We start from the raw sequence: 50,305 nt of genomic DNA on the forward strand, positions 1-50,305 counted from the left end.
GGGTCGCGGTGACCAGCGACGGCGTCATTGCTCACGCGGGCGCGCTGGACGGGGAGCCGGGCGTCGTGCTGATCGCGGGCACCGGAGTCGTGGCGCTGGCGATCGGCGCGGATGGCGCGCTGCGAACCGCCGACGGCTGGGGCCCGTGGCTGGGCGACGAGGGTGGCGGCGCGTGGATCGGCGCCGCCGGCCTGCGCGCGGCGCTGCGCGCCCACGACGGCCGCGGCCCGTCCACCGCGCTGCTAGAAGCAGCCCGCACCCGATTCGGCGCGCCGAAAACCTGGCCGGCGCAGCTCACCGACGCCGCGGCGCTCGCGTCGTTCGCGCCCGACGTCCTCGCTGCGGAAGACGACGCCGTGGCGTTGGCGATTGTCAGCGCTGCCGCCGAGTCACTCGCCGCGACCGCCCGTGCGGCCGGGGCTGGCCCGCTCGCGATGGTCGGTGGCCTGGCGGGGGTGGAGGCGCTGCGCCAGCGGCTCGACCTCGTCCCGGCCGCCGGCGACGCGCTTGACGGCGCGCTGCGGCTCGGCGCGATTCACGAGCCGCACGTGATCCGTGTGCGGGCGGCCGCCGCCCGGCAGGGGCTCGATGAGCTCGCCACCGAGGCCGTGCGGCCCGACCTCGACGACCTCGACCTGAGGCCTATCGGCGAGGTGGTGGCGCTGCTCGTCGCCGCCGAGGGCGAGGCGCACGGCGCGGTTGCGGCGGCGGTTCCGCGAATCGCGGCGGCGGCCGAGGCCATCGTCGGGCGGCTCGAGCGGGGAGGCCGTTTGATCTATGCCGGTGCCGGGACGCCCGGGCGGCTGGGAGTGCTCGACGCGGCTGAGTGCGGGCCAACGTTCGGCACCGACCTCGTGCGCGGCGTAATCGCCGGCGGAAGCGCGGCATTGACCGAGGCGATCGAGGGCGCGGAGGACGCGTTCGACACCGCCGATCTCGCCGATCTGACCGCCGCCGACGCGCTCGTCGGGATCACGGCGTCAGGCCGAACGCCGTACGTGCTTGGGGCGCTCGAGCATGCACGCGCGGCGGGCGCGCTGACGGTCGCGATCGTCAACAACTCGGGCAGCGAGGCGTTCGCCGACGTGGTGATCGAGTTGCTGACCGGATCGGAGGTGCTCGCCGGCTCCACGCGGCTGACTGCGGGGACGGCACAAAAGGTCGTGCTCAACGCGCTTTCGACCAGTGTCATGATCGGGCTCGGCAAGGCCTACGGACCGCGGATGGTCGACGTTCGGACAACCAGCGCCAAGCTGCGGCGCCGCGCCGTGCGGATCGTCCGCGACGCGGCCTGCGTCGACGAGGAGACCGCGATCGCGGCGCTGGCCGCCGCGGGCGGTCACGCCAAGACCGCGATAGTGGCGCTGCTCGGGGGCTTCGACGTGGCCGAGGCCGCAGTTCGGCTCGACCGGGCACGCGGGCGCGTGCGGGACGCGCTCACTGGGCATGTGCCGCGATGAAATCTGCAGCGGCGCCGACGATCTGCCGTAGACCCCCTCCGCTTGACAAGTCGCTCCGCCGGAGCCAGCATCACGGCGGGACCACCACATGCGGAATGACGTGAACGTCGACAGCTTGCTTAGCAGCTTCGCCTTCGGTAAGCGAAAGGCCATTGCCGTGGTAGCCGTCGTGCTTGCACTCGTCGCGGCTTGCTGGCGGGGCCATGCATCGCACCCAGCGGTAAGCGACAGTTCGCAGCCAACGCAAGCGCCGGCTGCGCCTCCCGCACCCGACTTCACAACAGTCTCCAAGCCGCCCGATGCGGCTCCCGCATTTGACTTCGCAACAGTCTCCAAGCTGATCAATGACGCGATTGCGGCAAATCGGCTGCCAGGCGCCGTGGTGGTGATCGGGCACGGTGGCAACGTCGCCTTCCACCAGGCTTATGGCTCGCGCAAGCTTGCGGGCGAACCCGGACTGGATGGATCGCCTGCGCCTGCAGAGCCGATGAGCGAGGACACGATCTTCGACTTGGCGTCGTTGACGAAAAGCCTCGCAACGGCGACCGCCGTCATGCAGCTTTACGAACAAGGCAAGGTTCAGTTCGACGATTCCGTGCAGCAGTATTTGCCTGACTTCAACACGGCGAACGATCCACGTCGTGCAAAGGTGACCATTCGCATGTTGCTTACGCACACTTCAGGCGAGACGGGAGACGTCGAACTCAAAGACCCATGGGGACTGGGCGGAGCCGACAAAGCGGAAGGCATTCATCGCGCGCTCACGACGCCGCTGGAGTCGAGTCCTGGTGAGGGTTTCCGCTATTCGGATATCAACTTCATTCTGCTTGGCGCGCTAATTGAGGGAGTCACAGGCGAGGCGGAAGACGTCTACGTCCAGGAACACGTGTTCGCGCCGCTTGGCATGGAAGACACCCGCTATCTCCCGCCGGCCAAAGCGTGCGGTCCGCATACGGTCAGGGGGGCCGCGATCGGGTGGGCTTCCGCGTCAACAGGGCAAGTGGGGGACGCGTGTCCCGCAGGCACGTGGAGCACGGGTCTCTTGCCGCGCATCGCACCGACAGCACGTGATGAAGAGGGCAGAGCCGACCCGGGCAAAAATCCCGATCTTGATTACCTGCTTCGGGGCACCGTGCAGGACACGACGGCACGGCGCATGGGCGGAGTGGCCGGGCATGCCGGCGTGTTCTCCACGGCGCACGATGTCAGCATCTTTGCGCAGGCGTTGCTCGATCGGCTTGCGGGCCGTCCCAGCGAATTTCCGCTGACACAAACGACTTTGGAGTTGATGACGAGTCCCCAGCAGCCTGGCCATACGGCTCAACAGCTCCAAGCGGCGAACGATGCCGCCCGGGCGGCCGTCGCAAAGAGGTCGAAAACAACACATCCGCAGCTCGCTCCGCACTATCCGGCGATCGCGGGGCACAACCTGCGCGGCTTTGGCTGGGATATCGATACGCCCCTCTCCATGCCGCGAGGCGCGGTCTTTCCCATCGGGAGCTTTGGCCACACCGGCTTTACCGGAACCTCGATTTGGCTAGATCCACGTTCAGAGACCTATGTAGTTCTGCTCACGAACTCGATCCATACGCGAGGCAGTCCACCGATCTCGGATTTGCGAGGTGAGGTGGCGACGGCGGCGGCGCAGGCGTTGGGTCTTTAGCACGGTGCGCCGTCGGCCACGATGCTCAGGGCCGCTCGAAGTGTTGATAGTCGAGGGGAGCGGTCCATTCGCCACCCCACCGCCAGCCACGGTCTGTGAAGGCGCGCACGGCCGGGTCGCCGTTGTGTAAGAGTCCGGGGTCGGTGCGGCTGCGGTCCAGGTAGGCCGCCGCGTTCTGCGGTTCGAAATACCCGCTCGCGTAGAGGCACGGGTTGAGAAGCGTATTGAGATCGATAGCCCGCCCGTAAGCGTGTGGAGACCATTGATCGGTTCCCGGGATGAGTCGGCAATTGAACGCCGACGTGTTGTTGTCCTCCATCGACAACTCATCATCAGCGTCCGAGTAGTGGTCGACCGTGCGGATCTTCTCGACGGGATAGCCCAGTCGGTAAAGCTGCTCGAAGATGGCGATGACCTCCGGCACCAAGTCCTCGTACACGATCAGCTCGCCGCGGTGGGTCTGGCCGTCGAAACCGATGTGGTCAACGCCGACCCGTCGCAGCTGCTCCGGTTCGACGGGACAACCCGGCCGCCAGCTCGCGCCGAGTTCGGCGGCAGTGAGCGGCTCCACGGTCGCACCGGCAGGTGCTGGCGGCGCGCTCGCCGACGACGACGCGGCGGCCGACGATGCCGGCGCAGCCGACGGTGATGGTGTGGCCGCATGCGGCGGCGGCGCGGCGGCGCAGTGCACCAGCACGAGACCCGCTGCGAGCATTTCCGCCAGCACGGCGCACGGCCGCTCGAAGGGCGTCACTCGGGATGAGTCCTCACCGCTTGCTTCCATCTCTCCAAGGCCGCTGCGAAAAACGGTTTCCCTGGACCAGTCCGGTGCCAACGCTACCGCGGACAGAACTCGTTGTACTGGCCCCGGCGAGCTCATCGGCGAAGCGGTTGATCGCAAAAGGTGAAGGGCGCGGGCCCCTTGACCGGGCTAGCATTCAGAGCGCAACGCCAGAAGGGGGGACCATCGCGGCCTATGAGCTGAAGGCCGATCCCGTCGCACTGCACCTTGGCAGCAACGACATGTTCAACGCGGTCGGTGAGGCCGCGGTGGATTTCGTGAGCCATGAGGACGGGCTGGCCGAGGCCGCCGCGGGCTGGATCGGATCATCGCAGCTGGCGTTGGCTGAGCTGGCGGCACGGTGGGAGGTCCGGCACGACCACCACAAGGTCCAGGTCGACGGTTTGGGGTCCCACGTGGCCGAGGCGATGTTCCGCTACGTCACCAACGAGGAGGAGTCGGCGCAAGCTTTCGGTCGCTGCGGGAGTAGGGGTAACGGGTGGGGTCGTTGACCCTATATGACGTCAAGCGTTGGGATCTCGGCGCGATCCAGCAGGTGTTCGAGACGGCCAGCGGGCGCGCCAATACCTTGCAGCGGTTTGGGGAGAACCTGCAGCAGGTCCACAACGTTTTCAGCGACTGGCAAGGGGAAGCTGGGGAGGCGTTTCGCACCGATTTGGGCAAGGCTCGCCGCGACATCGAGGCAGACGGTCAGGAGTCCAGGCAGGTAGCCGCGGCGGTGTCGCGCGCCGAGGCGGACGTGCGCGCATGCAAGCGCGAGCTGGATGACGTCGAGCGGGCCGCTGATGCTAACGGCTGGACCATCACGCCCGATTGGCGAATAGACGTGGGCAACACCGGGATTGGTCGCAATCCCAAAGAGTTTGCCGCAAAGCAGCAGCTGTTGCAGGACCAGCTCAACGCTGTGAAGGCGCATGCCCACAACGCCGACCAGGAGCTTGCCACCGCCGTCCGCGGTGCCGTGGGCGAAGTTGCGTTGGATGCCAGCGGACCTCCGCCAGGCGGTGGCCCACCACCGCAAGGCGGGCCCAAGCCTGCCGGCGGGGGTCAGCCGCGGACGTTGCAAGACATGCTGTTGCCTGCTGGCGCCGCGGATGTTGGGCCAGACGGTACCCCGCCGAAGGGTCCGCCAGTTCCCGCGGGCGCTGGGGGCAAGCCACCGTCGTTGCAAGACATGCTGTTGCCTGCCGGCGTCGCCGGTGCCCTGCCGCAACTGAAACCCGCAGACGTAGAGAGCTTCAAGGCGGTGGCCCGCCAATCCATGATCCGGGATGGTGTGCCGCCGGAGCAGGTCGAGGCGCGCCTCTACGACATCGTGGGCCGCACTCAGCAGTGGATCGACAACGGGATGCCGAACTACGTTGCCCCCGAGCCAAAGCCCCCGCCACCGCCGGGATTCGGCGAAGGATTCGCTGACCGATGGTTTGCAACCGAACAGAGCATCCATAACCTTCTCGGGGTAGGAGGCCCCGGAGCGCCCGGCGTGCTCGAGTCATGGCAGCAGATGCTTAAGGGCACCGTCGAGACCGTGCAAAACTCGCTCGGTGCGGCGATCGGGGAAATCAAAAACGCGTTTGACTCACCGAGCCCGGCCTACTACTTGGGGGGCAAAGCCTCCGACGGCGCCTTCGCCCTGCCCGGGCTGCTCTTCGGCGGCGAAGGAGCAGGCGTTGGCCGACTGGCCGATATTGATGCAGCCGCCGCAATTGATTACGGTCCAACGCATTTGCCGCATGTACCGATCGGCTTCGATAACCCCGTGGCCTATCAGCCGTTTGCAGGTCAAGCGGGGCAAGATCTCTATTCCGCGTTCGTGCACGGAGAGCCCACCACGGGCCTCAGCGGGCAACTCGCTGAAATGTCGACTCACTACATCGGTGACAATCCAGACCGAGTAGTCCTGGGGAAGTTCGACGGCCAGGAAGCTGGCTACATCGGCGACGCTAGAGGCCAGGGCGGAATCTATTTCGATACCGGCAACCCAATCTGGGATGCCATGACCTATGGGCTCACGAAGCCCGAAGCCAACGGTCTCGCGTGGCAAGTCAACGAAAATTTCCTCCGCGGCCAGATGGAGAACGGCGTGCCCCGCATCGAATACCGTTTGTCACAAGAATTTAGTAGTGTAGAAGAGGTCTTGGCGCTGGATGCGGATTCTTTCTCCGCCAAAGAAATCGCGTTCTTGAAGAGCAACGCGGAGGAGTATGGCTATCGGCAAGTCGGAAACGCGTGGGTGCGGATTATGGGTGGGCGGTGATGACGCAAGAGTTCTTGGCCGGAGTCAGGTCTATTGTCGAACCCCTGTTGAACGAACTTGGCTTCCAGCTAGACGAGTACGACGGTGATGTAGACGAAGGCGGCCGGAAGGGCTCCGTCGTGTTCTTCCGCTCAAACGATTGCAAGATCCAGGTCTACGACTCAACACGAGACGGTTCGATCAATTGCATGATTGCTCCGCTCAACGCCCTTAACGTGTTTGGTCAATACGATTCGTCTGGGAAGTGGCAATACCTTCCCAGGTTCGCCATTCGGCAAGGCGTTCCGCTCGAGGAAATCATGAAAGATAAGTTGCCGGTCGATTTTCCGACAACTAATCAATTTCTTGAATCGGTGCGCCGCCGCATCGAGAAATATTTTCCCATCGCCCACGACGGCATTCTCGAAATGAACGGACCGGAGTACTGGCACTCAAGCCCGCAAGAATGAGCACGTCGAATGGGTTCGTCAAGCGTCCGGGTCCGGTGCCCATCTCGGCGGGCGTGCATCGGGCCTGTGCGACGAACGCGCCGCTGCCAGCGTCGCCGCCCGCTCACCGTTGATCGCGGTCAGCGGTGGAGGCTGGCCCTTGCGCAGCGTCGCGATCAGCTCGCGGTAAGGACCGATGAGGTAGACGGTGTCGCCGGCTTTCAGTCGGGCGTCGCGGCGGGGGCGTAACCTGACCGGCCCTTCCGGTCGAGTGATCGCGATGACGCGCGTTTGGGTAGACAGTTCCACCATTCGCAGTCCATCTAGCTCGCTGCCCGCCGCCACCAGCATTCCGCCGACCATGAAGGAGCGCTGCCCGACCCAAAACGTCCCCAGCACCTGGAGGCCCATCGCCGCGCCAATGAACCAGGGAGCCGCCAGGTCGACGATCGACCGCACGTTTTCGAAACCGAACCGCCGATTCACCGCGGTTCCCAGCGCGCGGCCTTGCACCCGCATGACAATCGGCACCTTGGTATCGGATCCCAAGATCTCGAGCAAGACGATCCCGGTCTCGATGTTCTCCATGTCGTCCTGGGTCACCACCGCCACTCCGCGGGCGCGATCGACGCGCGCGGATTCCAGCGTCTGGCGCATCGTTGAATCTCCGAAGATCACCGGCACATCCAGTTCGGCCACGGTCGGCAGGAAGCGGTTGTCCTCGTCCGGCTCGATGACCAGGACGTCGTATCCGGCAGCGGTCAGATCACTGACGACGCGGACGCCAATTGAACCAAGTCCGACAACGACAACGTGCTCGCGCATATGGCGTGCCCTTCGCAGCCCGGCCGTCTGCACAAAGCGGCGCGACAGCAGCAGGTCCGCAAGGAACGCGACGAGGATGGCGGTAACGCTCGCGCCGCCGAACATCAACGCGACAGCGAACAGTCGCAGGGAAGTGGATTGCTGGGCGAAGCTGAAATCGCCATAGCCCACGGTCGTAATCGTCTCGGAGGCGAAGTACAGTGCGTCGATCCACGACATCCGCGGGTTCTGGTAGGTGAAGTGCACGGCGGCTGTCGAGCCGAGCGTGAGGAATAGCGCGAATGCCAACGAGGGAAGCAGCATGGGGTTTACGTCCTCGCGCATGGCGCGCGCGGCATCGACTGCGCGCCGCACTCGGGAGTGTCGAGAGCGCGTCGCGGTCGGGGGAGGCACGGTGATCCCGCGGGCTTCCAGTTCGTCTTTGACGCCGATCATCGACGTCCAGTCGCCGGCGTAGACCTGCAGATCCCGTCCCGGACACGGCACCACCTGACCGGGAGTAGGTGAGTTCTTGCCGTGGAGCACCGCGACCGGTGCCAGGTCGGCGTAGATCTTGCGCAGAGTCGCGTCGTACGGCGCCTCGGCTCCCCAGACGACGAATTCGATACCGGCCGTCTCGAACTGGTGCGCGTTACGCGACAGAACCGCCTCGACAAGGGATGGAGTCGCGAGGTCGGCGACGTCCAGGACCGCACCGGGGCCGTTTACGGCGGCCACCGCTCGGCGCAGCACGTCGTTGGCCAGACGTGCCACGACGCGGACATTCGGGCTGTATTCCCTTGCCAGCAATGCAATTTCGAGATTTACCGCGTCATTAGGGCCGGCGCAGACGACGGCGCGTGCGCGATGCACCCCGGCACCGAGGAGATCGGCGGCGGTATTGACCTTGATTATCCGCGCGCCTGCGCCCCTTAGCTCCTCGGCGATCGTCTTCGACAGCGCGTCGTCACCGCTGACGATGATTTCGCGATGGAATTGAAAGATCTCGCCCATTTCGCGGGTGTTACCAGGGTGGTTTTGTGTTGTCCGGCATAAAGGCTCCCATCTCTGCTGACGCGTACGCCCACTGGTTCATATGACTATCGGGCACTGTGTCGGTTAGTGCCACCGGAGGGGGCGGATTCGGGAAGTCAACAGCGATGTCCCGCAGGCGGAGTCGCTTATTGGAAGCGGCGTCGTCTAGGTGCAACAGGTTCGACTCGGGCTCGTCACGCGGACGAAATAGTCGAGGTGTACAAAACCCTGGCGCCTCTGCTACCCACGTGAAAAGTCTTGACACTGGCGAGGTCTGCCGGGCGCCCCGCCGAAGCAAAGGAGCATTCCGTGTCCGAAAAGACGCCCGACGATATCTTCAAACTCGCCAAGGACCAGAACATTGAGTATGTCGACGTCCGGTTCTGCGATCTGCCAGGCACCATGCAGCACTTCACGATTCCGATTTACGTCTTCGATGAGAACGTTTTCGAGGAAGGCTTGGCCTTCGACGGCTCCTCAATTCGCGGGTTTCAATCGATCCACGAGTCCGACATGCTTCTGCTTCCCGACCCGGAAACCGCTACCATCGACCCGTTCCGTATTCACAAGACACTGAACGTGAACTTCTTCGTGCACGACCCGTTCACCCTCGAGGTCTACTCGCGCGACCCGCGCAACGTTGCCCGCAAGGCCGAGAACTACCTGATCAGCTCCGGCATCGCGGACACCGCCTACTTCGGCCCGGAGGCCGAGTTCTACATCTTCGACTCGGTGAGCTTCGACTCGAGCATCAACGGATCGTTCTACAAGGTGGACGCGACATCCGGTTGGTGGAACACCGGAGAGGAGACCGAGTCCGACGGAAGCCCCAACCTCGGCTACAAGGTCCGCCCCAAGGGCGGGTACTTCCCGGTAGCCCCCACCGACCACTACGTCGACCTGCGCGACGAGATTCTCACCCACCTGACCAATGCCGGCTTTTCTCTGGAGAAGGGCCACCACGAGGTCGGCAGTGGCGGCCAGGCCGAGATCAATTATAAATTCAACACATTGCTGCATGCGGCCGACGACCATCAGATGTACAAGTACATCGTCAAGCAAACCGCATGGCAGGCCGGCAAGACGGTGACATTCATGCCCAAGCCGCTGTTCGGCGACAACGGCTCCGGTATGCACTGCCACCAGTCGCTGTGGAAGGACGGCGTCCCGCTGATGTACGACGAGACGGGATACGCCGGCCTGTCGGACACCGCCCGCCACTACATCGGCGGGTTGCTGTACCACGCACCCTCATTGCTGGCCTTCACCAACCCCACGGTCAACTCCTACAAGCGCCTGGTTCCGGGCTACGAGGCCCCGATCAACCTGGTTTACAGCCAGCGCAACCGCTCGGCGTGTGTGCGCATCCCGATCACCGGCAGCAACCCGAAGGCCAAGCGGCTGGAGTTCCGTTGCCCCGACTCGTCGGGCAACCCGTATCTTTCGTTCGCGGCCATGTTAATGGCCGGGCTGGACGGCATCAGGAACAAGATCGAACCGCCACCCCCGATCGACAAGGACCTCTACGAGCTGCCGCCAGAAGAGGCCGCGGAGATCCCGCAGGCCCCTACTCAGCTGTCCGCGGTGATCGACCGTCTGGAGGAAGACAGCGAATACCTCACCGAGGGAAGCGTTTTCACGCCGGACCTGATCGAGACGTGGATCAATTACAAGCGCGATTACGAGATTGCGCCGTTCAACCTCCGGCCGACACCCTACGAATTCGCGCTGTACTACGACGTTTAAAGCTAACCCTGGTCAGTTGCCCGCCTCGATGGCCGCGACTCTTGCGGCAGCGTCGGGTCCGCAAAAGCGCTGGAGGTCGACCCGGCCAGCGGCCAGCAGATCGTCGATGCGCCGCCTGAGGTCGCCCGAGGAGAGATGGGCATAGAGGTTCGCACCCGGGCAAGAAGTCTGGGCCAGGTCGCGATGGCCCGCCAGTGTGTCGCTCGCGACGCGAAAGTTCTGAGCGGCCCAGGCGAATGCGACGGCGGCTCCGTGAAGTTGGGCCTCCGAGACCGCCTCTTGGTCGAAGTCTCCTTCGCACAGGACTAGGAAGTGGCCCGTCGTGTTGTAGTCCGTCGCAGTGTCTCCTGCGATTTCGGTGCTCCGCAGTTCGTAAATGTCGCCATTGCGGTCGACGCCGACGTGATACGCGATGTCGATCCATCCTAGCTGGTCTTGGTGGTATCGCTGGTCGGATCGGAGGTGGCCTGGGCCATTGCGGTTGTCGCCGAGGACCACGGCCTCGTGGTGCAGGGTCATACGGGTGATGGTGTGGAGCTTACCTCCGGAGCGGGCAGGTTGCGCGCCCCAGGCCTCTCGGCAGAGCATCTGTGCCGAGGTGGCGTTCGAAGTTATGGGCCCGGGCGATTGTGGCGTCGGGCCGATCTCTGACGCCGAGGCAACGTCCATTCGCGTCGCACTCGAGCAGGTGCCGACCACGGACGCCAAGCCGACGCTGCCGGCCAGCCGGAGCAACTGACGGCGGTCGACGAAAACCGGGTGTCCATCGGGCCGGTCTGGCACGGGCGGCGCTCCTACTTCGCCGCACCCGGGCAGTATGCGACGACGGCGGCCTGCGCCAAATGCACAGCGTCGTCGTGAGTGAATCGCTTCGGCCACGCATTGCCCACCGCGATGTCCTGATTCTGTGCGGCCAGGATGTTGTTCACCGTGGACTCGAGTGGCTCTGGCCGCGGCGGCAACATCAGGAAGCAGCTGTGGTGGCCCAGCTCCATGAACCGCTGACGGATGGCCGCCTTGCCGTTGTCCGTGATGCCGTAACTGTCCAGCGTGGACAGGAATTGAGCGTCCGCCCCGTCGGCCGGGCCCGTCGCCGCGCTTGACGCACTGATCGTCACCGTTTGCGGACCCGGCGACATCGCACTCTTATCTCGTGACAAGTACACACCCACGGATATGAGACCCGCCAGGGCGGCTACCGCGAGACCCGCGGCCGCGATGAGGACCCCTACCGGCGTCTGCCTGGTTTGACTCCCCGACCCTGGTTTGTGATGGGGCACCGATCCGGTCCGGACACCGCGGCCCTCGACAGTCATGCGCCGCCTCCTCTGACCCCCGGATGGTCGCCAAGGGCGCTCGCGCTTCCCGGAATGCGCCGACCCCAGGCCCGGCAACCCCAGACAACCCCAAGTCCAATCAATATCGCACCGTTTGCGCTCCGGGGCTCAACGACACGTCCATGGCCGATGTCGAAGTCTGTCACGGTGGCGGCGGTCCGTACAGGTCCCGGGCGGCGTATGCGATCCGTGGCTAGCTCGAATCCGCCTAGACGGTGGGTCGATCGTATCGCCGGCGCCCTTCGCGATACCCAAGCAAGACAATCGTCAACGCGCCGCGCTAGGACACCGGGCCAACCAGGTTGGCGTTTTGCGGGCAGTACGTGTGAACCGAGATCGTCACGTAGGTATCGGCATCGAGCCCCGGATTGCTCGTACGAAACGCCCCGACGATCTGTTGCACCGTCATCCCCTGGCGGATGTCGTCGCACACCACCTTGCCGTTGTGAATGGCTGCCTCGGGATTGGCGAACGAGATGCCATGGTCGTTCAGGTCCTGCACGTACTTGTTGTCCTGATCCGGCGTGGACACGATGGCCGACGGCCCGCCGGCCGAGGCCGACGGCGTCGCCGGCGCGGACGAAGTCGTCGTCGCCCCCTTCGGCGTGGCCGGCTGCGGACCCTTGGAGGACGGGCTGAACAGCCAAAAAGCCAGCACGATCGCGCCCGCCAGCCCCAGACCGCCCAGCAGTAGCGCGCCGGCTTTACGCCAAGTGGCGCTCCATGATTGGCGGTCGGCCGGCGGTTCCCCCTGGACGTCGTCGTCATAGTCGCGCGGGGACGTGCGATCGGCTTCATCGGAAGCTGCGTGATTCGGTACGGCAACCGTCTCGGCACGGTTGAGTCCGAACGTTTCGTCGGCAGCCGGGGACGGCTCGGCCATGACGGTCATGGTAGTCATAGCAGAGCGATTGTGAGAACCTCACATAGCTCGGGTGCTTGATGGGGAGTGCGCGTTATGTCAGTCTCGCGTGACCACGACGCCGACATGGACGCCGGGGACGTTTCCGGAGGCCGAATCGAGCGCGCGATGGATTTGCTTCGGCGCGTGCTGCAATACGAGGTCAGCGTCGGGGCGCTGATCGAGATGGCGCTGTGGCTCGCGATCCCATACCTGTCCATCGGCTTCGTCTGGGCGGTCGTGCACACCGAGGAGACGCAGCGAATTCAGGCGCGACTGGCAAACGTATTCCCGGCAGCCTCCGACGTCGCGGCCTTCGGCTTGACGGCGGCGTTGTGGCCGGCTTCGATCCAGATCGCCGATGCGTGCCCGGCCACGTAATGAGGGCTCGCGGTTAACCCGTGGGTGCGTCGATCGCGGTGACTCGTTCGATCGTGTGGGGCGCTACGCCCAGTCCACGCAGGCAGAACCGCAGCGCGCGTTCGCGAACCACCGTGCGGTCCCAACGATGTGTTGCCCACTGCCGCTGCGTGCCCGCCCACACGACGCCGTGAATCGATTTCGCCGCGGTCGCCGGAACGATGTCTTGAAAGACGCCAAGTTCGAGGCCGCGCTCGAGCTGCTCGATGAGCGGGTCGAGTATCGCGCCGTATACGGGTCCAACCATCTCCGGGGAGGACAACGCTGTCGAGTGAGCCTCCAGGGATAGGCGGCGCACACCCGATTCGGTGTTCTCGCCGAATGCGAGTTCGAGTCGCCCATCGACCCAGGCGACGACCGCTTCGACCGGGTTGGCGGTATTCGCCATTTTTCCTCTCAACCGTTGCGTTTCCATGCGGGCCAGCTCCAGAAAGACCGCCGCAACCAACTGATCCTTCGAGTCGAAGTGCCGGTAGAAGGCGCGGGTGCTCAGCTGCGCGCGTTGCAGCACGGCAGCGACGCTGAGCCCCTGGACCCCGTGATCGTGCATGGAGTTAGATGCGGCGGCCAAGATAGCGCACCGCACGTCGGGGTCGGGAGCGAGCTTGTTCCGTCGTCGCGTTAAGGGGATGGTCATGGGCGTCAGATTAGGGTGGCCGGTTATACAGCTGTTTCATAGGTGCGTAGTTACCCACCCGAACCGCCCGCGGAAACTTTTAATTGTCGGACGAGTGAAATTGGTGCTTCCACTGCGCGCCACCTAACCCGCGGCGGTGACTTGTTCGATCGTGTGTGGCGCCACGCCGAGCCCGCGCAGGCAGAACCGCACCGCGCGGTCGCGGACGTCGTTGCGGTCCCAATGGTTCGTTGCCCACTGCCGCTGGGTGCCGGCCCATACGACGCCGTGTATCGACTTGGCCGCGACGGCGGGGACGATGTCCTTGAACACGCCAAGTTCCAGGCCGCGCTGGAGCTGCTCGATGAGCGGCTCGAGAATCGCACCGTATGCGGGCGTGACCATCTCGGGAGCGGAGAACACCTTCGACTGGGCCTCCAGCGACACCTGGCGCAGTTCCGCCTTGATGTCCTCGTCGAATGCGAGGTCCAGTCGTCCGTCGATCCAGGCGGCGACCGCCGCAACCGGGTCGGTGGCTTCCGACATCCTTGTTTTCAGCCGCACCACCTCGTCGCGCGTCATCTCGAGGAAGACCGCCGCAACCAGGTGGTCCTTCGATTCGAAGTGCCGGTAGAACGCGCGGGTGCTCAGCTGCGCGCGTTCCAGCACCGCGGCGACGCTGAGCCCTCGAACCCCCTGCTCGCGAACCGATTTCGACGCTGCATCCACGATGGCGCGGCGCACGTCGGGGTCGGGCGCAAGTTTTTTGCGTCGTGGCGTGACCGGAAAGTTGACGTATTGCTGCCGACGTGCGACCGGTTCCCCCTGTCCCGTCATAGCTAATCAAAATAATCCGCTTGTCGTACGAATACACCCGCTTTCGAAAACACCGCGCCGGCCAGGTGGTCGGCGGACGCGCGCCAGAGCCGCGGTGGTGTTGGCGGACAGGCGTTCGAGCGAATGCACAATTGTTTCGCTCGCGATGAACCTCAAGCACTCGTGCCTGGTCGCCGACGTGTTGACTGGGTTGTTTCCGGCGCGTAAAGGGCGATGTGGCAAATTGCGTGTCGGGGGAACATGTTTGCCGACGTCGATTGCCGGACCGTAACTTTTCTGGGCCCGGTCGCCGGAAAGCCGTTATCTGAAAACAACACTTTCAGTGAACTATGGTTCACTTCCGCGGCCGGCGGCTGACGAGCTATTGCTAGTGGTCGGGGGTGATGCGCTCTAAGCTGCGGGCCATGTCAATTGACCGGGCCGCACTCCTCGCGGGCAGCATCCGACTCGCCTCTGGCGTCTCCTTTCTCGTCGACCCGCTCCGGGCGAACCGGTTGTGGGGCGATCCCGACGAGCCGACGCCGACGGCGCGACTGCTGCTGCGTTCCATGGGCTATCGCGATGCGTTGATCGGCGGCCTGCTCGCGGCGGCGGCGCTGCGCGGCAAGGACACCCGCGGCTGGTTTCTTGCGTCCGGCGGTGCCGACGCGGCCGACCTGCTCGGCGGGATGAGCGTGCATGACCAGTTGAAGCCCTCGCAACGACTTATCGGCCTCGGCGGTGCCGTCGTCGGTATCGGCGTTGGGCTTTGGGGCGCGACCCGCCGGGCCGCGGCGGGTGGGGAGACGCCGGCGCGCTGACGGGCGGGCCGTAATGTTGTCAGGCGACGATGGGAGCGAGCATGCGGTTCGGTGTCCTGACTTTCATTACCGACGAGGGAATCGGCCCGGTGGAGTTGGGCCAGGGACTCGAGCAGCGCGGGTTCGGGTCCCTGTTCCTCGCCGAGCACTCGCACATTCCGGTCGACGCTAAGACGCCGTATCCGATGGGCGGCCCGATTCCGCGGAAGTACTACCGGACGCTGGATCCGTTCGTGGCGTTGACGGCGGCGGCGGTCGCGACTCAGGAACTCGTGGTGGGCACCGGAATCGCGTTGATGCCGCAGCGAGATCCCATCCTGACGGCCAAGGAGGTGGTCTCGCTTGATCTGGTGTCGCAGGGGCGATTCCGGTTCGGCGTGGGGGTGGGCTGGTTGCGCGAAGAGATCGCCAACCATGGCGTCGATCCGGGCGTGCGCGGACGTGTGGTGGATGAACGGCTGCGCGCGATGATCGAGATCTGGAAGCAGGAGAAAGCCGAATTCCACGGCGAATTCGTGAACTTCGACCCGATCTACAGCTGGCCCAAACCGATGACGAAGCCGTACCCGCCGCTGTATCTCGGTGGCGGGCCGGCGAGCTTCAAGCGCATCGCCCGGCTCAACGCAGGCTGGCTTTCCATGAGTCCGTCGGCGGATGTTCTCTCGGGTCAGCTCAAGGAACTGCGCGCCGTCGCCGGCGACGATGTGCCGGTGATCGCCTCCCACTTGGGGAATCACTCGGCGAAAGAACTCGAGGGATACCTTCAACTCGGGGTGGAGCAGGTTTTGGTGGAGCTGCCCACCGAGCCTCGCGACGAGACGCTCCGACGTTTGGATGAGCTGCGGGCCGAGTTCGCGAAACTGGCGTAGGGACTTAAACCCTTGCCGGGTGCGGAATCTAAACGGCCGCGGTCGATGCCGCTTCCACGAGCGACCAATGGCTGCGTTCCCGCTCAGTCAGCTCGCTGGACGTGATCGCACCGAAGGTAGCGGCGTCGCGCGCGAACTGGGTCTGCGCTTGGGCCAACGCATCCGAGCCTTCGAGCCGAAAACAACTCGGTGCCAGCGGACCGAACAACAGGGCGCGCCGCAGCTGCGGCCAGTTATCCAGGTTCGGCTCGACCCCGGCGGCTCGAGCGAAGGTCACGGCCACCAGGTTCATCCGCGTCTTCTGTGACGTCCCGCGCCGCGAGCGATACGCCTTGATCGCCAATCGCTGATCGCTCTCGGTAGGCGAACCGATGGTGTTGCCCCATGTGTACGCGATCCACCTGGCTTGAAGTTCAAGCGGCACAAAGTATCCGCCCGACTGGTCCCACATGCCCATGAAGGCCAGTCCCGGAAGGTCGGGATGGAATGTGTAGCGGTCGGCGTCCATGTGCACCGGGTCCAGGTTGAGGATCCGTCGGATGTCTTCATGGAGAAATGGCAGAGACAGGTTGAATCCAGTGCCGAACACAATCCCGTCGAATTCCTCGGCGTCGCCGTCGGCGAAGGCAACGGTGGTGTCCGCGATCGACTCCATCCACGGACGCACCGCGATCCGGCCCTCCGCCACCAGCGGCAAGTAGTGCTGGTTGAGGGTGAGCCCGGCCACGGAGAGGGACGGGTCGGGCGCCGGCGCGCCGTACTGCTCGGGGCTCCCCCCTGCCGCGAGCACGATCTCCTTCAGTTGCCGGTCGATCTCGGCTGCCTGCAGGGTCTCGCTCGCCAGCGTTCCGTATCGCGTATAGATCCGGTGATCGGAAGGGACTCCCGCGGCGAACTTGGGCAGGACGTACCTCTGTCGCCGCTGGGTCACCACGACGCGTGCCGCGCCGAGTTGGGCGAGTTCTGCCGCGATCTCGAGCGCGCTGATCGCGCAGCCTGCCACGAGAACGCGCTTGCCCTGATAGGCGGCGGGCCCTCGGTACTGGTATGTCGGCGTCGCACCCGCCGAGCCGGCGAACGTCTCAAGCCCTGGCACAGGGGGAATGGCGGCGGCGTGGAACCTGCCGCTCGCGACCACTACTCGTTCGAAGCTTTCCTCTCCGAAGGCGTGCCGAACGAGCCACCGGGCACCGTTTCGTCTGATGAGTTCGACTCGAGTCCCGAACAGGATGCGCGCGCTGAGGCCGAACGTCTCGGCGTAGCGACGCAAATAGTCGAGAATGTCACGGCTAGACGGGTAGACAAGGTCGGTCTCGTGCTCGAGGTCGCTGAAGCCCGTCAGGACGCGACTGCTGTTCGTATGCATGCTTGGCCACACGCCGCTTCGGCCGTCCAGTCCCGTCCACTGCCCGCCGAGCATTGGTGACTGCTCGAAGATCGTCGGCTCGAATCCCTGCGACAGCAGCCAACGCGCCGCGACGAGCCCGCCCGGTCCCGCCCCGATCACCGCGACGTTGCCAGCCATCCTGGAACTCTCGCACGGGCTCTCTTAGATTGTCAGCTCATGCCGATTCGGATGTTTTTGACTTGCAGGAATTCATAGAGGCCCGCCAGGCCGCCGGTGCGGCCGAAGCCGCTTTGCTTGTAACCGCCGTAGGGTCCCTGCGGCGAGATGTCGCTGAACGTGTTGATCCACACCGAGCCCGCCTCGAGCCGGCGCGCCACTCGATGAGCTCGGGTGAGGTCGCGTGTCTGCACGAAAGCGTTCAAACCGTAGGACGTGTCGTTGGCAATGCGCACCGCTTCCGCTTCGTCGCCGAACTTCATCAGCGACACGACCGGACCGAAGGTCTCCGTTCGGGCCAACGTAGAAGCGGTGTCCACGCCGCCGAATACGGTCGGCTCGATGTAGTAACCCGCCGCCAGCTCGCCGCCCAATCTGCCTCCGCCGGTAAGCAATTCACCTGCTTTGTTGCTGACCGCTTCGTCGATTTCGGCGATGATGCGGTCGGCGGCGGCCTGGCTGATCACGGGTCCGAAGACCACACCGGGGTCGAACGGGTCACCCGCCTTGGCGCTTTTGAGGATGGCGAGGAACCGTTCGGTGAACGCGTCGTAGACGGATTCGTGGACCAGGACCCGGCTCGCGCAGGCGCAGCTCTGTCCTGACTGGATCAGCGGGCCCTGGTGAGCCGACAGCATCGCGGCCGCGTCGAGGTCGGCGTCGTCGAAGATGATGCTTGCCGACTTGCCGCCGAGCTCGGCGACCACCGGTGTCAGGTTCGCCGCCGCGGCCCCGAGGACCTTGCGGGCGGTCATCGCGCCGCCGGTGAAGTGAACCTTGCGGATGCCGGGGTGACGGACGAGGGCGTCGCCGCCTTCGGGTCCCGCGGGGACCACGTTGACCAGCCCGGCCGGTAGGCCGGCCTCGACGCACAGCTCGCCGAACCGCAGGGCGGCGAACGGCGCCACCTCCGAAGGTTTCAGCACGACGGCGTTGCCCGCGGCCAACGCCGGAGCGACGCAGGAGCCGATCACCACCAGTGCGCCGTTCCACGGTGTGATGACGCCGACGACGCCGTAGGGCTCGCGTTCGACGAGGTTGACGTCGCACGATTCGGCCACCGGCGTGCTGATGCCGTGCGGTTTGTCGACGTAGCCCGCGAAGTGGCGCAGGAATCGTTCGAGAAGGATTGCATTGCCGGCGAAGGAGATCGGGACGGCGTAGTCGTGCACGTTCAGCCGGGCCAGCTCGTCGAGGTTGTCGTGCACTGCGTCGGCCAGATCGATCAACAGGTCACGCCGGCGATCGGCGGTGAGCGACATCCATTCTCGATGGGCACCCAACCCGGAGGCGACCGCTTCGTCGATCTCCGGGCCACCGGCCAGCTGCACGCCCGCGTTGGGTTGGCCGGTGGCCGGGTAGATGTGCTGGTGGGTGCCGCCGGAAGACCGGGTGATGCGGTCGCCGGTTATCAGCAGTCCGCCGGACAACGATGGGTTCATGCCGTGGCGGCTTCCCCGCGCCATTCGGCCGAGACGCGCTGCTTCTGCTCGCCGATCACCTGGCCGAGGTGGGCGGCCTTGGGCCAGCCGTAGTAGGCGGCGAGATGCAGGGCCACTTCGTCCATCTCGTCGAAGGAGATGTCGCGGCTCTTGAGCGCGGCGTACACGTGGCTCAGGATCGGGATGGGTGCGTCCTGGATGGCGACACAGGCCACGGTCACCAGGCGCCGCTCTTTCATTCCCAGCCCCGGCCGCAGCCACATCTCGCCGAATACGAAGTTCAAGATCCCCGCGCCGGAGTAGGGGTCGTCCCGGATCGGCGCGAACGGCAGGCAGTTGACCGCCTTGAAGCATTGCTCCCCGCTGGCCAACCGGCTCTCCGGATCGCTCGGCGTGACCAGGGGTAGCAGCGCCTCGGGTGGCGGCACGGTTTGGCCGCGTTCGCGGTGGATCCGTTCCCACTGCTCGTCGACCGCCATGTTGAATCGCGACGCCTTGGGCCACCCGCCGTACACCGCGAAATGCAGCACGGTTTCGCGCATCTCGGTGATGGTCAGGTCGCCGCTGTTGAGCGCCGCGTACACGTGATCCTGCAAAGGTCCTTCGGCGTCGGCGGCCGCGACGCAGGGCAGCGTGACGAAACGCCGATCCCTCCTGCTCAAGATCGGCCGCGACCAGATTTCCGCGAAGACGAACTCGATCAGGCCGCTGGTTGTCGTGGGGCTCGGATCGTCAGGCGGGGGCACCGTCATCACCTCGGCGAACCGGCGTCGTCCGCGTTCGAAACGCTCTGTCATGAAATCTGCTCTCTGCGTTGGATTTTGAGGCCGATCACCGCAGGGTGACCCCGGCGTCCACCTTGAGCTCCAGCCCGGTGACGAACCGGGACTCGTCGGACACCAGGAACAGCACCGCGTTGCTGATGTCGATCGCCTCGGCCATGAGGGTGGGCAGGGCGTTGAGGAATATCGCGATCAAGTCGGGCCGCGCCTCGGCGAGGAGGCCCTGCAGGGACTCCGGGCGCATTCCCGTCTCCACGCCGGTCGGGTGGACGGTGTTGACGCGAACGTTCTGTGCGGCAAGCTCGTTGGCCAGCGCCCGGCTCAACCCGACGACACCGTGCTTGGACGCCGTGTAGGGAAGGTGCAGCGGGGTGCCCTTCAGCCCCGCCGACGAGCTGACGAGGATCAGGCTGCCGCCCCGGTCGACGAGATGGGGAAGGGCCGCGGCGCATGTGTTCCAGGTGCCGATGAGGTTGATGTCAACGACGGTGCGCCACTGCTCCGATGTCGTCGTGTCCCAGGTGCCGGCGGTGAGCACCCCGGCGTTGGCCACGGCGGCGTCCAGGCCGCCAAGTTCGGCAACACCGTCGTCGACGGCCGAAGCCAGGGCCGCGGCGTCGCGGATGTCCACCACATGGATGACCGCGCGGCGGTCGTGCTTTTCGACCAGCCGCGCGGTCTCCTCGAGATCCGCGCGCGACGCGAGGGGATACTCGATCTCCGGCAACGAGGCGCAGATGTCGACCAGGACGAGGTCGGCCCCCTCTTCGGCCAGTCGCACGGCATGGCTGCGGCCCATTCCCCGCGCGGCGCCGGTCACCAGCACCCGCTTGCCGGCGACTCGCCCACCAGCGGCGGCACTCATAACTTGTTGCAGAAGCCGGCGTCGACCGGGAACGTCACCCCGGTGACGTACTTGGCCTCGTCGGAGACCAGGTAGGCGATCGCGGCGCTGATGTCCTCGGGCTCCAACAGGCCGACCGGCATCGGGTTCTGCAGGTGCGGGCCGCCGTCGGGATAGTTCTCGAGGAATTCGGTCATGGCGGGATTGACCGCCATCATGGTGTTGACCGCCGTCGGGTGCACGGTATTGACCCGAATATTCAGCGGCGCAAGCGCATTGGCGAGTGTGCGCATCAGTCCGACGATGCCGTGCTTGGACGCCGCGTAGCCGAGGCCGCCGCCCTGCAGACCGCCGAAGCCTTTCAGCCCTGCCGTTGAGCTGGTGAAGATGATCACCCCGCCGCGGTTACCGGCGAGCAGGTGCGGAATCGCCGCCCACGCGGTGTGATACGCGCCGTCGAGGTTGACCCCGGTCGCGGCCCTCCACTGTTCCAGCTCCTCCTCGATCGTCAGCTCACGAAACGCGACCGGGGCGATCCCCGCGTTGGCCAGCACGATGTCGAGCCGACCGAACTGCTCGACGCCGGCATTCACCGCCGACTTGACCTGATAGAAGTCGCGGACGTCGGCCACCAGGCCGAGCATCTTGCCGCCCTCGGCCTCAACGAGGGCCACCGTTTCGTCGAGCTCGCAGCGGCCGGCCATCGGATAGCCGTTTGCGGGAATGTCTGCGCAGATGTCGACGCCGACGATGTTGGCTCCGTCGCGGGCCAGACGAATCGCGTGGCTGCGGCCCTGACCGCGAGCGACACCGGTGATGAAGGCGACCTTGCCTTCTAGTTGGCCCACCATTCTGCACCCCTCGCTTGATATCACCGCAGCTAGGACAATAGTAACGTTGTTACTCGCTCGGCAGAGTAACATGGTTACCGTGCTTGCAGAAGGGGGTCCCCCGCCGGATCCGATCATCGAGATCGTGGTCGAGTTGCTGGACACCCACGGGTACGAGGCCGTACAGCTCCGCGAAGTGGCCCGGCGCGCGCGGGTATCCCTCGCCACGATCTACAAGCGCTATGCCACCCGCGACGAGCTCATCGCCGCCGCGCTCGAATCGTGGATGGACACCAATCGCTATGCGAACTTGCCCTCACCGGCCACAGGCGCGAGCGGCGAATCGCTTTACTGGAACCTGATGCAGGTGCTGCGAACGATTTTCGAGCCCTGGGAGCAGCACCCCACGATGCTCAGGTCGTACTTTCGCGCACGGTCGGGGCCGGGTGGCGACAGGTTGATTCAGCGCGGCGTCGACGCCGTGGTGCCGATCGCCAAATCTATTCTCGCTCAGGTTGATTCGGCTTACGCAAAAGATCTCGAGCTGATCCTGACGGGCGTGATCTTCGGCTTTCTCGGGCGCTTTGCGCAGGGCGAAATCGAGGTCACCGAGATCGTGCCCGGCGTCGAGCGCGCTGTGTTCTGGCTGACGGCGGCCTACGAGAACCGCGTCACCGCGCAATAGCCGGCACCTCAGGTGCCGCAGAACGTTTGGTACGCGCCGAAATCCTCCGGCGCGGGACTGGCATAGCGCTCCAGGCCCGGTCGTTCGTCATACGGGGCGGTGACGGCGGCAAGGAGGCGCGCGAGCGGATCGAGATCGCCGGCCGTCGCCGCGGTCAGGGCCTCCTCGACCAGGTGGTTGCGCGGAATGTAGATGGGGTTGGTGCGGTCCATCGATTCGGCGTCCGGGCCAAGGGCCCGCCAGCGCGACATCCAGTCGTCGAAGCCGGCGATGTTGATGAACAGCCCGCGTGCGCCTTCCGAGTCGCCTTGCGCCGCTCGGCCGAGGTGGCGGAAGAAGGAGGTGTAGTCGACGTCGCTCTCGTTCAGCAGCGCGAGCAACTCGTCGACCAGCGGCGCGACGACCTCGGCGTCGATGTCGTCGGACAAGCCCAGTTTTGCGCGCATGCCGGACGACCAGACGGCGTCGTATCGGGGCCGGAAGACTCCGAACGACTCCTCGACGAGCGACACCGCCTCCTCAATATCGTTGGAGAGCAACGGAATAAGTGACTCCGCGAACCGGGCGAGGTTCCACCCGGCGATGACCGGCTGGTTGCCGTAGGCGTAGCGCCCCCAGAAATCGATCGAGCTGAACACGGTGTCCGGGTCGTAGGCCTCCATGAAGGCGCACGGCCCGTAGTCGATGGTCTCGCCGGAGATCGTCATGTTGTCGGTGTTCATCACCCCGTGCACGAACCCGATCAGCATCCACTGGGCGATCAGCGACGCCTGGACGGAAACCACCGCTTCGAATAGGGCCAGGTAGGGCCGCTCGGCCTCCGCCGCGCTGGGATGGTGGCGGGCGATCGCATGGTCGGCGAGGCGCCGCAGCAGGTTGATGTCACCGGTGGCCGCCGCGTATTGGAAGCTCCCCACCCGTAGGTGACTGCTGGCGACGCGGGCGAGCACGGCACCGGGCAGCAGCGCCTCGCGCTGAACCGGCCGACCGGTGGCCACGACGGCCAGGGATCGCGTCGTGGGGACACCCAACGCGTGCATCGCCTCGCTGACGATGTACTCGCGCAGCATCGGGCCCACTGCCGCCAGGCCGTCGCCGCCGCGTGCGAATGGCGTCGGGCCGGAGCCTTTCAGGTGGATGTCGCGCAGGCGCCCGTCGTCGTCGACGAGCTCGCCCAGCAGCAGCGCGCGCCCGTCGCCCAACCGCGGGACGTAGCCGCCGAACTGATGCCCGGCATAGGCCTGGGCCACCGGAGTGGCGCCGCTGGGGACGAGGTTGCCCACCAGGAAACGCAACCCGTCGGGACTGCGCAGCCAGCCGCCGTCGAGGCCGAGGTCCCCGGCCAGCGCCTCGTTGAGCGCGAGCAGCCGCACGTCGGGGGCCGCCTCGGCTTGCCAGCGGACGGCAATTTCCGGCAGCTCGCGCAAGAACCGGTCCTGTAAAGCAACGGTGGTATCCGGTGCAACGCTCACTTCACCGAGACTACGGAAAGTCGCGCGCTATCCGATGGCCTTTCCGATCAAGTCCCGGGCGCGGTCGAGCATCGAGGCGAACGGCCCGACGGCGAGATTCAGCTTCGCCGATTCCACGCCCGGATGCGGACGGGTGGGCGCGATGGCCTCGGCCGCACGCACCGCCGACCCCATCCGCTTGAGGTCGTTGGCGTCGACTTCCCGCTGCAGCACGGGGAATTCCTCGTCCTCCTCGTGCCGGGCGTGGTCGAGCACGGCGTCGCGCAGCTTGGCCACCTCGTCGACGAACTCCTTCGAGGTGGTATCGAGTTTCTCGATCCGCGATAGCAGTTCCTTGGCTTCGTGCTCTTCGTGCAGCCGGGCGTCGACGATGGCGTCGCCGCCGTCGGTCTCGCGGCGCACGCGGGGATGCACCACCATCTCCTCGGCCGTCTCGTGCACGGCCAGCAGTTGCCGCAACTCGACGAACGGCTTCTCACGGGCCTTGGGATCCGATGCGTGCAGCACTTCGTCGAACATGTCCTCGATGAGGTTGTGCTGCGCTTTGAGGAACGCGACGACCTCCTCGGGTGATTGGACGATCATCTCGGCCATCGCCGATACCTCCAGTGATAGGGGACTAGGGGGTGCGGGCTATGGGCTGTGCACCGCTTTGCGAGGCATACCCGACGGCGGGCCGCGTAAACGCGCAGGTGTTTGCGCGTCTACGGCGCCGCTCGGCAGTTGAGTCGCCACGTGGCGGAGCCATCAGCGCCGCAGTTCGCAAAGTGCGATCATTTGCTGATGGATCAGCCGGACCCCCACCAGCGCATCGCCGAGCTGGAACTTCAGCTCGCGCAGCAAAAGCGCATCGCGGACCTGGAGCGTCAGCTGGCCGACGCCAAGGCGGCCGCGGGTGGGGGTCAACCCGACGAGCAGCCGGCCGAGGTCTCCGCCGCACAGATGGCCGCCATCGACAAGCACGCGCGCCGGCTGGCGCAGGCCCTGCAGGCCGACGGCGGTCAGCCATTCGGGGGACCGGGGGCGGCGCCGCTTCGGGAGGAGCTTTCACGCGCCGTCGTCGAAGCGGGTTTGTCGCAGCAGCAATACAAAGACGCCCTGGCCCGCGCCGGCCTGCGCGCCGGCGGCAGCATCAAGGTCGGCGGCCAAATTGTTTATCAGCGTTGCGACCCATCCGATCCCGTTTTTCTGGCCCCCACCGGACGCCAGGCATACGACGCGCGGGACTTCGGCCGTGGCTATGGCGTTCAGCGGGGCCGGTCGGCGCCACGGCGCAGGGTCGCCGGGGCCGATCGCGCCGGGGCGATCATCGGGATGCTCGGCGGCGCGATCGGCCTCTGCGTCGGTGGCGCGGCGGCCGTGACCGCCCTCATCCCGTCGACCGCGTTGTGGATGGGCCCCATCTTGTGCCGCAGCGGGTACGCGATGGCATACAACAGCTCGCACTACAGCTACAAGCCGGGCCAGTCCGGCACCAGCGTGAGCTTCCAATGCATCAGCGACACCGACTTCTACGACGTCAACGACCTCGCGGTCTTTGCGCTGCAGTCGTTGCTGGCCGCGTTTTTGGTGTTCGTCGCGCTGGTCGTTGGCGGCTTGGTATGGCGGCGCTCGCACAAACGGGGCTGATCGCCGCCGGGTGGCGACCACCCGTTTTGCCATGCCGCTACGGTTTAGGGAACACGAGCTAGCACCCATGGAATGAAGATGACGACAGATCACGCAATGCACGAACACGTTGACGGCCAGTCGGCGGATCCCGCCGAGATCGGCAAGCGCATCGATCCCGTCCTCGCCCGCAGTTGGCTGCTGGTCAACGGCGCGCACGCCGATCGGTTCCAGTCCGCGGCGCATTCTCGCGCGGACATCGTCGTCCTCGACATCGAGGATGCGGTGGCACCCAAAGACAAGCAGGCCGCCCGCGACAACGTGGTGCACTGGCTGGGCGACGAAAACACCGATTGGGTGCGCATCAACGGGTTCGGCACCCCGTGGTGGGCGGATGACATCGCGGCACTGGCCCGCACGCCGGTCGGCGGGGTGATGCTGGCGATGGTCGAATCGGTGGACCACGTTACTGAGACCGCCCAACGATTGCCCAACGTGCCCATCGTGGCGCTGGTCGAAACGGCCCGGGGCCTGGAGCGCATCACCGAGATCGCCGCGGCAAAGGGCACCTTCCGGCTCGCCTTCGGCATCGGCGATTTCCGCCGTGACACCGGCTTTGGGGACAACCCGACCACCCTGGCGTACGCGCGGTCCCGCTTCACGATCGCCGCGAAGGCGGCCAACCTGCCCAGCGCCATCGATGGGCCGACGATCGGCTCGAACGCGCTGAAGCTCATCGAGGCCACGGCCGTTTCCGTCGAATTCGGGATGACGGGCAAGATCTGCCTGACCCCGGACCAGTGCGCGGTGGTGAACGAGGGGCTGTCTCCGTCACAGGACGAAATCGCCTGGGCGAAGGAGTTTTTCGCCGAGTTCGAACGTGACGGGGGAGAGATCCGCAACGGCTCCGACCTGCCGCGCATCGCCCGGGCGACCAAGATCCTCGAGCTGGCCCGCTCGTACGGCATCGAGGTGTCTGAATTCGACGACGAGGAAAGGGTTCACTCGCCCGCGCCGTCGGATACGTATCACTACTAGGCCGAGGAGCAAGTCCGATGAGCGCCAGCGTGGACTTTCACTTCGACCCCATGTGTCCGTTCGCCTACCAGACCTCGTTGTGGATCCGCGACGTTCGTGAGCAGCTCGGCGTAATCGTCAATTGGCGGTTCTTTAGCCTCGAGGAGATCAACCGGTCGGAGGGCCAAAAGCATCCTTGGGAACGCGAGTGGTCCTATGGCTGGTCATTGATGCGAATCGGCGCGCTGCTGCGCCGAACGGACATGTCGTTACTGGACCGGTGGTACGCGGCCATCGGACGCGAGCTGCACACCCTGGGCGGGAAGCCGCACGATCCGGCGGTGGCGCGAAAACTGCTCGGCGACATCGGCGTCGACGCGGCGACTCTGGATGAGGCGCTGGACGACCCCACCACCCACGACGAGATTCGCGAGGACCATCAGCGTGTCATCGATGCGGGCGGGTACGGCGTGCCGACGCTTTTTCTATTGGGGCAGTCCCTGTTTGGACCGGTGTTGGTGGACCCGCCGACCGGTCCGGACGCGCTGACCCTGTGGAGCGTCGTTACCGGGATGGCTGAGCTGCCGCACGTCTACGAACTGCAGCGGCCCAAGGCGCCGGCCGATCTCGATCTCATCGGCCGAAGCCTGCGCCCTTATCTCGATGGGCGCGACTGGGTCAGCATCAATCGCGGTGAAGTCATCGATGTCGAGGGCCTCACCAATCAGGGTTGACCCAGGCTGCCTAGGTGTACCGGGTCATGAGGTTGGTGTCAGCCGGCTGATCGGTGGGAGGCCGCCGAGTGCGCTGTGACGCCGTCGAGTGTTGTAGTGCTCGAGCCAGGGTGCAAGGGCTGCGGCGCGGTCGGCGTTGGTGAGGAAGACCTGGCGGTAGGCCCACTCGGTTTGCAGGGTGCGATTGAGGCGTTCGACCTTGCCGTTTTGCCATGGGCAATGCGGCTTGATGAAGATCTGGCGGGCGCCGAGTTCGGCGCAGACATCGCGGATCGAGTAGCGGTAGGCCCACGCGTTGTCGGTCATGACTCGTTCGATACGGGTGATGCCGTGGCTGCAGAAGTAGGCCGCTGCCCGGCGCAGGAAGCCGGTGCAGGTGATGCCTTTCTCGTCGGGCAGGATCTCGGAATAGGCCAGCCGGGAATGGTCGTCGACAAGCGAATGCACGAAGTCGAATCCGTTGCCGCGCTTTCGTTCTAGATCTGGTGCGCATCCTCGGCCATGAGCCCGCCAGCCGCCGCCGTCGGGAATGCGACCCAGCTTCTTGACGTCCATGTGCACCAATTCGCCAGGACGCGCACGTTCATAGCGCACAGCGGTTGCCTTCGAGGCTCGGATCACCCGCCCGGTCATCGGGTCACACGCCCTCAAGGCGGGCACGCCGTAACGTGTCAGCACTCGCGACACCGTGCGGGCCGCCACGCCCAACTCGACGCCGATGGCCTCGGGCCCTAGCCGACGAGCGCGTCGCATCGCCACAATCTGGGCCTCCACCGCCACCGCGGTTCGACTCGGCACAGTGTGCGGGCGCGACGAACGATCCATCAGACCCACCTCACCCTCGGCCGCGAACCGAGCGATCCACTTATGCACACACTTACGCGAAACCCCCATCGCGGCCGCAATGTGAGCCTGAGCCCAGCCGGCACGGTAGCGCTCGACGATTAACAGCCGGCCCTGGTAGGTGGTGCGGGCATTACGGTAGGACACGAGAACCTCCGGAGAGTGATGGACCTAGACAAGCCACACCCCACCCGGAGGTTCTCCTCACATCAAGCCACCACGCCTGCTACCAACCTTCTGTCCCGGTACACCTAGGCGGCATGCTTTGCGAGCACGACGCGGACTCGTAATTCGACGTCGCTGAATTCGATCGTCGGTGCGCGCGGCGAGGCCGTCGACCGGTAGGTTTTGCCCGTCGGTGTGATGAATTCCGCTGTGTGGGTGTGGGTTTCGTCCGTGCTGGTGCTGACCCGCCAGCCGGCGGCCTCCTTCGCGTAGTTGCACCGCTCGCACGAGCCCAGACCGTTGTCCGCGGTGGTGGGCCCGCCGTCGGCCCACGGCCGCGCGTGGTCGCGGTGTCGGATCGGCGCGTCGCAGTAGGGGGTGCGACAACGTTGATCTCGCAGCTCGATGAAAGCGGCCAGGCCGCGCGGGAAGAGGCGGGCCCGTGACTCCATCGCCACCAGTGCCCCCGAACGCGGATGAGCGTAGAGCCTGCGCAGCGTCGCCCGGGAGCGCCGGTTGGCGAGCGCGCCAGCGACCATTGCCCGGGCGACCGCGGCCGGAATGGGTCCATAGCCGCAGAGGTCGGCCGGCGCGGTGGCACCGCCCAGCAGCGTGTCGTCCGAGAGGACCAAGTTGACGGCGATCGGGGCGGGGACCGCCGCGTCGCGTCCGGTGACCCGCTCCACGAGCGTGTCCGCCATGACCTGTCCGCGTGAGCGCCCGTCACAGCAGGTGTCCGCCTGGCGCCGCAGCGCCGCGTACACCGAAACTCCCTGGGTCACCGGCAGCAGCGCGGTCACATAGGTCATCGTGTCGGGCGCCGGCCGGATGGTGACCGTGCGTTCGTTCTCGGCCTTGGCCGCTCGCTCGACGACGGCATGCGGGTCCAGCCGGTAGGCGATCGCCTTGGCGGTGGCGGCCACCCGCGCGTCGCCCATGCCGTTCAGGCTGTCCGGGTCGGCGCATACCTCGGCGTCCAGCGTGCGGCGATCCTCGACGTCCAAGCACGCGCTCTCGCGCACGATCAGGGTGGCCCGCCACTCCGACAGGGCCCCGCATTCCAGCGCCGCCAGCGTGTGTGGCATCTCGTGCACCAGCGCCTTGGCGAAGCCCAGGTGCCGCCCGCCGCGGGCCGGGGAATCGCGTCGCGCCAAGGCGATCTCGCTGGCCAGCCCGCGGCCGCGCTGGGCAGCCGGCACCCCGGCGTCGGCCTCGTTCGCGCGGCGCAGCGCATCCAGCGCCGCGGCCAATCGCGCCTGGCCCGCGGCGGCCGCCGACTTCTCCCGCTCCAACTCGGCTATTCCCTCGATGAGCGCGGCCTCGTCGGCATTGCATTCGAACATGCTTTCGATAATAGACCGGTCCACTGACATCGCTAACCTGACAGGTGGGCGCGCTGGCGGAGCTGCGAAAGCTGACCGAGCGCGGCGTCGTGACCCTGGGTGACGGCCACCCGCGAGGAGTCATGCGGCGGTGTTGGCGCAGCTGCTCAAAACCGCTGATCGGCGTGAGACGATCGTGCGGTGCGGCTGGGATTGCACGCGCTGGGAATTGGGGCCGGCGCCGATCGGGCGGTGATCGACGCCGTCGCGTCGGCGGCGGATGGTTGCGGCTTTTCCACCCTGTGGGCGGGCGAGCACGTTGTCATGGTGGATCGATCCGCGTCGCACTACCCCTATTCCGATGACGGCGTCATAGCCGTTCCCGCACAGGCGGATTGGTTAGACCCGGTGATCGCGCTGAGCTTCGCCGCCGCCGCCTCGTCCCGAATCGGCGTCGCGACGGGCGTGCTCCTGCTGCCCGAGCACAACCCGGTGGTGGTGGCCAAGCAAGCCGCGAGCCTGGACCGGTTGAGCGGAGGGCGGCTGACGCTTGGTGTGGGCGTCGGGTGGTCCAGGGAGGAATTCGCCGCGCTCGGGGTGCCGTTCGAGCGACGAGCGGCGCGCACTGTCGAATACGTCGCGGCGATGCGCACATTGTGGCGCGACGACGTTGCCTCGTTCGACGGGAAGTTCGTCCGCTTCGATGCGATCCGGGTCAATCCCAAGCCGGTGCGCGATCGTCGTATCCCGATTGTGCTCGGGGGCAACAGCGATGCGGCGCTGCGGCGCGTGTCCGCTTGGGGCGATGGCTGGTACGGTTTCAACCTCGACGGGCCGGCCGCGGTGCGCGAGCGGATCGACACGCTCGAGCAACTGTGTGCGGACTCGGGGCGTGACCGTGCAGAGCTGCGCGTGTCCGTGGCGCTACGCGATCCGAGCGTCGGCGATATCGGCGCGCTCGCCGAGTCCGGCGTCGACGAATTGGTTCTGGTGGCGGCGCCGCCCGATCGTCCGGAGGCCGCCACCGGCTGGGTGCTCGCGCTGGCCGACCAGTGGATCGGGGCGCTACAGCGGCTTCGATAGGCTGCCGGGTTGATATGAGGGAACCCGAAGTGATCTTGCCGCGGGAACGGACCGATATCGGCGACGAGGTCCGCACGGTCCCGCCGCCGCCCATGCCAGAGGTGCCCGCACCCTACGCATTTCGTCTGGCCGATCCGGACGCCGACGCCGAAATGATCGCGGAGTGGATGAGCCGGCCGCATTTGGCCGAGACGTGGGAATCGGTCTGGCCGGCGTCGCGATGGCGGCGCTACCTGCGCGCGCAACTCGAGGGAGACTACTCGCGACCGTTCGTCGCCAGCCTGGACGGGCAAGACCACGGGTATGTCGAATTGTACCGGGCGGCAAAGGATTCCATCGCCACCAGATACGAATGCGACCCCTACGATCTGGGACTGCACGCCGCCATCGCCGATCTGGATCTCATGAGCAAGGGAATCGCGCAGTTCCTGTTGCCGCACTTCGTGGCCAGCGTGCTCAATGCCGAGCCGCAGTGCCGCCGAATCATGTTCGATCCCGACCACCGCAACAAGACGGCGCGCCGGTTCTGTGAGGCCGGCGGCTGCGTGTTCCTGGGCGAGCACGACATGTCGAACCGGCGAATGGCGCTATACGCGTTGCCCCGCACCGCCGACGACGTGCCCAACCTTCGCGAGGCTTGAGCGCCGGGCTCAAACCTGCGCCGCAACCCATTGCCCGAGGACCGCCGCGGCCACGCCGAGCGCGACGCTGACGACGATGTTCGCGAGCGCCGTCCACGTCTGGCGTTCCTCAGCGAGCCGCTGCGTTTCCAGCATCCAGGTGGAGAAGGTGGTGTAGGCCCCGACGAACCCGGTCCCCACCAGCAGGGCCGCATCCTTGCTCAGCGCCAGGCCCCCGAGGAAACCCAGCAGGAAGGCGCCGCTGATGTTTACCGTCAGCGTCCCGAACGGAAACGCGCGGGCCACCCTGCTGGCCACCGCACGATCGATCACGAAGCGCAGCACTGACCCGATGCCGCCGACGAGCGCTACGCCGGCCCAGACCAGGACCGTGGTCACCTGCGCACCCGCACCCGGCGAACGAATGCGGTCGCCAGGTAGACGGCCAGCAGTCCCAGCACGATGCTGCTGATGGTGTATGCCGTGGCCTTGGCCCAGTGGCCGTGCTCGATCATCCTCAGCGTCTCGACCTGCATCGTCGAGAAAGTCGTTAAGCCGCCGCACAATCCGGTGCCGAGCAGGGGGCGCCGGTAACTCGACACCGGCAACCGCTCCAACAGCCGGGTGGTGAAGTATCCGACCAGGACGGCGCCGACGATGTTGACGATGAACGTCGGCCACGGCCACTGCCCCGGGTCGCGCACCAGGACGGTGCTCAGCGCCGCTCGGGCCAGGGCGCCGATCGCTCCGCCGACGAAAACCGCGGCCAGCTCGCGATAGTCGTGGTGTGCCACGGCTAGCAGCGTAGGGGGTGCGCTTACAAGCGGGTGAACGCGGCAAGTACCTGAGAAGTCGAAGGCGGCGGGGCGCGTAGGGCACGGGCAGAATCGATAACCATGGCCCACCCGCGCGCCGGTCAGCCGGCCCAGCCCGAAGACCTCGTCGACCTGCCCCACCTGGTCAGCTCGTATTACTCGATCGAACCCGACCCGGACGACGTCGCTCAGCAGGTGGTGTTCGGCACGTCGGGTCACCGCGGGTCGGCCCTCAACGGGGCATTCAACGAGCCGCACATCCTGGCCATCACGCAGGCCATCGTCGAATACCGCGCCGCTCACGACACCACCGGGCCGCTGTTCATCGGCCGCGACACCCACGGCCTCTCGGAGCCGGCGTGGGTGTCGGCGCTGGAGGTCCTGGCCGCGAATGATGTGGTGGCGATGATCGACTCGCGCGACCGCTACACGCCGACGCCGGCGGTCAGCCACGCCATCCTCACCTATAACCGCGGCCGCACCGCGGGGCTGGCCGACGGGATCGTCGTCACGCCGTCGCACAATCCGCCGCCCGACGGCGGTTTCAAGTACAACCCGCCCAACGGCGGCCCCGCGGACACCGACGCGACCAACGCAATCGCCAAGCGCGCCAACGAGATTCTGCGCGGCGGGTCGGGCGTGCGGCGGGTGCCGCTGGCACGCGCGCTGGGGCGCGTCCAGCGTTATGACTATCTGGGCACCTACGTCGACGACCTGCCCAATGTGGTCGATGTCGCCGCGATCCGCGAGGCCGGGGTGCGGATCGGTGCCGACCCGCTCGGGGGTGCCAGCGTGGACTATTGGGGGGAGATAGCCCAGCGGCATGGCCTGGACGTGACCGTCGTCAATCCACTGGTCGACGCGACGTGGCGGTTCATGACCCTCGACCACGACGGCAAGATCCGGATGGACTGCAGCTCGCCGGACGCGATGGCTGGGCTCATCCGAACGATGTTCGCCAACCGGGACCGCTACCAGATCGCCACCGGCAACGACGCCGACTCCGACCGCCACGGCATCGTCACGCCCGACGAAGGGTTGCTCAACCCGAACCACTATCTGGCGGTGGCCATCGACTACCTGTACACCCACCGGCCCTCTTGGCCGGAAGGCATCGCCGTCGGCAAGACCGCGTTCAGTTCGTCGATCATCGACCGGGTGGTCGCCGGCATCGGCCGCAAGCTCGTCGAGGTGCCGGTCGGGTTCAAGTGGTTCGTCGACGGCCTGATCGGCGGCACGATCGGCTTCGGCGGCGAGGAGTCGGCGGGGGCGTCGTTCCTGCGGCGCGACGGGTCGGTGTGGACGACCGATAAGGACGGCATCATCCTGGCGCTGCTGGCCAGCGAGATCCTGGCCGTTACCGGATTGAGTCCGTCGCAGCGCTATCGGGAGCTGACCGCCGAGTACGGCACGCCGTTCTACGCGCGCGTCGACGCGCCCGCCGACCGCGACCAGAAGGCCCGGCTGGCCAAGCTCTCGCCCGACGAGGTGACCGCCACGGAGTTGGCCGGCGAGCCGATCACCGCCAAGCTGACCACCGCGCCCGGCAACGGCGCCCCGCTGGGCGGATTAAAAGTCACGACCGCCAATGCGTGGTTTGCCGCGCGGCCGTCGGGCACCGAGGACATCTACAAGATTTATGCCGAGTCCTTCAACGGGCCCGAGCATTTGGCGGAGGTGCAAAAGACGGCCCGGGAAGTGGTGAACTCGGTCATCGGGTGAAGCCGTCGCCATTGTCGCCACATCAGCCACAGGAGTCACCACGCGGCGGCCACAACCGATCCGGGACTGCGATAGCGCATGCGCTAGCACGTTGCCCTCACCAGCGACTTTGAAGCCGTGTTGCCAGTGGTGTAGCTTCGATTGGCACGACTTGGGGCTATGGCGCAGCTGGTAGCGCACCACACTGGCAGTGTGGGGGTCAGGGGTTCGAGTCCCCTTAGCTCCACCAAAGAGGTCTTACTCGAACCGGTGCCCGAAAGGATGTCGGTGAGGGCGAGAGCTAATCCAGAGTGAGAACGATGATCCTGTGCTCGATCCGAGGCTCCCGCAAGGCGGCCTCGTTTCGTTGCTACTGTCCTTGACGCTGCGACCGCGGTGGCTGGCGTCTTTCTCGTCATTGTGAGAGCTGCGCGAAAGTCCTCGAATGGGGGGTTTAGTTCGCCCGATCCAGCTTTGCCTGAGCGACCGCCAGCATCTCCCACATGTTCATTCGAACCCTCACCCTCACTCAGGGGCGATTGAACCTCACGGCTCCGACAAAGGGGGTGCCGCACGGTATTGGGATGGCAGACCAGAAGATCAGCGACCCACGCATCTTTGAAAGTGCCTCTGACCTGCGGCTTTCTGGTGGAGCTAAGGGAGCACTGGCCGCCAGGTGCGCCGCGAACCTCCCCAGTAGTGCAAGAAGACCAGCGCAGGGGTCGCGCCCCAACGTGTGTCGGCGTGAAGCACTGCACCGTCGACGTCTATGACGCGCTTGATGGTGTTCGGCGAAGTCATTGCTGGATTGCGACCGGTGAAGGCGATGAGCTGGTCGAGTGCGGTGGCGTTGTCAGGCATCGGCACGGGTGGATCGAGGCGTGCAGCCTCCGGAAGGCAGCCAGTTGTTCGATGGCGAGCGCGGACTGGGGTAGTCCCGCGGAGATGAATACGGGGACCATCACGTCTTGAGATCAGCGTCGAGGAATGAGTTCACGTCGGTGGCGAACTCGGCGTGATGCTGAAACAGGAAGCCATGGGCCGCATCGGGATAGATCTTGACCGTCGCATCGGGCAGGAGGCCGCCAAGCAGGTGTGAGTAGCGCGGCAGAATCATCCGGTCACTGTCTCCGTTGGCGACGAGTACCGGCTGAGATATGCCGGTCAACCGCTCCAACAGACTGACGTTGGGGATGCCCCACTGCACGACGGCGTCGTAGTGCGCGGTGCGGGTTGGCCAGTCCGTTGGTTCGTCGCGGTCATCGGTGCGAGCAAAGATGCGGCTGAGAAACTCGCCGCCGGCTATCCGGCTGGACTCGGACGTGGTGAAGAACGCGTGCAGCAATTGATCCCCGGTGGTCTCGGGGCTGCCGACGGCGTCAATGATGTCGGACACCCAACCGTGCATGCCTGGCGCGCCTTGCGGCGCCGTCGCGGCCAGCACGATCCGCTCGACGAGGTCGGGGCGGATCAGCGCGATCTCTTGGGCGACAAACCCGCCGAGAGAGTAGCCAAGCAAGTCGACACGGGTCAGGTCGAGCGCACTGATGAATGCGATTGCGCCGTGGGCCATCTGGGTGGCAGACGCAGGAACCTGGCCCGTTGTTGCGCCCACCCCGACGTTGTCGAATGCGATGACTTCGCGCTCTGCGGCAAGGGCGTCGATGAGCGCAGGGTCCCAGTTGTCCAGGTTGCCCCGGAAGTGCTGCAAGAGGACCAGCGGCTGCGCACTGTTCGATGTGCCCATCCGACGGTAAGAGTAGGTGACACCGTTGGCACCCGTCGCCGTCGACGTCGCGGAGTCCTGATAGCTCGCCATACGCCCTCCTCGTCAGATCAAGTTGATTGCATTCAGAAAACGTTGCGCCGCATCGCGGTCGCCGTCGATTGTCAACAGCGGCTCCCATGGCAACCGCTTGGTCGACCACACCAGGAAATCTGATGTTGACGACGTCACCGTTGCGGCGGCGTCGGTCTGGGGTCTTACCGATATAGCTCCGTCAACAACACTGATCACGAAATGCACGGCGGCCGGACCGGTCAGATGAAGAGCGATCGGCGCCGAAATGCTCTGTGGCAGTGCGGGTTGCATCTTGGGGAGCCCTCCCAAAAGCCATGACACGCTTGGGCCAAGCACTGCTTCAGTCAGCGGGGGTAGGTGTTGGTCGATGGGGCCGCGCGGCTTCAAGACGTCGTAGCGCAGGTGAGTTGTCATGTCGAACGTGAACATATCGACGATGGAATGCAGCGGATACGCGCCGAGGTCTAACATCTGAGTTTCCACTGAGGCCAACGGTTCATCCTGCAATGGAGCGAATGTACTCAGCGCCTTGTTAAGTTGCCGCTGGAAGAATTCGACCACTTGCCCGCTCGCCCAGCCACGCTTTTCGTCGACCTGGATGTTGTTGAGCGCCTCGATCTTCAGATCGGGCAGGACCTCGCCGCCCACTGCGGCAATCAAATCCCCGAGGAGACACGCTTCGTGAACCACGACGTCTTGCACCGACCAACCGGTGGCCGCGCTGGGCAGCCGCCACTGATCCTCATCGAGGGTCTCGCAGACCGAGAGAATCTCTCGCGCCGCAAGCTCCATCCCGACCATTCCCGCTTTGCTCATCCTGCTGGCAATCGTTCCCGCGTCCTGGCTGAGGCACCAGTGGCGAGATAGTCACAAGATGACAAGATCTGGCCATCGGAGATCGGCAGTCCGTCATCTCGTCAGTGCCCGGCGGCGTAGCTCTGTCGGTATCGCTGGGGCGACACTCCGACAGTGCGTTGGAAGTGAAAGCGCAGCGAGGCGTAGGAGCCGAACCCGGACTGCTCGGCGACGCGATCGATGGTCAGTCCAGTGGACTCCAGCAGCCGTCGCGCGCGGTCCACGCGTAACCTTGCCAGCAATTCCATCGGTGTGGTGCCGAAATGCTCTCGGAATTGGCGGTTGAGCGTTCGTACACTCACTGACGCATGATTCGCGATGGCCTGCAGGTCGAGCTCGGCGAGTGCGTTGTCCTCCATCCACACGATCGTCGGTTGCAGCGGATGGTCGGCGTCGACGGGTCCGGCGTGCTCGATGTACTGCGCCTGACCCCCGTCCCGCCACGCAGGTACCACTACCCGTCGCGCAGTTTGCCCCGCCAGGTCTGGGCCGTGGTGCTGGCGGATCAGGTGCAGACACAAGTCCACCCCCGAGGCGACTCCTGCCGACGTCAAGACGGGGCCCTCGTCGACGAACAGCACGCTGGGGTCGACGTCGATATCGGGATACCGTCGGGCCAATTCCTCGGCAAACCGCCAATGTGTGGTGGCCCGTCTGCCGTCCAGCAGTCCGGCGGCAGCCAGCGTGAACGCGCCGACGCACATCGATGCGATTCTGACGCCGTTATCGGCGGCGGATTGAAGCGCGACCAGTGCGCGCCGGCCTGGCTCCTCCATGAATCGATGCGACCCCGGCACCACCACCAGGTCTGCTTCCGCCAATGCGTCCAAACCGGAGGAAGTGCGGATCTCGACCTGGCCCCACTCAGCGGTCGTGCTGATCGTGGGGCGTTCCCCGCACACCCGTATCTCGTATCGGGGCACACCCTGGGCGTTGGCGCCAATAGCACCAGCCTCCGCTGCTGCAAGGTTGGCCATGCCGAACACCTGGCCGGGAATCATCAATTCGAAACCCATGACCTGGTCCAGCGCCAGCACAGCGACGATCATCGTGGCTAGATCTTAGCGGTTCCCGGCTATCTGGCCACTGGTGTGCAATGCTCTGTTCCGGCACTGTTGAACCATGTCGAGTCGGCTGGCCCTTCCAGATTCCGATATAGCCTGCGCAGCAAGACAGTTCTTGTTCGATGTCTCGCCGGTACCCGTTGCGCATCACAGCGTGCGTAGTTTCCTGTTCGCCCGTGAGCTCGCCGCAGCCAAGGGGCTATACCCCGATGTCGACTACGACGACGAACTCGTTTACCTGAGCTGCGTGCTGCACGACCTCGGTGTCACCGACTACGCGAATGGCGACCAGCGGTTTGAAGTCGATGGGGCCGACGCCGCGGTGCGCTTTCTGAGCGGCGAAGGGGTGCAGGAAGCGCGGGTCACCACGGTCTGGCAGGCGATCGCGCTGCACACGAGCATCGGCCTCGCGCACAGGTTTGGCGCCGTCCACGCCGTCGCCCAGATGGGCATCGCAGCGGACATCGTCGGCGCTGAAAGACAATTACTTCCAACGGGTTTCGCTGACGCTGTTCATGCGGAGTGGCCACGCTATGACATCGGCTATGCACTGGCCGAACTCATTGCACGTCAAGTCGAAGACAACCCGGCAAAAGGGCCTTCGTTGACCTTGCCCGGTCACCTGCATCAGCTCTATTACCCGACGACACCGGCAGTGACGTGGTTCGACATCGTACGTGCGGCCGGCTGGAACGATCAACCCGGAGCGGCTGGCTCGGCGGAGTCGTCGGGTCAGGGCACTGTGAAATCGCCTGACACGTCGCACCCCAGTTAAGTGGTGACGGTGCCAGTGACACCGTTCGCGTTGGTCCGGCACAACGCTACGCAATGAAGGAAGCAGATATGACAGTTGGCTGGAAACCCCAAATTCTCAGCGAAATTGGCGATCGGGAGGAAATCCGTATCAGCAGCGAACGTACGGGTGGCGGATACAACCGCTGGACTCCGGTCTGGGTCGTACGAGTCGGCGACGACTTGTATGTCCGATCCGGGTTCGGGAAGAACGGGTTCTGGTACCGCCACGCCACTGGCTCGCAGGCGTACGTCGACGCCGAGGGTGTGCAGTACAAGGTCAGCCTCATCCTGGATAGGGACTCTGTCTCGATCGCTGCTGTCGACGAGGCTTACCGGCAAAAATACTCAGCGGATCCGTCACTGCCCCTATTGCTTTCCGACCGGGCGCGTTCAACGACGTCGCGGTTGATCCCGCTTTGACACCGTGAAGTCCAACCCAGCCAGCAGTTCCGGGCGATCACGCAGGGCGGCGCGTAGGAACGACTCGAACGGCCTTTTGTTCCAGGTGATGGTGGGCAGCGCATCTCGGAGCGCCTCGTAAGCCTGCGCCGAGATTTTCTTCACGGCGTTCATCGTCCCACCGTGATCGGCCGACTATTCAGAAGTGGCGGCGGGTCTCGCCTGTAACAAGTTGGGCTTGACGCATGGAGACGGACTCGGTCGACGTGTCCGGAATATGTCGGACCCCAGGTTTACCGTGTTTTGTAGGAGCGATACAAGGAGGCGTGATGGCCAAGGGTGACATCGAGACGTATCACGAAGGCGGAGCCTGGAAGAACCGGGTCGAGGGTGGTCAGAAGGCATCGAACACGGCGCAGACCAAAGCCGAAGCTGAGGCGGTCGGCCGTGACATGGCGATTGACCGCGGCGTCGAGCACATCATCAAGAAGCTCGACGGCACGATCGGCGAGCGCAACACCTACCCGCGCAGCCGCGACAAGAACCCTCCAAAGGGCTAACCGATCACGAATGCGCTCGCGTCAGCGACGCGAGCGGTGCTGGGTCGTTGGGCGGCACGGAGAGCGATATTGGGGCACGCCATGGAAAAGCGAGGACTAGCGCCATCCTGGGCGCTGCCGGAGTTGGACCCCTTGTTCCCGCAACGCAGCAGCGACCGTCGTATGGGAGACGTCGTATTGGGCGGCAAGCCAGGCAAGTGATTTACCTGCCGCGTAATGCCTGGCAGCTTCAGTGACTTGGTCTTCGGTTAGGCCTTGACGGCGAATGGTGATGTCCTGCTCGCGCAGCACACTCGCGACGCGGGTCTTGGAGATGCCGTAGTTAGCGGCGATCTGCTGGGTGGTGTTGCCGGATTCGTACTTCTTGGCGATGTCCGCGACATCAGTGGCGCTCAGGAAGCGCTTGGAGCGATGTGACGGGCGTAACAGGGGTGGACGTGGGGCCGATTCTTGAATGAGTTTCCGCAGGTCAGCGTACTTCTCTCTTAGCATTACCTTATTCGAGTAAGCTCCTATCAGCTCCACCAGTACAAACGGCACTTCGACGCAATTCTCGAAACACCACCCGGCGACTAGCCACTTCCGAGCCGTTAGCTCGCCAAACGGACGGATCATCGCACAAGCCCGGCCAACCCCGACAAACGCCTCAGGAACACGCGTCCTGGCGAAGTGGCGACAACTTTCATCACTGGTATCAAGCCAACAATGGCGACCGAGAGAGATTAATTTTATCGGAGCTGCTTGGATCGCTGGTTTGAGAAGTGTCGTCTCACTGCAGACGCGCTCCGCTTTTGAAGCCCGCCCGACAAACGCTTCTTCGACCTCAGCGCACCCACGACCACGCCTTTCGGCCGGTGAGGGTGTAGCGTCAGGGGTGTTGGTACTCTCAGCCGATCCGGAATGGCTCAGCTTCTGACGCTGATCTGCCCGAGCATCCGCTCACGCCGGACACATCGTTAGTTTTACCGCTCAGTCGGGATAATTTTGAATGTTCCATCGTTGTTTCAGCTATTGATTGCTCCCTTTGGGATGCAACACTTTTCGTACATGCCGAGCTTTGGCATCCTCGGCACCTACTCGCCGACACCATGCGGCCTGGCGACCTTTAGCGCGGCCCTGGCAGACGGACTGACAGCCAGAGGCGCCGACGTCGATGTCGTGCGCATCGCCGACGGTGACGTCTCCGAGGAGCCCAACGTCGTCGGCGAGCTCGTCAACGGCTCGGCTTCGTCCGTAGCGGCAACCTCCGAGCTCCTCAACCAGAGCGATGTCGCCGTCATCCAGCATGAGTACGGCATCTATGGCGGTCCCGACGGAGACGAAGTCGTCCAGATCATGGCCGGATTGCGCGTCCCGTCGATCGTTGTCGTTCACACGGTTCTCAAACATCCGACACCACACCAGCTTTCGGTGCTCGAATCGGTGATGGCATTGGCCGATCAAGTGATCGTGATGTCGGAGGTGGCCGGCCAACGCCTGTGTGCGGGCTTCTCCGTCGACCGCCACAAGGTCATCACCATCCCGCACGGCGCGGCACTCCCCAGCACGAACGGCGTGCAGCATCCCGACCGGCCGACCATCTTGACCTGGGGCCTGCTGGGACCGGGCAAGGGCATCGAGCGGGTCATCGACGCCATGGCGTCGCTCAAGAGCCTGCCCAACCCGCCGCGGTACATCATCGCCGGCCGCACTCACCCCAAGGTCCTCGCCGCGCAGGGGGAAAGGTATCGCGAAGCACTTGTCGCGCAGGCGAAACGCGTCGGCGTCGCCGATTCGGTGTCCTTCGACGCCGTGTACCGCACCCCCGAAGAGCTCACCGCGCTCATCCAGACGGCTACCGTCGTCGTCCTGCCCTACGACTCGAAGGACCAGGTCACCTCCGGTGTGCTGGTCGATTCTCTTGCGAGTGGCCGCCCGATCGTCGCCACCGCTTTCCCCCACGCGGTCGAGCTCCTCAGCAGCGGCGCGGGCACCGTCGTCGCTCACGAGGATCCCGACGCACTGGTCGCAGCGCTGCACCAGCTGTTGACCGATCCGCTCGTCGCCGACTCGATGGCCACCGAAGCGCGCGGGCTGGCCCCGACGATTGCCTGGCCCGTCGTCGCCAACGCGTACGTCGGCGTGGCGCAAGGGCTGCTGGTCACGCAATCGGCACTGACGTGACCGGCGCCGCGCCCACCCAGGGGTTCGCGCACCTGTTGCGAATGACGGACCATCGCGCCACCTTCGAGCACGCGTGCATGAGCGAGCCCCGCCGTGAGCACGGGTATTGCACTGACGACATGGCCAGGGTGCTCGTCGTCACCACCCGCGAGCCCGACGCACCGGGTGCCGTAAAGGGCCTCGCCGGCAAGGCCCTGCAGTTCTTGAACGACGCCCAGTCCTACAACGGCTCCTGCCGCAACCGGATGGACCACGCCGGACATTGGACCGACCAGCCCACCACGGACGACCACTGGGGCCGCTGCATCTGGGGGCTCGGGACCGCCGCCGCCCACAGCGGCGTCAGCCTAGTCCGGCGACTGGCCGTGATTCAGTTCGAGCGCGCTGCCAAGGCCAGGTCACCGTGGCCACGGGCGATGGCGTTCGCCGCCGTCGGCGCCGCCGAACTCCTCAGCTTCGAGCCGGGTAATTCCGCGGCCCTGCGACTCCTCGCCGACTACGCCGCCACCGTCGCGAGACCCGAGACGAAGCCCGACTGGCCATGGCCCGAGCCAAGGCTCACCTACGCGAATGCGATTCTCCCCGAGGCGATGATCGCTGCCGGCGTCGCGCTGGAGGACCCGGACCTGAAACAGCGGGGCCTGGACCTGCTGGAGTGGTTGCTCGACTACGAAACGATTGACGGCCACATGTCGCCCACCCCCGCGGGCGGCCGGGGACCGCAGGACAGCCGGCCCGCCTTCGACCAGCAGCCGATCGAGGTGGCCACCCTCGCCGACGCCTGTGCACGCGCCGCAGCTGCCGATCCGCGGGCGATCTGGCCGGATGGGGTCCGGTCGTCCGCCGCCTGGTTCCAGGGCGCCAACGACTCCGGGTTGCTCATGTGGGACACGGATACCGGTGGTGGTTTCGACGGGTTGTCCGCCGAGTGCGTCAACCTCAACCAGGGCGCCGAATCGACCCTTGCGGTGATCTCCACCCTGCAGCACGCGCAGCGCTTTTCGCTGGTCCCACAATGACTTTGATGCGCACCGGGCTCGTCACCCGCGACCCCCACCGGATCGTGGCCAATCCGGCGCGGGTGATCACCCGGCTCTTCGTGCCCGGCCAGGAGGGCTTCGAGCTTCAGGAGTCCCGAGCGGGTGTGGTGCTCAGGCGCATCCTCGCACTGACCGACGACGACGTTCGGTCGTCCCTGGACGACGTCGTCATCCGCTTCGACGGACGCCACCGTGACCTGGTGGGCACGTTCCGTCGGCACGCCCACGAGCTCGCCGACCGCCTGGATCCCGATATCCACCTCTCCGATGAGCGAATGCTGTTGCTGGGAGCGACCTTTACCAGCGAGTACGCCATCGAGGGGGCGGCGCTGTGCAACCCCAGCATTGTGGCCCACCCCAACCAGACCGGCACGGCGGCAGGCAGCCTGCGATTCGTGATGAGCGTGCGCGGGATCGGGGAAGGGCACCGCTCGTCCGTCGGGTTCCGCACCGGTGTCATCGACGCCGCGGGTCGGGCCGCGATCGACGAGCCGGCCCGCTTCGCCACCACCGGAAGCGTGTCGGGCGCGCTGCTCGACGCCGCGGTGTTCCGCGGCGAACTCGGCCGCATCGGCAATGCCGGCGAGGCCGCGAACTACGTCTTCAACGCGCTCGGCGACCGCTTCACGCGATCCGACCTCGACGCGCGACTCGACGATCTCCGGGCCCACCTGAGCACCCGCGGACACGGGGAGCGCTCGGTCGCCCTGATCCGCACGATCGCCGCGCGGTTTTATGCCGTCGAATTCCCCAGCGAGGTATCGGTTTCCGAGCGAGTGCTGTGGCCGTCGATGGAGGCCGAGCAGGTCGGCATGGAGGACGCCCGCTTCGTCCGCTTCGTCGACGACGACGGCTCGGTCGCCTACTACGCCACCTACACGGCCTACAGCGGATCCCACATCAGCCAACAACTGCTGAAGACCAAGGATTTCCAGTCCTTCACCTCCGGGCCGCTCGTCGGGAAGGCCGCGGCCAACAAGGGTTTGGCCTTGTTCCCCCGACGAATACACGGTCGCTACGCCGCAATGTCGCGATCGGACCGCGAGACCAACACCGTCGCCTTCGCCGACCATCTGGCGGTCTGGACGAGCGCATCGCCCTGCCAGCAGCCGGCCGAGGCATGGGAAGCGCTGCAACTCGGAAATTGCGGCCCGCCAATCGAAACCGACGCAGGGTGGCTGGTGCTCACCCACGGCGTCGGTCCCATGCGAACGTATAGCATCGGCGCGATTCTGCTTGACCTCGACGATCCGACCCGGGTGCTCGGTCGGCTACGACGCCCACTGCTCAGTCCCGCCCACGACGAACAGAACGGTTACGTGCCCAACGTCGTCTATTCTTGCGGCGCGCTCGTTCACGCCGACACCCTGGTGATCCCCTACGGGATCGCCGACGGCGCCATCGGCATCGCCACCGCACCACTTCCGCAGTTGCTGGCCACGATCGTTCAGCAATCAGATCACCCGAGATGAGGTCACCATCAGCAGCATGAGAAGGTCCAGCGACAGAACGCATAATCCGCTCGGCGAGTACGTGCTGCACATGGGTGCGGGATTCGTCGCCAAGGAACGTCCGCGCGTGCTGGAGGCGTTGGCTACGCTCGGGCCGCATCTGGGCCGGTGGGACCCGCCTGACATCAGCCTGGAAGTCTCGTTGCAGGACCGCGGCCGCAAGGAGCAGCGCGTCACGTTGCGGACGACTTTGCCTGGTCTCCCGCCGCTAGTGGCCGTCGCCGGCAACCGCGATATCACGCGCGCTCTTCACGAAGCCATGCATGAGTTGATCCGGCAGCTCGAACACCAGAAGTCGTCGCGCGAACCCATGCACAATCGCAAGCTCGGGCACAACACGATCCGCCACCCGGGCACCTCGGCGCAGGCGCATCGCATCCCGCCTGCACCGTAGTCGCGCGGGTCTCGCCTGCTACGTGCTGCCGCCTCTTCGTCCGACCAATGAGTGTCGACCGCCCGGCATAGTCTTCGGCCTCGTGGGTCCAGATCCTCGCCCGTTCCACTGGATGCCCGAGGACACCGCATGGCCATCACCGACATCGCCGCATACGCGCACCTGACCGCGGCGGACATCACATCCCTGGAGCGCGAACTCGAAGAGATTCGCCGCGACGTCGAGGACTGTCGCCGAGCATCCAACGCGGCGCATGACGAGGCGGAGACGTGCCGCAACCTCTCGACCTGACGACAGTCTTGACGACAACCGTGACGACAGTTGCTGTCCCAGCGACGTCGCCTACACGACCATTTGCGGCCTATCTTGCCTGGTCATGGCGGTTGCCCGATCCTGGCAGTGTGGGGGTCAGGGGTTCGAGTCCCCTTAGCTCCACCACAAAACTGCAGGTCACGGCCCTAAATCTCCTCAAGGCCGCAGCATCGCGATGAGCCCGCGCCAGTAGAGCCCGCAGTCGCACGCGCGACCAGGACAACATGAACTCTGCGAGGCATCGTTGCCCACCCTAGATTGCGTCCACGCTCAGCGCCTCGTCGTTAGCGAAGCATGTCATCGGCACCCGGCGCCTGGACAGCAGTGACTCCATGGCGTCGCCTTCCACGGGGCGCGAGAACAGGAAACCCTGCGCCCGGTGACATCCATGCTCTATCAAAGTCTGTGCGGCAGCTGGCGTCTCAACGCCTTCGGCGACCAGTTGCAGGCCGAAGGCCTGAGCGAGCCCGATGATGGCGCGAACGATGGCCAGGTCGCCGGTGTTGGTGCCCAAGTCGCGGACGAACCCGGTGTCGATCTTGAGCATGTCGACCGGGAGGGACTTCAGGTGCGATAGCACCGCATAGCCGGTGCCGAAGTCGTCGATGGCAATCTGGACCCCGACTTCCTTGAGCTCCGAGAGGGTTTTGCGCGTGGTTTCGATGTCGTGCACCACGGCCCGCTCGGTGATTTCGAGGCATACCGATCCGCTGTCGATGCCGAACTCCTCGATGGTGTCGGCAACACTACGGACGAAGCCGCGGGTGATCAGTTGAACGGGCGACACATTGATGCGCATGATCGCGCCTTGTCCCACCCCGTTGGATTGCCATCGGCTCAATTCGGCGCAGGCGCTTCGCATCACCCATCGGCCCAAGTCTGCGGCGAGGTTGGTCGATTCGGCTACGCCGATGAACGAATCCGGTAGCAGCAGCCCGCGCGTCGGGTGCCGCCAACGGACCAGCGCCTCGGCCCCCAGGATCGCGCGGGTCAGCAAGTCGACTTCGGGCAGGTAATGCAGCAGCAGAGCGTCGCTGTCGATGCCCGCTTGCAGATGGAGTTCGATATCGTTGCGGAAGGCGACGTTGCGGGAGATGTCGTTGGTGCACACTGCGACCTGGTTGCCGCCCGCGCGCTTGGCCGTCAGGGCGGCCTCGTCGGCACAGCGGAGTAGATCCGCGGTGTTGTCGCGTCCGGGCCTGCCCAGCGCCATCCCGATGCTGACCGAAGGAGTGATCACATCGTCGCCGATCTTCAGAGGACCCCGCAACGTCGTCTGAAGCCGGTGCGCGAGCGATTCCGCGGTCCCAGTTAGCATCGCCCGGTCCGGAAAGACCAGGAACTCGTCGCCGCCGATCCGACCGATCGTGCCCAGCCTTCCCATGCTCGCCTGAAGCCTTTCGGCGAATACCCGGAGGTAAAAATCGCCAGCGGCGTGGCCGAAGTAATCGTTGATCGACTTCAGTCGGTCGAGGTCGAGATACAGGACCGCGACGGGTCCGGGGCGTCCCGCCGCGAGTCTTTCGGAAAGTTGCGCAACAGCCGATCGACGATTGTGCAAACCGGTCAAATCGTCATGCTCGGCCAGGTAGCGAAGCCCTTCTTCGGCGGCGATGCGGGCCTGGAGCTGTGCAAACAAAGTGGCGACCGCCCCGAGCGTGCCCACCTCTTCCTGCTTCCACTTCCTGCCACGAAAGTTAACGAGGCCGAGCACACCGGTGGTCACCCCCTTTGAAACCAGCGGTGCAGCGGCCATCGAGGGCGTCGCGACGCGGCGCCTTCCCGTGACCTGGCGTTGGAAAGCCTTGTAAGCGTAGTTTGTCGAGACCGGCGGCCGAATCACAACCGGTTCCGTAGGCTGAACCGCAAGCGGTTCCTTGCCATGCGCGCAAGGGGCGAAGACGTCGTCGGCGCTAGTGAAGTCGACAATCGCCAGGAAATCCGCGTGTGGACGGTTGGGTCGCGGTGGCCATTCCGCGATCAATTTCGAGGCCCCGATCGTTTGGACGTTGTGGCGTAAGAAGCCGGTGTCCGCGTCGAACAGGTGGACGAGCCTCGCCAGTACCTGTTCGCTCAGAGTGGTAGCGGTGGATGCATTAGCCTCCATCAGTTGGGCGGCAATGGAGGTGATGAAGTCTAGGCCGCGCGGCACGGTGCCTCGATTGCCGCGGTGCGCACGGTCTCAACCGGTTCAAGCACATCATCAGAGAATTCGACCCATGCCGGCCCGGTCTGGTGTGGTGTCTCGGTCATCGTTGGACTCCTCAAACATCCAAGTGCTCGCCGTCGTTCGCAGGACGCAGAGACCAACCCTTTACGCGGGGTGGCTAACGCGCGTGTCAACGCTGTGACGCCGACACGGGTGACTCACGGGTGACTATAGTCCCGTTAACGAGCGATCGCTTGGCGTACCTGTATTGAATTGTGTCTAATTCATGACCATAAGTCACTTGCGAACCGGTGATCACGCCGCTCGGTATGTATTCCCGAAATATCCATTACTCCGTCATTCTTGGTTGCATAATGGGCTCGACAGCGACCAGGAGGATCTGGTTTGGACGCGAGGAACGACAACTCCTGCAACGGCGAGGTCGAAGGCGGCGTGGTGGATCCAGCCCCCGATGGTCGGCAGATGCAGGCAGATGTTGTCGAGCAGCGGTACCGGCGGCTGGTGGACCACAGCTCCGACGCCATCTGCGTGCATGACGGCGCCCGCGTCGTCTATATCAACCCAGCCGGGGTCCGCTGGATCGGCGCACAGTCCTGCGCTCAGCTCGTGGGACACGTGATCACCGAATTCGTCCATCCGGACTCCGCTCCCGCGATGCTGGCGCGAATAGCTGCCCTGCGGCACGAGGGGGACACATCTCCCCCTTCGGAGGCGGTGATGCTGCGCTTAGATGGCACCACCTTCGACGTCGAGGCGGTGACGGTGCTGACGGTCTGGGAGGGTAGAACCGCCTATCAGGTGATCTTCCGCGATCTGTCTGCCCAGACGTCCGCCCAGGCGGCGCTGCGCTGCCAGGCGGCGCTGGCCACCTACGTCAGCGACGCGATCATCACCACCACGTCCGCCGGCGTCGTCACCCATTGGAGCCCGGCCGCTGAAACCATCTACCGCCGACCCGCCGCACGAGCACTGGCACTCTTGCTCAGCGAGGCGGTCGGCGCCCCTCTGGACCCCGCCGCGATCATCGCCCGCGGCGGAATCATTCATAGCACCCACCACGCGGCGGATGGAGCGGCTCTGGCCGTGCGGGTCTCCGCCACCGCAATGGACAACGGCTATCTCCTGGTCTGTACGGACCAGACCGCCCTGCGCCGTGCCGAACGATACTTCCAAACCGTGGTGACCACACTTGACTACGGGGTCGCGGTCATCGGCAGCGACGACCGTGTTGAATCCGCGAACCCGGCGGCCGACCGAATATTTGGCACAAGGCCTGAGGTTCTCGAAAACCGGCCAGCCAACAGAGCCTTCGACTGTCCCATCTACGACACCAACGGCCACCTCGTCGGTGCAGACCGGCATCCGCTCACCCAGATCCGGCAGACCGGAACCCCAATTAGTGATTACGTGTTCGGCGTTGATCGCCTCGACGGACAACGGGTATGGCTGTCAGCAAGCTATCGCCTGCTCAACCCGGACGATCCCCAGCATTCAGCGGTGCTCATCTCACTCACCGACATCACCGCACAACGCATCGCCAGCGAACGGCTTGCCTACGAGGCCACACACGACTCGCTGACCGGCTTGCCCAACCGCGCGTACGTTGTCACCCGGGCTACCGAAGCGCTCGAATCCGGCGGCCACCACGTCTTGGCGGCGGTCCTGTTCATCGATCTGGACAATCTCAAGACCATCAACGATATGTTCGGCCACGACGCGGGCGACGACTTGCTACAGATCGCGGCGCAACGTCTCTGCCGCGCGGTCCGATCCGACGACGTGGTCGCCCGGCTTGGCGGCGACGAATTCGTCGCTCTGCTCATTGGCCAGATCGCCCGCCCCGACCTCGACGCACTCGCCCACAGACTCCACGTGACCCTGTCGGAACCGGTCGTCATCGAGGGCATGACACTCCGCATCGGGGCCAGCATCGGAATCGTTGTGATCGAAAACAACGACCCGCGCGGCGCCGCGCAGATCCTGCGCGACGCCGACACCGCCATGTACGAGGCCAAAACCACAGGCCGGGGTAAAAGCCAATACTTCACCGAGCAGCTGCGAGACCGAAAGCGACGACACCCCACCAACCAACGGGACTCGCTCACCGGCGCTCCGAGGGCTTGGCAGGCTACTTCTGAAGCGGGGGGACGGGCCGCTGACGGCTAAAAACCCAGACACCCCTTAGCTCCACTTTTTGAGGCCTTCGTGTCCTTACTCGAACCCGGTTGAGCGTGGACGTCTGGATGTGGCCGGGTTGCACTGTCGGTGGGGCATGCAAGGTGACGGTGCGCGGGCGGGGTTACGCGGTTGTGGTGTGAAAGACCGGCCAGCCAATCTCGGTGCGCCAGGCCGTTTCGTCGCGGGTGTCTTGTGGGCCGACGAGGAAGTATTCGCGAATCGGGCCATCGATGGCGATCGCGTGTTGGGCGACGTGGGTGGCCAGGGCGCCGTAGGCCAGGTCGAAGTCGCGATACGAGCCGGCGTGCACCACTGTGGCCAATTCGGCGGCTGGTACCACGAGTTCGGTGAGGCGTCCGGTGCGTCGGAAGTCACCGCCGAAGGGGACGAAAACGGTCGCCTGCCCTCGTTCGCTGGCGATTAGCTCGTCGGCGAAGATGCCCCCAGCCGGCCCGCGGACGCGCACGCCTTGAGCAGTCAGGGTGGCATACAACTCGGCCAGAGCCCCCTGGACCCAGGTCAGCGCATCGCTTACGTCGACCACCTCGCTGATCGCGACTGCCTTGGTCGCTTCGACTCTGCGGTAACCTATCCGGCCTTCAGCGACAGGCCCGGGCTCAAGCAGCTCACGCAGCGACTCGACGGCCCGCTTGGTCTGCGCGAGTTGGGATTCCAGCCGCATGAGGTGCGCATTGATCAATTCGTTGCGTCGACGAATGTCTGTGGTGCTCATAACGGTGTCGATCTCGTCGAGCGGCATTTCCAGAGCCCGGAAGCGGCGAATGATCTGTGCCGTCGAGATTTGGTCGATGCTGTAGCGGCGGTAGCCGGTAGCGCGATCAACATCAACCGGCTCGAGCAGCCCGATCTGGTGGTAGTGGCGCAGCATCTTGACGCTCAACTGCGTCGCACGGGAGAAGTCCCCGATAGACAACAGCGCGCCTGAACTCATGGCCTCAGTGTGCACTCTCCCAATGGGGGAGAGTCACGCTCCGAACGAGCCTTGACTCGCCCACGATGTCAGCGCGCACGGTGGGATCACCGGCGCAACACCGCGCCAGTCACGAATTGGGAGACGAGAGTATGAAAGAGGCTGACCTGACGGGGATCGTCGCCGAACACATCGACGCGATCAACGCCGCGGACACCGATCGCACGGTGGCCACGTTCGCCGAAGATGCCTACGTCAACGACAACCACCGCGAATTCGTCGGAATCGACGCGATCCGCCGCTGGGTAGCCAAAGAAATGGTCGGCGAGAAGGTGACCATCGAAGTGCGCGAGGTGCTCGATCATTACGGCGACACCGTGGTGCGTGGGGCCTACGACGGCACGTTCGACCGGACCAATCTGCCCGACGAAATTGTTCTGACGAACTACTTCAGCGTGCGCGACGGCCAGATCGTCAGCCTCGCGATCGTATTCAATCAGCCCGCCGACTACTGACCTGGCACAGTCCGGCACACAACACGAAATTGGAGGATCAACTGATGGTGCGACTGGCTGGCAAGGTCGCCGTGATCACCGGCGGCAACAGCGGTATCGGGTTGGCGACCGCACG

The 50,305-nt window shown here is 65.3% G+C and carries 51 protein-coding genes and 1 tRNA gene; 27 read left to right on the forward strand and 25 right to left on the reverse strand.

Going from position 1 to position 50,305, the window contains the following annotated elements; genetic code table 11:
- Positions 1-1,460, forward strand: a 1,460-nt coding sequence (locus JWP83_RS14090) for an N-acetylmuramic acid 6-phosphate etherase (protein WP_297730840.1), incomplete at its 5' end; no start/stop codon positions are given.
- Between the two features lie 157 nt (positions 1,461-1,617).
- The gene (locus JWP83_RS14095; protein WP_297730941.1) at positions 1,618-3,123 is read left to right on the forward strand and encodes a serine hydrolase; all 1,506 of its coding nucleotides are present in this window, start codon (positions 1,618-1,620) and stop codon (positions 3,121-3,123) included.
- Between the two features lie 25 nt (positions 3,124-3,148).
- Here JWP83_RS14095 and JWP83_RS14100 read toward each other — a convergent pair whose 3' ends face one another.
- Positions 3,149-3,838 (reverse strand): M15 family metallopeptidase, encoded by a 690-nt coding sequence (locus JWP83_RS14100; protein ID WP_297730943.1) that lies wholly within the window; start codon positions 3,836-3,838, stop codon positions 3,149-3,151.
- Positions 3,839-4,014: 176 nt separating this feature from the next.
- Here JWP83_RS14100 and JWP83_RS14105 point away from each other — a divergent pair, with 176 nt between their 5' ends.
- Genes JWP83_RS14105 through JWP83_RS14115 form a run of 3 tightly spaced genes read left to right on the forward strand, consistent with a single transcriptional unit; the run spans position 4,015 to position 6,631 of the window.
- Entirely contained in the window at positions 4,015-4,416 is a 402-nt protein-coding gene (locus tag JWP83_RS14105; RefSeq protein WP_297730842.1) for a hypothetical protein, read from the forward strand.
- The gene (locus tag JWP83_RS14110) at positions 4,404-6,182 is read left to right on the forward strand and encodes a hypothetical protein (RefSeq protein ID WP_297730844.1); all 1,779 of its coding nucleotides are present in this window, start codon (positions 4,404-4,406) and stop codon (positions 6,180-6,182) included. Before JWP83_RS14105 ends, JWP83_RS14110 begins: the two co-directional genes overlap by 13 nt.
- Positions 6,182-6,631 carry a hypothetical protein gene (locus tag JWP83_RS14115; RefSeq protein WP_297730846.1) on the forward strand — a complete coding sequence of 150 codons (450 nt, stop codon included), beginning with the start codon at positions 6,182-6,184 and terminating at the stop codon, positions 6,629-6,631. Before JWP83_RS14110 ends, JWP83_RS14115 begins: the two co-directional genes overlap by 1 nt.
- An 18-nt stretch (positions 6,632-6,649) precedes the next feature.
- Here the strand turns inward: JWP83_RS14115 and JWP83_RS14120 are convergent, their stop codons facing one another.
- Positions 6,650-8,428 carry an NAD-binding protein gene (locus JWP83_RS14120; RefSeq protein ID WP_297730848.1) on the reverse strand — a complete coding sequence of 593 codons (1,779 nt, stop codon included), beginning with the start codon at positions 8,426-8,428 and terminating at the stop codon, positions 6,650-6,652.
- A gap of 330 nt (positions 8,429-8,758) precedes the next feature.
- On the opposite strand from JWP83_RS14120, the gene glnA reads away from it, so the two are divergent.
- Positions 8,759-10,195 (forward strand): type I glutamate--ammonia ligase, encoded by a 1,437-nt coding sequence (gene glnA / locus JWP83_RS14125; RefSeq protein WP_297730850.1) that lies wholly within the window; start codon positions 8,759-8,761, stop codon positions 10,193-10,195.
- Positions 10,196-10,207: 12 nt separating this feature from the next.
- Here the strand turns inward: glnA and JWP83_RS14130 are convergent, their stop codons facing one another.
- From JWP83_RS14130 to JWP83_RS14140, 3 genes are all read right to left on the reverse strand, one after another.
- Complete coding sequence (locus JWP83_RS14130; protein WP_297730852.1) at positions 10,208-10,714, reverse strand: N-acetylmuramoyl-L-alanine amidase; 507 nt, start codon at positions 10,712-10,714, stop codon at positions 10,208-10,210.
- A 275-nt stretch (positions 10,715-10,989) separates the two neighbouring features.
- Complete coding sequence (locus tag JWP83_RS14135) at positions 10,990-11,511, reverse strand: DUF732 domain-containing protein (RefSeq protein WP_297730855.1); 522 nt, start codon at positions 11,509-11,511, stop codon at positions 10,990-10,992.
- Between the two features lie 301 nt (positions 11,512-11,812).
- Complete coding sequence (locus JWP83_RS14140; RefSeq protein WP_297730858.1) at positions 11,813-12,415, reverse strand: DUF732 domain-containing protein; 603 nt, start codon at positions 12,413-12,415, stop codon at positions 11,813-11,815.
- Positions 12,416-12,520: 105 nt separating this feature from the next.
- On the opposite strand from JWP83_RS14140, the gene JWP83_RS14145 reads away from it, so the two are divergent.
- On the forward strand, positions 12,521-12,814 hold the full coding sequence (locus JWP83_RS14145) for a hypothetical protein (RefSeq protein ID WP_297730945.1): 294 nt from the start codon (positions 12,521-12,523) through the stop codon (positions 12,812-12,814).
- A 13-nt stretch (positions 12,815-12,827) separates the two neighbouring features.
- Here the strand turns inward: JWP83_RS14145 and JWP83_RS14150 are convergent, their stop codons facing one another.
- Complete coding sequence (locus JWP83_RS14150; RefSeq protein WP_297730861.1) at positions 12,828-13,490, reverse strand: TetR/AcrR family transcriptional regulator; 663 nt, start codon at positions 13,488-13,490, stop codon at positions 12,828-12,830.
- Positions 13,491-13,613: 123 nt separating this feature from the next.
- The gene (locus JWP83_RS14155) at positions 13,614-14,306 is read right to left on the reverse strand and encodes a TetR/AcrR family transcriptional regulator (RefSeq protein ID WP_297730864.1); all 693 of its coding nucleotides are present in this window, start codon (positions 14,304-14,306) and stop codon (positions 13,614-13,616) included.
- Between the two features lie 404 nt (positions 14,307-14,710).
- Here JWP83_RS14155 and JWP83_RS14160 point away from each other — a divergent pair, with 404 nt between their 5' ends.
- Both JWP83_RS14160 and JWP83_RS14165 read left to right on the forward strand, forming a co-directional pair.
- A complete protein-coding gene (locus JWP83_RS14160) occupies positions 14,711-15,106 on the forward strand; it encodes a DUF4267 domain-containing protein (protein ID WP_297730867.1) in 396 nt (131 codons plus the stop codon).
- Positions 15,107-15,147: 41 nt separating this feature from the next.
- The gene (locus JWP83_RS14165) at positions 15,148-15,975 is read left to right on the forward strand and encodes an LLM class F420-dependent oxidoreductase (RefSeq protein ID WP_297730870.1); all 828 of its coding nucleotides are present in this window, start codon (positions 15,148-15,150) and stop codon (positions 15,973-15,975) included.
- Between the two features lie 28 nt (positions 15,976-16,003).
- Here the strand turns inward: JWP83_RS14165 and JWP83_RS14170 are convergent, their stop codons facing one another.
- Genes JWP83_RS14170 through JWP83_RS14190 form a run of 5 tightly spaced genes read right to left on the reverse strand, consistent with a single transcriptional unit; the run spans position 16,004 to position 21,455 of the window.
- Positions 16,004-17,500 carry an FAD-dependent oxidoreductase gene (locus JWP83_RS14170; protein WP_297730872.1) on the reverse strand — a complete coding sequence of 499 codons (1,497 nt, stop codon included), beginning with the start codon at positions 17,498-17,500 and terminating at the stop codon, positions 16,004-16,006.
- A gap of 32 nt (positions 17,501-17,532) precedes the next feature.
- Positions 17,533-18,981 carry an aldehyde dehydrogenase family protein gene (locus JWP83_RS14175; RefSeq protein ID WP_297730875.1) on the reverse strand — a complete coding sequence of 483 codons (1,449 nt, stop codon included), beginning with the start codon at positions 18,979-18,981 and terminating at the stop codon, positions 17,533-17,535.
- Positions 18,978-19,778, reverse strand: a complete 801-nt coding sequence (locus JWP83_RS14180) for a carboxymuconolactone decarboxylase family protein (protein ID WP_297730878.1) — start codon at positions 19,776-19,778, stop codon at positions 18,978-18,980. The genes JWP83_RS14175 and JWP83_RS14180 overlap by 4 nt, the downstream gene beginning before the upstream one ends.
- Positions 19,779-19,812: 34 nt before the next feature.
- Positions 19,813-20,628, reverse strand: coding sequence for a mycofactocin-coupled SDR family oxidoreductase (locus JWP83_RS14185; protein WP_297730880.1), 816 nt, complete (start codon positions 20,626-20,628; stop codon positions 19,813-19,815).
- Complete coding sequence (locus JWP83_RS14190) at positions 20,625-21,455, reverse strand: mycofactocin-coupled SDR family oxidoreductase (RefSeq protein ID WP_297730948.1); 831 nt, start codon at positions 21,453-21,455, stop codon at positions 20,625-20,627. The genes JWP83_RS14185 and JWP83_RS14190 overlap by 4 nt, the downstream gene beginning before the upstream one ends.
- A 73-nt stretch (positions 21,456-21,528) precedes the next feature.
- Here JWP83_RS14190 and JWP83_RS14195 point away from each other — a divergent pair, with 73 nt between their 5' ends.
- Entirely contained in the window at positions 21,529-22,122 is a 594-nt protein-coding gene (locus tag JWP83_RS14195; RefSeq protein ID WP_297730950.1) for a TetR family transcriptional regulator, read from the forward strand.
- A gap of 8 nt (positions 22,123-22,130) precedes the next feature.
- On the opposite strand, the gene JWP83_RS14200 is transcribed toward JWP83_RS14195, so the two are convergent.
- Positions 22,131-23,594, reverse strand: a complete 1,464-nt coding sequence (locus JWP83_RS14200) for a YdiU family protein (RefSeq protein ID WP_297730883.1) — start codon at positions 23,592-23,594, stop codon at positions 22,131-22,133.
- 27 nt (positions 23,595-23,621) lie between these two features.
- A complete protein-coding gene (locus JWP83_RS14205) occupies positions 23,622-24,188 on the reverse strand; it encodes a hemerythrin domain-containing protein (RefSeq protein ID WP_297730885.1) in 567 nt (188 codons plus the stop codon).
- A 189-nt stretch (positions 24,189-24,377) separates the two neighbouring features.
- Here JWP83_RS14205 and JWP83_RS14210 point away from each other — a divergent pair, with 189 nt between their 5' ends.
- From JWP83_RS14210 to JWP83_RS14220, 3 genes are all read left to right on the forward strand, one after another.
- Entirely contained in the window at positions 24,378-25,223 is an 846-nt protein-coding gene (locus JWP83_RS14210) for a hypothetical protein (protein ID WP_297730887.1), read from the forward strand.
- Positions 25,224-25,301: 78 nt separating this feature from the next.
- Entirely contained in the window at positions 25,302-26,240 is a 939-nt protein-coding gene (locus JWP83_RS14215; protein WP_297730889.1) for a CoA ester lyase, read from the forward strand.
- A 17-nt stretch (positions 26,241-26,257) separates the two neighbouring features.
- Complete coding sequence (locus JWP83_RS14220; RefSeq protein WP_297730891.1) at positions 26,258-26,953, forward strand: DsbA family protein; 696 nt, start codon at positions 26,258-26,260, stop codon at positions 26,951-26,953.
- Positions 26,954-26,977: 24 nt separating this feature from the next.
- Here the strand turns inward: JWP83_RS14220 and JWP83_RS14225 are convergent, their stop codons facing one another.
- Together JWP83_RS14225 and JWP83_RS14230 are read right to left on the reverse strand one after the other, a co-directional pair.
- Positions 26,978-27,943 carry an IS481 family transposase gene (locus JWP83_RS14225; RefSeq protein ID WP_297730893.1) on the reverse strand — a complete coding sequence of 322 codons (966 nt, stop codon included), beginning with the start codon at positions 27,941-27,943 and terminating at the stop codon, positions 26,978-26,980.
- A 104-nt stretch (positions 27,944-28,047) separates the two neighbouring features.
- Positions 28,048-29,304, reverse strand: a complete 1,257-nt coding sequence (locus JWP83_RS14230; RefSeq protein ID WP_297730895.1) for an HNH endonuclease signature motif containing protein — start codon at positions 29,302-29,304, stop codon at positions 28,048-28,050.
- Positions 29,305-29,484: 180 nt separating this feature from the next.
- Here JWP83_RS14230 and JWP83_RS14235 point away from each other — a divergent pair, with 180 nt between their 5' ends.
- Both JWP83_RS14235 and JWP83_RS14240 read left to right on the forward strand, forming a co-directional pair.
- Positions 29,485-30,366 (forward strand): LLM class F420-dependent oxidoreductase, encoded by an 882-nt coding sequence (locus JWP83_RS14235; protein WP_297730897.1) that lies wholly within the window; start codon positions 29,485-29,487, stop codon positions 30,364-30,366.
- A 14-nt stretch (positions 30,367-30,380) separates the two neighbouring features.
- Entirely contained in the window at positions 30,381-31,007 is a 627-nt protein-coding gene (locus tag JWP83_RS14240) for a GNAT family N-acetyltransferase (RefSeq protein ID WP_297730899.1), read from the forward strand.
- 9 nt (positions 31,008-31,016) lie between these two features.
- Here JWP83_RS14240 and crcB (JWP83_RS14245) read toward each other — a convergent pair whose 3' ends face one another.
- On the reverse strand, positions 31,017-31,385 hold the full coding sequence (gene crcB, locus JWP83_RS14245) for a fluoride efflux transporter CrcB (protein WP_297730901.1): 369 nt from the start codon (positions 31,383-31,385) through the stop codon (positions 31,017-31,019).
- The gene (crcB, locus tag JWP83_RS14250; protein ID WP_297730904.1) at positions 31,382-31,780 is read right to left on the reverse strand and encodes a fluoride efflux transporter CrcB; all 399 of its coding nucleotides are present in this window, start codon (positions 31,778-31,780) and stop codon (positions 31,382-31,384) included. Before crcB (JWP83_RS14250) ends, crcB (JWP83_RS14245) begins: the two co-directional genes overlap by 4 nt.
- A gap of 102 nt (positions 31,781-31,882) precedes the next feature.
- On the opposite strand from crcB (JWP83_RS14250), the gene pgm reads away from it, so the two are divergent.
- Both pgm and JWP83_RS14260 read left to right on the forward strand, forming a co-directional pair.
- Positions 31,883-33,523 (forward strand): phosphoglucomutase (alpha-D-glucose-1,6-bisphosphate-dependent), encoded by a 1,641-nt coding sequence (pgm, locus tag JWP83_RS14255; protein WP_297730906.1) that lies wholly within the window; start codon positions 31,883-31,885, stop codon positions 33,521-33,523.
- Positions 33,524-33,676: 153 nt separating this feature from the next.
- Positions 33,677-33,752: transfer RNA gene (locus tag JWP83_RS14260), tRNA-Ala, on the forward strand.
- A 711-nt stretch (positions 33,753-34,463) separates the two neighbouring features.
- On the opposite strand, the gene JWP83_RS14265 is transcribed toward JWP83_RS14260, so the two are convergent.
- The 3 genes from JWP83_RS14265 to JWP83_RS14275 all read right to left on the reverse strand — a co-directional run bounded on the left by JWP83_RS14265 (position 34,464) and on the right by JWP83_RS14275 (position 37,207).
- Positions 34,464-35,321: an alpha/beta hydrolase gene (locus tag JWP83_RS14265; RefSeq protein WP_297730908.1), complete on the reverse strand. Its 858-nt coding sequence runs from the start codon at positions 35,319-35,321 to the stop codon at positions 34,464-34,466.
- A 12-nt stretch (positions 35,322-35,333) separates the two neighbouring features.
- Positions 35,334-36,119 carry a maleylpyruvate isomerase N-terminal domain-containing protein gene (locus JWP83_RS14270; RefSeq protein ID WP_297730910.1) on the reverse strand — a complete coding sequence of 262 codons (786 nt, stop codon included), beginning with the start codon at positions 36,117-36,119 and terminating at the stop codon, positions 35,334-35,336.
- Between the two features lie 101 nt (positions 36,120-36,220).
- Positions 36,221-37,207, reverse strand: coding sequence for a GlxA family transcriptional regulator (locus tag JWP83_RS14275; RefSeq protein WP_297730912.1), 987 nt, complete (start codon positions 37,205-37,207; stop codon positions 36,221-36,223).
- Between the two features lie 73 nt (positions 37,208-37,280).
- On the opposite strand from JWP83_RS14275, the gene JWP83_RS14280 reads away from it, so the two are divergent.
- Complete coding sequence (locus tag JWP83_RS14280) at positions 37,281-37,997, forward strand: HD domain-containing protein (RefSeq protein ID WP_297730914.1); 717 nt, start codon at positions 37,281-37,283, stop codon at positions 37,995-37,997.
- Between the two features lie 53 nt (positions 37,998-38,050).
- Positions 38,051-38,437, forward strand: coding sequence for a DUF2255 family protein (locus JWP83_RS14285; RefSeq protein ID WP_297730916.1), 387 nt, complete (start codon positions 38,051-38,053; stop codon positions 38,435-38,437).
- Here the strand turns inward: JWP83_RS14285 and JWP83_RS14290 are convergent.
- The gene (locus tag JWP83_RS14290) at positions 38,408-38,590 is read right to left on the reverse strand and encodes a hypothetical protein (protein ID WP_297730918.1); all 183 of its coding nucleotides are present in this window, start codon (positions 38,588-38,590) and stop codon (positions 38,408-38,410) included. The genes JWP83_RS14285 and JWP83_RS14290 overlap by 30 nt on opposite strands.
- A 155-nt stretch (positions 38,591-38,745) precedes the next feature.
- On the opposite strand from JWP83_RS14290, the gene JWP83_RS14295 reads away from it, so the two are divergent.
- Complete coding sequence (locus JWP83_RS14295) at positions 38,746-38,976, forward strand: DUF2188 domain-containing protein (protein ID WP_297730920.1); 231 nt, start codon at positions 38,746-38,748, stop codon at positions 38,974-38,976.
- A 96-nt stretch (positions 38,977-39,072) separates the two neighbouring features.
- On the opposite strand, the gene JWP83_RS14300 is transcribed toward JWP83_RS14295, so the two are convergent.
- Positions 39,073-39,468 (reverse strand): hypothetical protein, encoded by a 396-nt coding sequence (locus JWP83_RS14300; protein WP_297730922.1) that lies wholly within the window; start codon positions 39,466-39,468, stop codon positions 39,073-39,075.
- 555 nt (positions 39,469-40,023) lie between these two features.
- Here JWP83_RS14300 and JWP83_RS14305 point away from each other — a divergent pair.
- From JWP83_RS14305 to JWP83_RS14325, 5 genes are all read left to right on the forward strand, one after another.
- Positions 40,024-41,139: a glycosyltransferase gene (locus JWP83_RS14305; RefSeq protein ID WP_297730924.1), complete on the forward strand. Its 1,116-nt coding sequence runs from the start codon at positions 40,024-40,026 to the stop codon at positions 41,137-41,139.
- A gap of 77 nt (positions 41,140-41,216) precedes the next feature.
- The gene (locus JWP83_RS14310) at positions 41,217-42,158 is read left to right on the forward strand and encodes a glycosyltransferase (RefSeq protein ID WP_297730926.1); all 942 of its coding nucleotides are present in this window, start codon (positions 41,217-41,219) and stop codon (positions 42,156-42,158) included.
- 5 nt (positions 42,159-42,163) lie between these two features.
- Positions 42,164-43,651: a glycoside hydrolase family 130 protein gene (locus JWP83_RS14315; protein ID WP_297730928.1), complete on the forward strand. Its 1,488-nt coding sequence runs from the start codon at positions 42,164-42,166 to the stop codon at positions 43,649-43,651.
- A gap of 16 nt (positions 43,652-43,667) precedes the next feature.
- Entirely contained in the window at positions 43,668-44,084 is a 417-nt protein-coding gene (locus JWP83_RS14320) for a hypothetical protein (RefSeq protein WP_297730930.1), read from the forward strand.
- A gap of 129 nt (positions 44,085-44,213) precedes the next feature.
- Entirely contained in the window at positions 44,214-44,375 is a 162-nt protein-coding gene (locus tag JWP83_RS14325; RefSeq protein ID WP_297730952.1) for a hypothetical protein, read from the forward strand.
- A gap of 274 nt (positions 44,376-44,649) precedes the next feature.
- Here JWP83_RS14325 and JWP83_RS14330 read toward each other — a convergent pair whose 3' ends face one another.
- Entirely contained in the window at positions 44,650-46,548 is a 1,899-nt protein-coding gene (locus tag JWP83_RS14330) for a bifunctional diguanylate cyclase/phosphodiesterase (protein WP_297730933.1), read from the reverse strand.
- Between the two features lie 402 nt (positions 46,549-46,950).
- Here JWP83_RS14330 and JWP83_RS14335 point away from each other — a divergent pair, with 402 nt between their 5' ends.
- The gene (locus JWP83_RS14335) at positions 46,951-48,732 is read left to right on the forward strand and encodes a diguanylate cyclase (RefSeq protein ID WP_297730935.1); all 1,782 of its coding nucleotides are present in this window, start codon (positions 46,951-46,953) and stop codon (positions 48,730-48,732) included.
- 133 nt (positions 48,733-48,865) lie between these two features.
- On the opposite strand, the gene JWP83_RS14340 is transcribed toward JWP83_RS14335, so the two are convergent.
- Positions 48,866-49,696 (reverse strand): MerR family transcriptional regulator, encoded by an 831-nt coding sequence (locus tag JWP83_RS14340; RefSeq protein ID WP_297730937.1) that lies wholly within the window; start codon positions 49,694-49,696, stop codon positions 48,866-48,868.
- Between the two features lie 131 nt (positions 49,697-49,827).
- Here JWP83_RS14340 and JWP83_RS14345 point away from each other — a divergent pair, with 131 nt between their 5' ends.
- Positions 49,828-50,190: a nuclear transport factor 2 family protein gene (locus tag JWP83_RS14345; RefSeq protein WP_297730939.1), complete on the forward strand. Its 363-nt coding sequence runs from the start codon at positions 49,828-49,830 to the stop codon at positions 50,188-50,190.
- Positions 50,191-50,305 lie beyond the last annotated feature (115 nt).

Source organism: Mycobacterium sp. (genome assembly GCF_025965855.1).
In the GTDB taxonomy this organism is placed as follows: Bacteria; Actinomycetota; Actinomycetes; order Mycobacteriales; family Mycobacteriaceae; genus Mycobacterium.

Bases quoted from the DNA above. Each gene is read 5' to 3' on its own strand.
- JWP83_RS14100 (WP_297730943.1), bottom strand. From the start codon at position 3,838: ATGCTCGCAGCGGGTCTCGTGCTGGTGCACTGCGCCGCCGCGCCGCCG.
- JWP83_RS14115 (WP_297730846.1), top strand. From the start codon at position 6,182: ATGACGCAAGAGTTCTTGGCCGGAGTCAGGTCTATTGTCGAACCCCTG.
- JWP83_RS14120 (WP_297730848.1), bottom strand. From the start codon at position 8,428: ATGGGCGAGATCTTTCAATTCCATCGCGAAATCATCGTCAGCGGTGAC.
- JWP83_RS14130 (WP_297730852.1), bottom strand. From the start codon at position 10,714: ATGACCCTGCACCACGAGGCCGTGGTCCTCGGCGACAACCGCAATGGC.
- JWP83_RS14135 (WP_297730855.1), bottom strand. From the start codon at position 11,511: ATGACTGTCGAGGGCCGCGGTGTCCGGACCGGATCGGTGCCCCATCAC.
- JWP83_RS14140 (WP_297730858.1), bottom strand. From the start codon at position 12,415: ATGGCCGAGCCGTCCCCGGCTGCCGACGAAACGTTCGGACTCAACCGT.
- JWP83_RS14145 (WP_297730945.1), top strand. From the start codon at position 12,521: ATGGACGCCGGGGACGTTTCCGGAGGCCGAATCGAGCGCGCGATGGAT.
- JWP83_RS14150 (WP_297730861.1), bottom strand. From the start codon at position 13,490: ATGACCATCCCCTTAACGCGACGACGGAACAAGCTCGCTCCCGACCCC.
- JWP83_RS14155 (WP_297730864.1), bottom strand. From the start codon at position 14,306: ATGACGGGACAGGGGGAACCGGTCGCACGTCGGCAGCAATACGTCAAC.
- JWP83_RS14160 (WP_297730867.1), top strand. From the start codon at position 14,711: ATGTCAATTGACCGGGCCGCACTCCTCGCGGGCAGCATCCGACTCGCC.
- JWP83_RS14165 (WP_297730870.1), top strand. From the start codon at position 15,148: ATGCGGTTCGGTGTCCTGACTTTCATTACCGACGAGGGAATCGGCCCG.
- JWP83_RS14170 (WP_297730872.1), bottom strand. From the start codon at position 17,500: ATGGCTGGCAACGTCGCGGTGATCGGGGCGGGACCGGGCGGGCTCGTC.
- JWP83_RS14175 (WP_297730875.1), bottom strand. From the start codon at position 18,981: ATGAACCCATCGTTGTCCGGCGGACTGCTGATAACCGGCGACCGCATC.
- JWP83_RS14180 (WP_297730878.1), bottom strand. From the start codon at position 19,778: ATGACAGAGCGTTTCGAACGCGGACGACGCCGGTTCGCCGAGGTGATG.
- JWP83_RS14185 (WP_297730880.1), bottom strand. From the start codon at position 20,628: ATGAGTGCCGCCGCTGGTGGGCGAGTCGCCGGCAAGCGGGTGCTGGTG.
- JWP83_RS14195 (WP_297730950.1), top strand. From the start codon at position 21,529: ATGGTTACCGTGCTTGCAGAAGGGGGTCCCCCGCCGGATCCGATCATC.
- JWP83_RS14205 (WP_297730885.1), bottom strand. From the start codon at position 24,188: ATGGCCGAGATGATCGTCCAATCACCCGAGGAGGTCGTCGCGTTCCTC.
- JWP83_RS14210 (WP_297730887.1), top strand. From the start codon at position 24,378: ATGGATCAGCCGGACCCCCACCAGCGCATCGCCGAGCTGGAACTTCAG.
- JWP83_RS14215 (WP_297730889.1), top strand. From the start codon at position 25,302: ATGACGACAGATCACGCAATGCACGAACACGTTGACGGCCAGTCGGCG.
- JWP83_RS14220 (WP_297730891.1), top strand. From the start codon at position 26,258: ATGAGCGCCAGCGTGGACTTTCACTTCGACCCCATGTGTCCGTTCGCC.
- JWP83_RS14230 (WP_297730895.1), bottom strand. From the start codon at position 29,304: ATGTTCGAATGCAATGCCGACGAGGCCGCGCTCATCGAGGGAATAGCC.
- JWP83_RS14240 (WP_297730899.1), top strand. From the start codon at position 30,381: ATGAGGGAACCCGAAGTGATCTTGCCGCGGGAACGGACCGATATCGGC.
- pgm (WP_297730906.1), top strand. From the start codon at position 31,883: ATGGCCCACCCGCGCGCCGGTCAGCCGGCCCAGCCCGAAGACCTCGTC.
- JWP83_RS14265 (WP_297730908.1), bottom strand. From the start codon at position 35,321: ATGGCGAGCTATCAGGACTCCGCGACGTCGACGGCGACGGGTGCCAAC.
- JWP83_RS14270 (WP_297730910.1), bottom strand. From the start codon at position 36,119: ATGAGCAAAGCGGGAATGGTCGGGATGGAGCTTGCGGCGCGAGAGATT.
- JWP83_RS14275 (WP_297730912.1), bottom strand. From the start codon at position 37,207: ATGATCGTCGCTGTGCTGGCGCTGGACCAGGTCATGGGTTTCGAATTG.
- JWP83_RS14280 (WP_297730914.1), top strand. From the start codon at position 37,281: ATGTCGAGTCGGCTGGCCCTTCCAGATTCCGATATAGCCTGCGCAGCA.
- JWP83_RS14285 (WP_297730916.1), top strand. From the start codon at position 38,051: ATGAAGGAAGCAGATATGACAGTTGGCTGGAAACCCCAAATTCTCAGC.
- JWP83_RS14290 (WP_297730918.1), bottom strand. From the start codon at position 38,590: ATGAACGCCGTGAAGAAAATCTCGGCGCAGGCTTACGAGGCGCTCCGA.
- JWP83_RS14295 (WP_297730920.1), top strand. From the start codon at position 38,746: ATGGCCAAGGGTGACATCGAGACGTATCACGAAGGCGGAGCCTGGAAG.
- JWP83_RS14300 (WP_297730922.1), bottom strand. From the start codon at position 39,468: ATGCTAAGAGAGAAGTACGCTGACCTGCGGAAACTCATTCAAGAATCG.
- JWP83_RS14305 (WP_297730924.1), top strand. From the start codon at position 40,024: ATGCCGAGCTTTGGCATCCTCGGCACCTACTCGCCGACACCATGCGGC.
- JWP83_RS14310 (WP_297730926.1), top strand. From the start codon at position 41,217: ATGAGCGAGCCCCGCCGTGAGCACGGGTATTGCACTGACGACATGGCC.
- JWP83_RS14315 (WP_297730928.1), top strand. From the start codon at position 42,164: ATGCGCACCGGGCTCGTCACCCGCGACCCCCACCGGATCGTGGCCAAT.
- JWP83_RS14320 (WP_297730930.1), top strand. From the start codon at position 43,668: ATGAGAAGGTCCAGCGACAGAACGCATAATCCGCTCGGCGAGTACGTG.
- JWP83_RS14325 (WP_297730952.1), top strand. From the start codon at position 44,214: ATGGCCATCACCGACATCGCCGCATACGCGCACCTGACCGCGGCGGAC.
- JWP83_RS14340 (WP_297730937.1), bottom strand. From the start codon at position 49,696: ATGAGTTCAGGCGCGCTGTTGTCTATCGGGGACTTCTCCCGTGCGACG.
- JWP83_RS14345 (WP_297730939.1), top strand. From the start codon at position 49,828: ATGAAAGAGGCTGACCTGACGGGGATCGTCGCCGAACACATCGACGCG.